53 protein-coding genes (2 of these 53 running past the window's edge) are annotated in these 57,671 nt (G+C 56.5%); 24 read left to right on the forward strand and 29 right to left on the reverse strand.

Going from position 1 to position 57,671, the window contains the following annotated elements:
- The 9 genes from cysM to A4308_RS20790 form a co-directional block, all read right to left on the reverse strand.
- A protein-coding gene (cysM, locus tag A4308_RS20750; protein WP_045268314.1) for a cysteine synthase CysM crosses the window boundary here: on the reverse strand, positions 1–523 show its 5' portion. Its footprint begins 389 nt before the window's first position; the window shows 523 of its 912 coding nt (coding positions 1–523); it begins with the start codon at positions 521–523; the stop codon falls past the left edge of the window.
- Between the two features lie 117 nt (positions 524–640).
- Positions 641–1,735, reverse strand: a complete 1,095-nt coding sequence (gene cysA / locus A4308_RS20755) for a sulfate/thiosulfate ABC transporter ATP-binding protein CysA (protein WP_014884743.1) — start codon at positions 1,733–1,735, stop codon at positions 641–643.
- Positions 1,725–2,600, reverse strand: a complete 876-nt coding sequence (cysW, locus tag A4308_RS20760) for a sulfate/thiosulfate ABC transporter permease CysW (RefSeq protein WP_023331041.1) — start codon at positions 2,598–2,600, stop codon at positions 1,725–1,727. The genes cysA and cysW overlap by 11 nt, the downstream gene beginning before the upstream one ends.
- A complete protein-coding gene (gene cysT, locus A4308_RS20765; protein WP_045281122.1) occupies positions 2,600–3,433 on the reverse strand; it encodes a sulfate/thiosulfate ABC transporter permease CysT in 834 nt (277 codons plus the stop codon). Before cysT ends, cysW begins: the two co-directional genes overlap by 1 nt.
- Positions 3,433–4,446 carry a sulfate ABC transporter substrate-binding protein gene (locus tag A4308_RS20770; protein WP_023331043.1) on the reverse strand — a complete coding sequence of 338 codons (1,014 nt, stop codon included), beginning with the start codon at positions 4,444–4,446 and terminating at the stop codon, positions 3,433–3,435. Before A4308_RS20770 ends, cysT begins: the two co-directional genes overlap by 1 nt.
- Before the next feature lie 163 nt (positions 4,447–4,609).
- Positions 4,610–5,509: a Dyp-type peroxidase gene (locus A4308_RS20775; protein ID WP_045281123.1), complete on the reverse strand. Its 900-nt coding sequence runs from the start codon at positions 5,507–5,509 to the stop codon at positions 4,610–4,612.
- Between the two features lie 92 nt (positions 5,510–5,601).
- Positions 5,602–6,177: an RpoE-regulated lipoprotein gene (locus A4308_RS20780; RefSeq protein ID WP_014884748.1), complete on the reverse strand. Its 576-nt coding sequence runs from the start codon at positions 6,175–6,177 to the stop codon at positions 5,602–5,604.
- Positions 6,178–6,240: 63 nt separating this feature from the next.
- Positions 6,241–6,690, reverse strand: a complete 450-nt coding sequence (locus A4308_RS20785) for a DUF2919 domain-containing protein (RefSeq protein ID WP_023338621.1) — start codon at positions 6,688–6,690, stop codon at positions 6,241–6,243.
- Entirely contained in the window at positions 6,677–7,102 is a 426-nt protein-coding gene (locus A4308_RS20790; protein WP_014884750.1) for a GNAT family acetyltransferase, read from the reverse strand. Before A4308_RS20790 ends, A4308_RS20785 begins: the two co-directional genes overlap by 14 nt.
- 212 nt (positions 7,103–7,314) lie before the next feature.
- Between A4308_RS20790 and amiA the strand changes: the two genes are divergently transcribed.
- Positions 7,315–8,190, forward strand: coding sequence for an N-acetylmuramoyl-L-alanine amidase AmiA (amiA, locus tag A4308_RS20795; RefSeq protein WP_014884751.1), 876 nt, complete (start codon positions 7,315–7,317; stop codon positions 8,188–8,190).
- Positions 8,190–9,089, forward strand: a complete 900-nt coding sequence (gene hemF, locus A4308_RS20800) for an oxygen-dependent coproporphyrinogen oxidase (RefSeq protein WP_014884752.1) — start codon at positions 8,190–8,192, stop codon at positions 9,087–9,089. Before amiA ends, hemF begins: the two co-directional genes overlap by 1 nt.
- A gap of 79 nt (positions 9,090–9,168) precedes the next feature.
- On the opposite strand, the gene maeB is transcribed toward hemF, so the two are convergent.
- Positions 9,169–11,448, reverse strand: a complete 2,280-nt coding sequence (gene maeB / locus A4308_RS20805) for an NADP-dependent oxaloacetate-decarboxylating malate dehydrogenase (protein ID WP_014884753.1) — start codon at positions 11,446–11,448, stop codon at positions 9,169–9,171.
- A gap of 289 nt (positions 11,449–11,737) precedes the next feature.
- On the opposite strand from maeB, the gene tal reads away from it, so the two are divergent.
- Together tal and tkt are read left to right on the forward strand one after the other, a co-directional pair.
- Positions 11,738–12,688, forward strand: coding sequence for a transaldolase (gene tal, locus A4308_RS20810; RefSeq protein WP_014884754.1), 951 nt, complete (start codon positions 11,738–11,740; stop codon positions 12,686–12,688).
- A 19-nt stretch (positions 12,689–12,707) separates the two neighbouring features.
- The gene (tkt, locus tag A4308_RS20815) at positions 12,708–14,696 is read left to right on the forward strand and encodes a transketolase (RefSeq protein WP_032635905.1); all 1,989 of its coding nucleotides are present in this window, start codon (positions 12,708–12,710) and stop codon (positions 14,694–14,696) included.
- Positions 14,697–14,765: 69 nt separating this feature from the next.
- On the opposite strand, the gene A4308_RS20820 is transcribed toward tkt, so the two are convergent.
- Positions 14,766–15,809, reverse strand: a complete 1,044-nt coding sequence (locus A4308_RS20820; RefSeq protein WP_045281124.1) for a DUF1176 domain-containing protein — start codon at positions 15,807–15,809, stop codon at positions 14,766–14,768.
- Positions 15,810–15,918: 109 nt separating this feature from the next.
- Positions 15,919–16,509: a GDP-mannose pyrophosphatase NudK gene (gene nudK / locus A4308_RS20825; RefSeq protein WP_014884757.1), complete on the reverse strand. Its 591-nt coding sequence runs from the start codon at positions 16,507–16,509 to the stop codon at positions 15,919–15,921.
- Between the two features lie 220 nt (positions 16,510–16,729).
- Here nudK and narQ point away from each other — a divergent pair, with 220 nt between their 5' ends.
- Together narQ and acrD are read left to right on the forward strand one after the other, a co-directional pair.
- Positions 16,730–18,424 (forward strand): nitrate/nitrite two-component system sensor histidine kinase NarQ, encoded by a 1,695-nt coding sequence (gene narQ / locus A4308_RS20830; RefSeq protein ID WP_049011332.1) that lies wholly within the window; start codon positions 16,730–16,732, stop codon positions 18,422–18,424.
- 142 nt (positions 18,425–18,566) lie between these two features.
- Positions 18,567–21,680, forward strand: a complete 3,114-nt coding sequence (acrD, locus tag A4308_RS20835) for a multidrug efflux RND transporter permease AcrD (protein WP_014884759.1) — start codon at positions 18,567–18,569, stop codon at positions 21,678–21,680.
- 108 nt (positions 21,681–21,788) lie between these two features.
- Here the strand turns inward: acrD and ypfM are convergent, their stop codons facing one another.
- Complete coding sequence (gene ypfM, locus A4308_RS22610; RefSeq protein ID WP_015572204.1) at positions 21,789–21,848, reverse strand: protein YpfM; 60 nt, start codon at positions 21,846–21,848, stop codon at positions 21,789–21,791.
- Positions 21,849–22,235: 387 nt separating this feature from the next.
- Here ypfM and A4308_RS20840 point away from each other — a divergent pair, with 387 nt between their 5' ends.
- From A4308_RS20840 to A4308_RS20850, 3 genes are read left to right on the forward strand one after another with little or no spacing between them, the layout of a single operon-like run.
- Complete coding sequence (locus A4308_RS20840) at positions 22,236–22,592, forward strand: ArsC family reductase (RefSeq protein WP_014884760.1); 357 nt, start codon at positions 22,236–22,238, stop codon at positions 22,590–22,592.
- A 3-nt stretch (positions 22,593–22,595) separates the two neighbouring features.
- A complete protein-coding gene (gene dapE, locus A4308_RS20845; protein ID WP_045281127.1) occupies positions 22,596–23,723 on the forward strand; it encodes a succinyl-diaminopimelate desuccinylase in 1,128 nt (375 codons plus the stop codon).
- 24 nt (positions 23,724–23,747) lie between these two features.
- Positions 23,748–23,945 carry a YpfN family protein gene (locus A4308_RS20850; protein ID WP_014171111.1) on the forward strand — a complete coding sequence of 66 codons (198 nt, stop codon included), beginning with the start codon at positions 23,748–23,750 and terminating at the stop codon, positions 23,943–23,945.
- 71 nt (positions 23,946–24,016) lie between these two features.
- On the opposite strand, the gene ypfH is transcribed toward A4308_RS20850, so the two are convergent.
- From ypfH to dapA, 6 genes are all read right to left on the reverse strand, one after another.
- Positions 24,017–24,712, reverse strand: a complete 696-nt coding sequence (ypfH, locus tag A4308_RS20855; RefSeq protein WP_063308761.1) for an esterase — start codon at positions 24,710–24,712, stop codon at positions 24,017–24,019.
- A gap of 73 nt (positions 24,713–24,785) precedes the next feature.
- Positions 24,786–26,732, reverse strand: a complete 1,947-nt coding sequence (locus A4308_RS20860) for a tRNA(Met) cytidine acetyltransferase TmcA (protein WP_045281128.1) — start codon at positions 26,730–26,732, stop codon at positions 24,786–24,788.
- The gene (gene ypfJ / locus A4308_RS20865) at positions 26,732–27,601 is read right to left on the reverse strand and encodes a KPN_02809 family neutral zinc metallopeptidase (RefSeq protein WP_014884764.1); all 870 of its coding nucleotides are present in this window, start codon (positions 27,599–27,601) and stop codon (positions 26,732–26,734) included. The genes A4308_RS20860 and ypfJ overlap by 1 nt, the downstream gene beginning before the upstream one ends.
- 120 nt (positions 27,602–27,721) lie before the next feature.
- Complete coding sequence (purC, locus tag A4308_RS20870) at positions 27,722–28,435, reverse strand: phosphoribosylaminoimidazolesuccinocarboxamide synthase (protein ID WP_045281129.1); 714 nt, start codon at positions 28,433–28,435, stop codon at positions 27,722–27,724.
- A 109-nt stretch (positions 28,436–28,544) separates the two neighbouring features.
- Positions 28,545–29,579 (reverse strand): outer membrane protein assembly factor BamC, encoded by a 1,035-nt coding sequence (gene bamC, locus A4308_RS20875; protein ID WP_014884765.1) that lies wholly within the window; start codon positions 29,577–29,579, stop codon positions 28,545–28,547.
- Positions 29,580–29,595: 16 nt separating this feature from the next.
- On the reverse strand, positions 29,596–30,474 hold the full coding sequence (dapA, locus tag A4308_RS20880; protein ID WP_014884766.1) for a 4-hydroxy-tetrahydrodipicolinate synthase: 879 nt from the start codon (positions 30,472–30,474) through the stop codon (positions 29,596–29,598).
- 145 nt (positions 30,475–30,619) lie between these two features.
- Here dapA and A4308_RS20885 point away from each other — a divergent pair, with 145 nt between their 5' ends.
- Complete coding sequence (locus A4308_RS20885) at positions 30,620–31,189, forward strand: glycine cleavage system transcriptional repressor (protein ID WP_014884767.1); 570 nt, start codon at positions 30,620–30,622, stop codon at positions 31,187–31,189.
- Entirely contained in the window at positions 31,189–31,659 is a 471-nt protein-coding gene (gene bcp, locus A4308_RS20890) for a thioredoxin-dependent thiol peroxidase (RefSeq protein WP_014884768.1), read from the forward strand. The genes A4308_RS20885 and bcp overlap by 1 nt, the downstream gene beginning before the upstream one ends.
- Positions 31,660–31,754: 95 nt before the next feature.
- Here bcp and A4308_RS20895 read toward each other — a convergent pair whose 3' ends face one another.
- A complete protein-coding gene (locus tag A4308_RS20895) occupies positions 31,755–32,819 on the reverse strand; it encodes an AI-2E family transporter (RefSeq protein WP_014884769.1) in 1,065 nt (354 codons plus the stop codon).
- A gap of 221 nt (positions 32,820–33,040) precedes the next feature.
- Between A4308_RS20895 and bepA the strand changes: the two genes are divergently transcribed.
- The gene (bepA, locus tag A4308_RS20900) at positions 33,041–34,504 is read left to right on the forward strand and encodes a beta-barrel assembly-enhancing protease (protein ID WP_014884770.1); all 1,464 of its coding nucleotides are present in this window, start codon (positions 33,041–33,043) and stop codon (positions 34,502–34,504) included.
- A 13-nt stretch (positions 34,505–34,517) separates the two neighbouring features.
- Positions 34,518–34,874: an arsenate reductase (glutaredoxin) gene (gene arsC, locus A4308_RS20905; RefSeq protein WP_045281130.1), complete on the forward strand. Its 357-nt coding sequence runs from the start codon at positions 34,518–34,520 to the stop codon at positions 34,872–34,874.
- Here arsC and A4308_RS20910 read toward each other — a convergent pair.
- A complete protein-coding gene (locus A4308_RS20910) occupies positions 34,871–35,695 on the reverse strand; it encodes a transcriptional regulator (protein ID WP_063308762.1) in 825 nt (274 codons plus the stop codon). The genes arsC and A4308_RS20910 overlap by 4 nt on opposite strands.
- A 146-nt stretch (positions 35,696–35,841) precedes the next feature.
- On the opposite strand from A4308_RS20910, the gene celB reads away from it, so the two are divergent.
- Genes celB through A4308_RS20925 form a run of 3 tightly spaced genes read left to right on the forward strand, consistent with a single transcriptional unit; the run spans position 35,842 to position 39,539 of the window.
- Positions 35,842–37,161 (forward strand): PTS cellobiose transporter subunit IIC, encoded by a 1,320-nt coding sequence (gene celB, locus A4308_RS20915; protein ID WP_023337590.1) that lies wholly within the window; start codon positions 35,842–35,844, stop codon positions 37,159–37,161.
- A 3-nt stretch (positions 37,162–37,164) separates the two neighbouring features.
- Positions 37,165–38,121 carry a N(4)-(beta-N-acetylglucosaminyl)-L-asparaginase gene (locus tag A4308_RS20920; RefSeq protein ID WP_045281131.1) on the forward strand — a complete coding sequence of 319 codons (957 nt, stop codon included), beginning with the start codon at positions 37,165–37,167 and terminating at the stop codon, positions 38,119–38,121.
- The gene (locus A4308_RS20925; protein WP_045281132.1) at positions 38,121–39,539 is read left to right on the forward strand and encodes a leucyl aminopeptidase family protein; all 1,419 of its coding nucleotides are present in this window, start codon (positions 38,121–38,123) and stop codon (positions 39,537–39,539) included. The genes A4308_RS20920 and A4308_RS20925 overlap by 1 nt, the downstream gene beginning before the upstream one ends.
- 80 nt (positions 39,540–39,619) lie before the next feature.
- Here A4308_RS20925 and A4308_RS20930 read toward each other — a convergent pair whose 3' ends face one another.
- The 4 genes from A4308_RS20930 to A4308_RS20945 form a co-directional block, all read right to left on the reverse strand.
- Positions 39,620–40,321 (reverse strand): DnaA inactivator Hda, encoded by a 702-nt coding sequence (locus A4308_RS20930; protein ID WP_213014348.1) that lies wholly within the window; start codon positions 40,319–40,321, stop codon positions 39,620–39,622.
- A gap of 95 nt (positions 40,322–40,416) precedes the next feature.
- Positions 40,417–41,706 (reverse strand): uracil permease, encoded by a 1,290-nt coding sequence (uraA, locus tag A4308_RS20935; protein WP_023337593.1) that lies wholly within the window; start codon positions 41,704–41,706, stop codon positions 40,417–40,419.
- A gap of 83 nt (positions 41,707–41,789) precedes the next feature.
- Positions 41,790–42,416, reverse strand: a complete 627-nt coding sequence (upp, locus tag A4308_RS20940) for a uracil phosphoribosyltransferase (protein ID WP_008501641.1) — start codon at positions 42,414–42,416, stop codon at positions 41,790–41,792.
- 216 nt (positions 42,417–42,632) lie between these two features.
- Positions 42,633–44,063 (reverse strand): 6-phospho-beta-glucosidase, encoded by a 1,431-nt coding sequence (locus A4308_RS20945; protein WP_014884777.1) that lies wholly within the window; start codon positions 44,061–44,063, stop codon positions 42,633–42,635.
- Between the two features lie 266 nt (positions 44,064–44,329).
- Here A4308_RS20945 and purM point away from each other — a divergent pair, with 266 nt between their 5' ends.
- The 4 genes from purM to ppx all read left to right on the forward strand — a co-directional run bounded on the left by purM (position 44,330) and on the right by ppx (position 49,808).
- Positions 44,330–45,367, forward strand: coding sequence for a phosphoribosylformylglycinamidine cyclo-ligase (purM, locus tag A4308_RS20950; protein WP_063308763.1), 1,038 nt, complete (start codon positions 44,330–44,332; stop codon positions 45,365–45,367).
- The gene (purN, locus tag A4308_RS20955) at positions 45,364–46,005 is read left to right on the forward strand and encodes a phosphoribosylglycinamide formyltransferase (RefSeq protein WP_014884779.1); all 642 of its coding nucleotides are present in this window, start codon (positions 45,364–45,366) and stop codon (positions 46,003–46,005) included. Before purM ends, purN begins: the two co-directional genes overlap by 4 nt.
- Before the next feature lie 200 nt (positions 46,006–46,205).
- Entirely contained in the window at positions 46,206–48,266 is a 2,061-nt protein-coding gene (gene ppk1, locus A4308_RS20960) for a polyphosphate kinase 1 (RefSeq protein WP_014884780.1), read from the forward strand.
- Positions 48,267–48,269: 3 nt separating this feature from the next.
- Positions 48,270–49,808 (forward strand): exopolyphosphatase, encoded by a 1,539-nt coding sequence (ppx, locus tag A4308_RS20965; protein WP_014884781.1) that lies wholly within the window; start codon positions 48,270–48,272, stop codon positions 49,806–49,808.
- A 4-nt stretch (positions 49,809–49,812) separates the two neighbouring features.
- Here ppx and A4308_RS20970 read toward each other — a convergent pair whose 3' ends face one another.
- Positions 49,813–52,053: an EAL domain-containing protein gene (locus tag A4308_RS20970; protein WP_045281134.1), complete on the reverse strand. Its 2,241-nt coding sequence runs from the start codon at positions 52,051–52,053 to the stop codon at positions 49,813–49,815.
- Between the two features lie 353 nt (positions 52,054–52,406).
- Between A4308_RS20970 and A4308_RS20975 the strand changes: the two genes are divergently transcribed.
- Positions 52,407–52,595, forward strand: coding sequence for a YfgG family protein (locus A4308_RS20975; protein ID WP_028014036.1), 189 nt, complete (start codon positions 52,407–52,409; stop codon positions 52,593–52,595).
- On the opposite strand, the gene A4308_RS20980 is transcribed toward A4308_RS20975, so the two are convergent.
- Positions 52,592–53,482 (reverse strand): LysR family transcriptional regulator, encoded by an 891-nt coding sequence (locus tag A4308_RS20980; protein ID WP_023337596.1) that lies wholly within the window; start codon positions 53,480–53,482, stop codon positions 52,592–52,594. The two genes, A4308_RS20975 and A4308_RS20980, sit on opposite strands and share 4 nt — an antisense overlap.
- Positions 53,483–53,577: 95 nt before the next feature.
- On the opposite strand from A4308_RS20980, the gene A4308_RS20985 reads away from it, so the two are divergent.
- The 3 genes from A4308_RS20985 to A4308_RS20995 are packed head-to-tail and all read left to right on the forward strand — an operon-like array spanning position 53,578 to position 56,079.
- Entirely contained in the window at positions 53,578–54,807 is a 1,230-nt protein-coding gene (locus tag A4308_RS20985) for an MFS transporter (protein ID WP_045281135.1), read from the forward strand.
- A gap of 49 nt (positions 54,808–54,856) precedes the next feature.
- Complete coding sequence (locus A4308_RS20990; RefSeq protein ID WP_014884786.1) at positions 54,857–55,324, forward strand: DUF6130 family protein; 468 nt, start codon at positions 54,857–54,859, stop codon at positions 55,322–55,324.
- Between the two features lie 11 nt (positions 55,325–55,335).
- A complete protein-coding gene (locus A4308_RS20995; protein WP_045281136.1) occupies positions 55,336–56,079 on the forward strand; it encodes an alpha/beta fold hydrolase in 744 nt (247 codons plus the stop codon).
- A gap of 49 nt (positions 56,080–56,128) precedes the next feature.
- Here A4308_RS20995 and iolB read toward each other — a convergent pair whose 3' ends face one another.
- Positions 56,129–56,953 carry a 5-deoxy-glucuronate isomerase gene (gene iolB, locus A4308_RS21000; RefSeq protein WP_045281137.1) on the reverse strand — a complete coding sequence of 275 codons (825 nt, stop codon included), beginning with the start codon at positions 56,951–56,953 and terminating at the stop codon, positions 56,129–56,131.
- Between the two features lie 9 nt (positions 56,954–56,962).
- On the reverse strand, positions 56,963–57,671 hold the 3' portion of the coding sequence (gene iolE, locus A4308_RS21005; protein ID WP_045281138.1) for a myo-inosose-2 dehydratase. It continues 182 nt past the right edge of the window; the window shows 709 of its 891 coding nt (coding positions 183–891); its start codon lies off the right edge, out of view; the stop codon is at positions 56,963–56,965.

Consider the following 57,671-nt stretch of genomic DNA (forward strand, 5'->3'; position numbering starts at 1 on the left):
TGCCCATGCTGGAGACAAAATGGGTAATACGTCCGTCGGTTTGCTGCCAGATTTCCGGGCCGGTGGTGGTGTAATGCGCGTAGGGATTATCCGGGTTGTTGAACTGATCGAGCAACTTACCTTCGCCACGCTCCGCCATTTCTAAGGCTAAATCGCGTGCGCCTTCCATCCCCTGCTCTTTAGTGACCAAAATTAGCTCGGCCCCGTAGGCGCGCATTGCGGCGCGGCGCTCCTGGCTCATGTTGTCCGGCATCAGCAGCTTCATGCGGTAGCCTTTCAATGCCGCAATCATTGCCAGTGCAATCCCGGTATTGCCGCTGGTGGCCTCAATCAACACGTCGCCGGGCTTTATCTCACCGCGTTTTTCAGCCTGAACAATCATCGACAGCGCCGCACGGTCTTTCACCGAGCCTGCCGGATTATTGCCCTCAAGTTTGACCCAGATTTCACTGCCGTTGTCTGGCCCCATGCGCTGAAGCTTGACCAGAGGAGTGTTGCCGATGGTGTGTTCGAGTGTAGTCACGATTTTTACTCAATAAAAAAGCCGGGGGCGCGCAGCGATCCCGGCCTACAAGACGCAGTGATAACTGTAGGCCCGGTAAGCGCAGCGCCACCGGGCGATAAACATCCTAATAACCTATCAGGCTGACTCCGCCAGAGCAATATTCTCGCGCGTCTCGATGCGCTCCTTCCCGTGATAAATACGGGCATGCTGCAGGCCGACAAACAGACGCTCGCCCCGGTGCGGCGGCACATCATCACGCATGACGACGGTCAGCGGCTCGGTATACCAGCCCAGCGGCTGTACCACCAATTGGGTGTAGTGCCCTTTAGGGCTAGCTTCCAGTACCTGCACCGGCAGCGGTGAATCCAGGCTGGTGCGGCGGCTCACGTCCACTTCCCACGGACGCAGGAACAGATCGACCGGCCCCTGATGCGCGGAGGTATAGCCCAGCGGCCAGCGGTGCGCGCCGACGTGGAACTGTCCACCGCGAATGGTGCCCTGCAGACGGTTCACTTCACCCATAAATTCCAGCACGAAACGGGTCGCCGGTTCACGCCAGAGCTGCTCCGGCTCGTCAACCTGCTCGATGTTGCCCTGGCTCATGACCACCACGCGGTCCGCCACTTCCATCGCCTCTTCCTGATCGTGGGTCACGAAGACGCTGGTAAACTTCAGCTCTTCATGCAGCTGACGCAGCCAGCGGCGAAGTTCTTTACGCACCTGCGCATCCAGCGCGCCGAACGGTTCGTCCAGCAGCAGAATTTGCGGCTCAACGGCCAGCGCACGTGCCAGCGCGACACGCTGTTTCTGTCCGCCAGACAGCTGCGCCGGGAAACGATCCGCCAGATGTGCCAGCTGCACCATCTCCAGCAGCTTAGTCACTTTCGCTTTGATGGTGGCGGCATCCGGGCGTTCGCGACGCGGCAGCACGGTCAGGCCAAACGCGATGTTGTCAAACACGGTCATGTGGCGGAACAGCGCATAGTGCTGGAACACAAAACCCACTTTACGATCGCGGGCATGCAGGCGGCTCACGTCGGTGCCGTGAAAGCGAATGTGCCCGCTGGTCTGATGCTCAAGCCCGGCGATAATTCGCAGCAGCGTGGTTTTACCCGAGCCAGACGGCCCCAGCAGCGCCACCATTTGTCCGGAAGGGATATCCAGCGAGATATCATTCAGCACCTGGGTGCGACCAAAAGACTTCTTAATATTGGCAATCTCAATGCTCATGATTTCCCTCCTGATGCTGACGTTTTTCCTGATTCTCTAAACGCCACTGCACCACACTCTTCAAAAACAGGGTCAAAATAGCCATCAGCGTCAGTAACGCTGCGGCAGTAAAGGAACCGACGGTGTTGTAGTCCTGTTCCAGTAATTCAATCTGTAACGGCAGCGACAGGGTTTCACCGCGGATGGAGCCGGAGACGACGGAAACGGCACCAAACTCACCAATCGCTCGGGCGTTGGTCAGCACCACGCCGTAAAGCAGCGCCCAGCGGATATTTGGCAGCGTCACGCGACGGAACATCTGCCAGCCTGACGCGCCCAGCAGCACCGCCGCTTCGTCTTCGTTGCTCCCCTGGCTTAACATCACCGGCACCAGTTCGCGCACCACAAACGGACACGTCACGAAGATGGTCACCAGCACCATACCCGGCCAGGCGAACATGACCTGCAGGTTATGCTCATCAAGCCAGCCGCCCAGCGGGCCGTTAGAGCCGTAAAAGAGCAGGTACACCAGACCCGCCACCACCGGCGACACGGCAAACGGAATATCCAGCAGGGTCAGCAGCAGCTGACGTCCCGGGAAGTTAAAACGCGTCACCAGCCACGCCAGCAGCGTCCCGAACACCAGGTTCACCGGCACGGTGATCAGGGCAATCAGTACGGTCAGCCAGATGGCATGGAGCATGTCCGGATTCGCCAGGTTCTCCAGCGCGGGCATCAGCCCCTTGCTGAACGCCTGAACGAAGATATACACCGTCGGCACGACGAGAATGAGGGCGGACACCAGCACGCCCACGCCAATCAGAAACCATTTACCCCAGTTGATACGGGGAGCATCGTATCGCTTCAATTGCGTAACTTCCGCCATCAGTGACCTACCACACGTCGACCAAAGCGACTTTGCAGAGTGTTAATTGAGTACAGCAGCAGCAGTGAGGCTGCGAGGATCACCGAAGCAATGGCGCTCGCCGCCGGATAATCAAACTCCTGAAGACGGATGAAGATCATCAGCGAGGTGACCTCCGTCTTCCAGGCAATGTTCCCGGCGATAAAAATCACCGCGCCGAACTCACCGAGGCTGCGGGTAAACGACAGCGCAACGCCCGCCATCAGCGCCGGGGAGAGTTCCGGCAACACGACCTTGCGGAAACTCTGCCAGCGCGTGGCCCCCAGCGTTTCCGCCGCTTCTTCATATTCCGGACCCAGCTCTTCCAGCACCGGCTGCACGGTACGCACCACAAACGGGATGCTGGTAAAGGCCACCGCCACCGCGATACCAAGCCAGGTATAGGTGACTTTGATATCAAGCTTTGCCAGCCACTCACCGTACAGTCCGTTCACGGAGAAGAGCGACGCAAGGGTTAAGCCCGCAACAGCCGTCGGCAGCGCAAACGGCAGATCCATCAGTGCGTCAAGCAGCGTGCGGCCAGGGAAACGATAGCGGGTTAAGATCCACGCCATCAGCAGGCCGAACACACCGTTAAAAATGGAGGCAACAAACGCCGACAGCAGCGTCACTTTATAGGCGGCCACCACCTGCGGGTTGGTGACCACGTCCCAGTACTGCGCCCAGCTCATCTGCGCAAGCTGCATCACCAGTGCGCTGAGCGGCAACAACAGGATCAGGCAGACGAACAGCAGGCTGGTCCCCAGACTTAAGGTAAAGCCCGGCAGCACGCGTTTGGTCGAGACTGCAAACATTACTTACGCCCCGCCGCCAGCAACTTGTCTAACTCACCGCCGCTGGCAAAGTGCGTTTTCATCACCTCAGGCCAGGAGCCGAAATGATCTTCCACGCGGAACAGTGCGGTCTGCGGGAATTTATCCTTCAGTTTGTTCATCACGTCCGGGTTATTCACGCGGTAGTAGTAATCGGTAATGATGGTCTGCGCCTGCGGGCTGTACAGATAGTTGAGATAGGCTTTTGCCGCTTTCTCAGTACCGTTTGCCTTCACGTTTTTATCCACCCACGCCACCGGGAATTCGGCCAGAATGTTGGTTTTCGGGATAACCACCTCAAAGCCCTGCGCTTCATACTGTTTGCGGATGTTGTTCACTTCCGACTCAAAGCTGATCAGCACATCGCCCAGCCCACGTTCTGCGAAGGTGGTGGTTGCCCCGCGGCCGCCGGTATCAAACACTTCAACGTTTTTCAGGAACTGGGTCATGAACTGCTCGGTTTTGGCTTTATCGTTACCGTCGGCCTTGTCCGCCGCACCCCACGCCGCCAAATAGGTGTAACGCGCGTTACCGGAGGTTTTTGGGTTCGGGAAAATCAGCTTCACGTCAGAACGCACCAGGTCGCTCCAGTCGTGGATATTTTTCGGGTTACCTTTACGCACCAGGAAGCCCATGGTGGAATAGAACGGCGAGCTGTTATTCGGCAGACGGCTCTGCCAGTCAGCAGGGATAAGTTTGCCCTTGTCGTGCAGGATCTGCACGTCAGTGACCTGGTTGTAGGTCACGACATCCGCCTTCAGTCCCTGCAATATCGCCAGCGCCTGTTTGGAAGAACCGGCATGGGACTGTTTGATGGTCAGCTTATCGCCGTTATTGTCTTTCGCCCACTGCTGTTCAAACGGTGGGTTAAGGGCGGCAAACAGCTCGCGGGAGACGTCGTACGAACTGTTCAGCAGCTCAGTCGCCTGCGCCTGGGCCACCAGCAATAAACCTGCCAGCGCCAGAGTTCCTTTTTTCAGTACAGTAACGGCCATTGCGCACCCTTATAAATGTGATGACTATCTTATAGTCATAATATTTATAACGAGGTCGAAAGGAGTAACGGTTTTATATACCGTTTGGTGATTTAGAAGCAGAAAAGGGAATAAGGCTGCAATCCCCCTCTCCCCTGCGGGGAGAGGGTTCGGGTGAGGGGCGTTAAAGCGCCAGCAGACGCTCAACGGACGGCGCGAAGTAATAGCCGCCGGTTACCGGCTTGGTGAAGCGCAGCATCGCGTCGCGCTTGCCGTCAGTGTCGCCGAACATGCTCATCAACTGCTGCTCGATGTTATACAGGCGTGAGCAGTACGCGCAGAAGTAAAGACCATGGGTGCCGCTTGCGGTGCCATACGGCAGGCTCTGGCGGACAATCTTCAGCCCTTTGCCCTCTTCTTTGAGGTCAACGCGGGTCAGGTGAGAGGTCACAGGACGGTCATCGCCGTCGATCTCTTCGTTCGCCTCTTTGGTGCGACCAATCATCATCTCCTGGTCATGCACGCTCATGCGGTTAAGCTGCTTGAGGTTATGCTCCCAGCGCTGCACGAACACGTAACTGCCGCCCGCATCCACGCCATCTTTGATGACCGCCACGTCACGACGCGTCTCTTCACCCGCCGGGTTTTCCGTGCCGTCGACGAAGCCGCTCAGATCGCGCTCTTCTACCCAACGGAAACCGTGAACTTCTTCCTGCACCTCAATGCTGTCGCCGAACGCTGCTACCGCGGCCTGGGCAACGGAGAAGTTAACATCGTGACGCAGAGAGAGAATATGAATGAGCAGATCGTACTGGGTGGCCGGGGCCAGACCTTTACCGTAAGGGATAAAGTCTTTCAGCTCTTCCGCCCCTTCGGCGCCGCTCAGCTGACGCCAGACGTTATTGCCAAAAGCAACAACGGCGCCGAGATGGGCATCCGGGAATTTGGCCTGGAAAGTCACCAGTTTATCAACAAACGCTTTACTGGCCGCACGCAGGGCATCCACGTCCCCTTTGACATTGGCTTCGATCCAAATCGCCGCGCGGCAATGTTCTGGCAAAATGCCACTCTGAACCTGAGACATCGCTCCTCCTGAAATAAAGATGCCACGTCAGCGTGGCATTGATGGCGGGTATTATACCCGGATTTCAGCGAGGCGGTTTGTTCAGGCGCAAATTACTGCTTCCAGACTATTTTGCTCACTTTCCAGCTTTTCAGCGTGTCGTCAGAGGGCATTAATCCCTCCGGACCGCTCCAGGTACCGGTGAAGACATAGCTGATGTGCTGGCTGCCTTCCGCCTTACATTCCACCGCGACGCCCTCGTCGGAAGGCGCGCTGGTGCAGTTGCCAAAGGCTTGTTTATACAGATCGCTAAACGGCGTACCCACTTTCACACCGCTGGCGGTCGGGATTTCGTCGTCGAGCACCGCAATGCGGTTCACCGTGCCTTTATCGCCATTAATCACCAGCGCCAGTTTGTCCCCTTTTAGCGCTTCAAAGTACCGCACAATGTTGCCATTCTCGGTTTTCATGCCGCTACGCAGGCGGTAGTCACTGCTCAGGGCGTCCTGAATGGCATCCTGATCGAGCGCGGTTGATGCGGTAATTTTTCCTACGCCCTGCTCGGTCACTTCCGTGGACGCGCCAAACCAGTTCCACGGATAGGCTGCGGACCAGTTGATGGAGGAGAGCGTTGAACAGCCGGTTAATGCCAGCGGGAGAGCGCATAAAAGTAAACGCAGCGATTTCATTGAAACGTCCTTACGTGTTAAATCAACGCTTGTTGGAGTACGACTTCGGTAAAAAGTGCCGTTCTAATCTGACTCTTGCGTAAAACAGGCGCGTAGCCGGGGATTTGTCAGCAGCCACAGCAACGCCACAATATCCGCGATCACCAGCGCAATGCCGATACCCGAAAGGGGTTCACCGAACCACCAGAGCACGGGTTGCCAGAACAGTAGCGCTATCTGGGCAAGGATCAGCAGCCAGCGAAGCGCGCGCCACACACGCGGGATCGCATGCCGTCGGCCGCTGCATAAAAATGCCACCACCGCCGGTACGCCAGGCAGTAAGCCAAGCCAGAAGGCATCGTGATCGGGATAGAAGAGATTCAGCAGCGTGTCGCCCTGCCCGCGCGACGCGCCAGCCATCACAAACAGCACCCAGGTTCGCGCCTGCAGCAGCAGAATGCACCAGAATAAAAAAGGCAGCCTGAGGCGGCCCTGCGCGTCATAGTCTCCCGGGTGGATCTCAGTACTCTTCATCTTCGATCAGGCGCTTACCTAAATTCAGCACGTCAGAGTGCTCATAGCCCAGACGTTCATACATGCCCAGCACCACATCGTTATCTTCCCGCACCATGATCTGAATTTTCGGGCAGCCGCGAGCAATCAGCTTCTTCTCAAGCCGGTTCAGTAACGCATTCGCGATGCCACGCCCACGGTATTCCGGATGGACCCCCAGATAATAAGCCGAGCCGCGATGGCCGTCATAGCCGCCCATGACGGTGCCGACAACCTCGCCATTCACTTCCGCGACCAGAAACAGACTGACGTCGTGATTCACCTTCCGTTCGATGTCCATCTCCGGATCGTTCCACGGACGCAGCAAATCGCAGCGCTCCCAAAGGGTGATCACCTCTTCGAAATCTTCCTGGCGAAAAACGCGTATCTCCATGGTATTAACCGCCTTTTCGGGTTCAAAAACAGTGATTATGGCGCGTACGGGACGTTTAGCCAATAACCGGGGAAAATCTCGCCAAAATTTGGCATAATGTCACTTTGTCACGTATTGAAATGAAAAGTAAAACAATTCTCAATAAGGACTGTCGTAACGGGAAACACGATACGATATAACACCAGGACCCCTTTTTTTAGTATTCAGGCCGCATGAGCACATTCAAACCATTAAAAGCACTCACATCGCGTCGTCAGGTTCTCAAAGCGGGGCTGGCGGCCTTAACGTTAACCGGTATTGCAAAGCAGGCTCAGGCGAAAGACGAGAGCACGCTCAAAACCAGTAACGGACACAGTAAACCCAAAACCAAAAAGCCAGGCGCAAAGCGTCTGGTGATGCTGGACCCGGGCCACGGCGGGATTGATACCGGCGCCATCGGCAAAAACGGGTCAAAAGAAAAACACGTCGTGCTGGCGATTGCAAAAAACGTGCGCGCAATTTTACGCAGCAACGGCATTGACGCCCGGCTGACGCGCTCTGGCGACACCTTTATCCCGCTGTATGACCGCGTGGAGATCGCCCATCAACACGGCGCGGATCTGTTTATGTCGATTCACGCTGACGGCTTTACCAACCCGTCAGCCGCGGGCGCGTCGGTGTTTGCCCTGTCCAACCGTGGGGCCAGTAGCGCCATGGCAAAATACCTCTCCGACCGTGAGAACCGGGCAGATGAAGTGGCCGGGAAGAAGGCCACGGACAAAGATCATCTGTTACAGCAGGTGCTGTTCGACCTCGTGCAGACGGACACCATCAAAAATAGCCTGACGCTCGGCTCGCATATCCTCAAACGGATTAAGCCGGTGCACCGCTTGCACAGTAAAAGCACCGAGCAGGCGGCGTTTGTGGTGCTGAAGTCACCTTCAATTCCGTCCGTACTTGTGGAAACATCTTTTATTACCAACCCGGAAGAAGAGCGGTTGCTCGGCACCACGGCGTTTCGCCAGAAGATTGCTAACGCCATCGCCTCCGGCATTATCAGTTACTTCAACTGGTTCGATAACCAAAAAGCGCACGCCAGGAAACGTTAATGAAACCCAATGCTCAACTGGTCAAAACGTTCCTGCTGCAACTGCAGGATGAGATTTGCCAGAAACTGGCCGCCGCAGACGGCGGTGAATTTCAGGAGGATAACTGGCAGCGTGAGGCAGGCGGCGGTGGCCGCAGCCGCGTATTGCGAAATGGCGGCATCTTTGAACAGGCGGGGGTGAATTTTTCCCACGTTCATGGTGACGCTATGCCCGCCTCTGCGACAGCGCATCGTCCTGAGCTGGCGGGCCGAAGTTTTGAAGCGATGGGCGTTTCGCTGGTAGTGCATCCGCATAATCCGTTTGTGCCGACCAGTCACGCTAACGTACGCTTTTTCATTGCTGAAAAACCGGGGGCCGATCCGGTCTGGTGGTTCGGCGGCGGTTTCGACTTAACGCCCTACTACGGTTTCGAAGAGGACGCCGTGCATTGGCACACCACCGCGCGCGACCTTTGTCTGCCGTTTGGCGAAGACGTCTACCCGAAATTTAAAAAGTGGTGCGATGACTACTTTTACCTGAAGCACCGCGACGAGCAGCGCGGCATCGGTGGACTGTTCTTTGACGATCTCAACACGCCCGATTTTGATACCGCGTTCAGCTTTATGCGCGCGGTGGGCGAAGGCTTTACTGAGGCCTATTTGCCCATTGTCGAACGTCGTAAAGATATCGACTATGGCGTGCGCGAGCGCGAATTCCAGCTTTATCGCCGCGGGCGCTACGTGGAGTTTAACCTGGTGTGGGATCGCGGGACGCTCTTCGGCCTGCAGACAGGCGGGCGCACGGAGTCGATTTTAATGTCAATGCCGCCGCTGGTACGCTGGGAATACTGTTACGAGCCAAAAGAAGGCAGCCCGGAGGCTGCCTTGAGTGAGTTTCTGAAAGTACGCGACTGGGTGTAATTGCCGGATGGCGCTGCGCTTATCCGGCCTGGTTAACCCGTAGGTCGGGTAAGCGAACGCGCCACCCGACGCACCGCCGCTACAGAGGCTGCGTCTGCGCCTCAACCACCGCCAGCGCCACCATGTTCACGATGCGGCGCACAGAGGCAATCGGCGTTAATACATGCACCGGTTTCGCCACGCCCATCAGTACCGGCCCTACGGTCACCCCTTCAGAGCTGGATACGCGCAGCAGGTTGTAGCTGATACGCGCCGCTTCCACGTTCGGCATAATCAGGATGTTTGCCGAGCCTTTCAGCGGGCTGTCCGGCATACGCTCGTTGCGGATGCTTTCCACCAGCGCGGCATCGCCGTGCATTTCTCCGTCAATCATCAGCTCCGGCGCACGCTCGCGCACCAGCTCCAGCGTCTGACGCATTTTGCACGCCGCCGCTGATTTAGACGAACCAAAGTTAGAGTGCGATAGCAGCGCCACTTTCGGCTCAATACCAAAGCGACGCACGGTTTCTGCCGCCATCACGGTGATCTCCGCCAGCTCGTCCGGGGTTGGATCGTCGTTAACGTAGGTATCGGCGATAAACGTGTTCCCGCTTGGCAGCAGCAGCGCGTTCATCGCTCCGGCGGCGTGAACCCCTTCGCGGTAGCCGAAGATCTCCTGCACCACGCTGAAATGCTCGTGGTAATCGCCGATGGTACCGCAGATCAGCGCATCCGCTTCGCCGCGATGGACCATAATCGCGCCGATCACCGTGGTATTGCTGATCACCGCCCGCTGCGCCTGCTCCTGGGTGATCCCACGACGCTTCATGATCGCGTAGTATTCGTTCCAGTACTCTTTAAAGCGCGGATCGGATTCGTTATTGACGATCTCAAAGTCCACACCCGGCTTAATCTGCAGCCCCAGTTTCTGAATGCGCATTTCGATCACGCTCGGACGACCGATCAGGATCGGCTTCGCCAGCCCGAGACTCACCAGCTCCTGGGTGGCATGCAGCACGCGCGCCTCTTCCCCTTCCGCCAGCACCACGCGTTTTGCGTCCGCGCGGGCCTGAGAGAAAATTGGCTTCATAAACAGGTTGGTTTTGTAGACGAACTCGGTGAGTTTATCGACGTAAGCGTCGAAGTCCTGGATCGGGCGCGTTGCCACGCCGGAGTCCATTGCCGCTTTGGCCACCGCTGGCGCGATCTTCACGATCAGTCGCGGGTCAAACGGTTTAGGGATGATGTAGTCAGGCCCGAAGCTCAGATCCTGATCGCCATAGGCAGAAGCCACCACTTCGCTCTGCTCGGCATGCGCCAGTTCCGCGATGGCATGAACCGCTGCCAGCTTCATCTCTTCGTTGATCGCCGTTGCGCCAACGTCCAGCGCGCCACGGAAGATGAACGGGAAGCAGAGCACGTTGTTCACCTGGTTCGGGTAGTCCGAACGGCCGGTACAGATAATGGCGTCTTCACGCACCGCTTTCGCCAGCGGCGGCAGAATTTCCGGTTCAGGGTTCGCCAGGGCCAGGATCATTGGCGCACGCGCCATCTTCTTCACCATCTCCTGGGTCAGCACTTTCGGGCCCGAGCAGCCAAGGAAGATGTCCGCACCGTCAATCACGTCCTCAAGCGTGCGTTTTCCGTCATCGTCCACCGCATACGCCGCTTTGGTTTCCGCCATGTTTGGCTCACGGCCTTTGTAGATCACGCCTTTGGAATCGCAAACCACGATGTTGTGTTTCTGCATCCCCAGCGCCACCAGCAGGTTCATACAGGCGATGGCCGCCGCGCCCGCGCCGGAGACCACCATACGCACGTCGGAAAGATTTTTCTCGACCACGCGCAGGCCGTTCAGAATGGCGGCGGTGCTGATAATGGCCGTACCGTGCTGGTCGTCATGGAACACGGGGATGTTCATACGCTCGCGCAGCTTCTGCTCGATATAGAAACATTCCGGCGCTTTGATGTCTTCCAGGTTGATACCGCCGAAGGTTGGCTCCAGCGCGGCGACGACGTTAATGAATTTATCCGGGTCCAGCTCGTCCACTTCGATATCGAACACGTCGATACCGGCGAATTTCTTGAACAGAACGCCCTTCCCTTCCATCACCGGCTTACCCGCCAGCGCACCAATGTTGCCAAGGCCGAGTACCGCCGTACCGTTAGAGATCACCGCGACCAGGTTACCGCGCGCGGTGTACTTATAGGCCGCCAGCGGATCTTTTTCGATTTCCAGACACGGTGCCGCCACGCCCGGTGAGTAGGCAAGCGCCAGATCGCGCTGAGTCGCCAGCGGCTTGGTTGGGGAAACCTGGATTTTGCCCGGAACGGGGAACTCGTGAAAATCGAGGGCACTCTGTTTCAACTGCTCATCCATCTTATTTTTCCTTTCACGTATCGGTCAAAAGGGTGACGTTTGCGATCCTGATGCACACCCTGGTGTGCCGACTAGTATCGCCTCAGGACAGCGCATAAACTTTGAAGGCTGCCAAACTCTCACCATCACACATTAAAAATTGTTATCAATTTATAACAGCCATGTTACCCGTCTCAAAAGCAATGCCTCCCCCGTCTGCTATGCTTTTTTGTTAAGTCCATCATGATTTTCTCAGAAGTGTGAACTAACGCACTCATCTAACTCTTTTATTTCCAAGGAGTAATGATTTATGAACCAGCTAGACGGCATCAAACAATTCACCACCGTGGTCGCGGACAGCGGCGATATCGAGTCGATTCGCCACTATCAGCCGGAGGACGCGACCACCAACCCTTCCCTGCTTCTGAAAGCGGCAGGGCTTGCCCATTTTAGCCATCTGATTGATGACGCGATTGCTTACGGCAAGAAGCGCGGCAAAACGCAGGAGCAACAGGTTGCCGAAGCCAGCGACAAACTGGCGGTTAATTTTGGTGCAGAAATTCTGAAAAGCATTCCAGGACGCGTCTCGACCGAAGTGGACGCCCGCCTCTCGTTCGATAAAGAAAAGAGTATTACGAAAGCGCGTCGTCTGGTTGAACTCTACCAGGAGCAGGGAATTGATACGTCACGCATTCTGATCAAGCTCGCGTCGACGTGGGAAGGTATCCGCGCGGCAGAGGTGCTCGAAAAAGAGGGGATCCACTGCAACCTGACGCTGCTGTTCTCGTTTGCACAGGCACGCGCCTGTGCTGAAGCGGGCGTGTTCCTCGTCTCGCCGTTTGTCGGGCGCATCTACGACTGGTATCAGGCGAAACAGCCCATGGACCCGTACGTAGTCGAGGAAGATCCGGGCGTGAAGTCAGTGCGAAATATCTACGACTACTACAAACAGCACCGCTATGAAACCATCGTGATGGGGGCCAGCTTCCGCCGTACCGAGCAGATCCTCGCCCTGGCAGGCTGCGATCGCCTGACCATCTCCCCTAACCTGCTTAAAGAATTGCAGGACAAAGAAGAGACGGTGATCCGCAAACTGGTGCCAACCTCCACCGTCCTGCCGAAACCGAAGGCCATGACCGAAGCCGAGTTCCGCTGGGAGCACAATCAGGACGCGATGGCCGTGGATAAACTGGCGGAAGGCATCCGCCTGTTCGCCGTCGACCAGCGCAAACTTGAAGACCTACTCGCCGCCAAACTTTAACCTTGCCATGGAGTGAACTATGTCCCGTAAAGAGCTCGCCAATGCCATCCGCGCCCTCAGCATGGATGCCGTGCAGAAAGCCAATTCAGGCCACCCTGGCGCCCCCATGGGCATGGCTGATATTGCCGAAGTGTTGTGGAACGACTTCCTGAAGCACAACCCCAACGATCCTGCCTGGTACGATCGTGACCGCTTTATTCTGTCTAACGGCCACGCCTCGATGCTGCTCTACAGCCTGCTGCACCTGTCCGGCTATGATCTGCCGCTTGAGGAGCTGAAGAATTTCCGCCAGCTGCATTCGAAAACCCCGGGTCACCCGGAAATCGGCTATACGCCGGGTGTCGAAACCACCACCGGACCGCTGGGTCAGGGGCTGGCCAACGCCGTCGGACTCGCGATTGCCGAACGCACGCTGGCGGCACAGTTTAACCAGCCGGACCACGAGATTGTCGATCACTACACGTACGTGTTTATGGGTGACGGTTGCCTGATGGAGGGGATTTCGCATGAAGTCTGCTCGCTGGCGGGCACGCTGGAGCTCGGCAAGCTGATCGGCTTTTACGACCACAACGGCATCTCCATTGACGGGGAAACCGAGGGCTGGTTCACCGACGACACGGCGAAACGCTTCGAAGCCTATCACTGGCACGTCGTGCATGAGATCGACGGCCACGATCCTGAAGCGGTGAAAAAAGCGATTCAGGAAGCGCAGAGCGTGAAGGACAAACCGTCCCTGATTATCTGCCGTACGGTCATCGGCTTTGGCTCACCAAACAAAGCAGGCAAAGAAGAAGCGCACGGCGCGGCGCTCGGCGAAGAAGAGGTGGCACTGACCCGACAGAAACTGGGCTGGAAATACCCGCCGTTTGAGATCCCGAAAGAGATCTACAAGGCATGGGATGCGCGCGAAACGGGTGAAAAAGCCCAGCATGCCTGGAACGAAAAATTTGCCGCCTACAAAAAAGCATACCCGGAACTGGCGGCTGAGTTTTCCCGCCGCATGAGCGGTGGACTGCCGGAAGACTGGGACGATAAAACCCAGGCACTGATTGAAAACCTGCAGTCTAACCCGGCGAAAATCGCCACCCGTAAGGCGTCGCAAAACACCCTGAATGCCATCGGCCCTATCCTGCCCGAACTGCTCGGCGGCTCGGCGGATCTGGCGCCGAGTAACCTGACCATCTGGTCGGGCTCGAAATCGCTGAAAGAGGACATCGCCGGAAACTATATCCACTACGGCGTGCGCGAGTTCGGGATGACCGCCATTGCCAACGGTATCGCCCATCACGGCGGCTTCGTGCCCTACACCGCCACCTTCCTGATGTTCGTTGAGTACGCCCGTAACGCAGCGCGCATGGCGGCGCTGATGAAGGCCCGGCAGATCATGGTCTACACCCACGACTCTATCGGGCTGGGTGAAGATGGCCCGACGCACCAGGCGGTGGAACAGCTGGCGAGCCTGCGCTTAACGCCAAACTTCAGCACATGGCGTCCGTGCGATCAGGTCGAAGCGGCAGTGGGCTGGAAGCTGGCGGTTGAGCGCCATAACGGCCCGACGGCGCTGATCCTGTCGCGTCAAAACCTGGCGCAGATTGAGCGCACCCCGGAGCAGGTGAAAAATATCGCCCGCGGCGGGTACATCCTGAAGGACAGCGGCGGCAAACCGGACGTGATCCTGATTGCCACGGGTTCTGAGGTGGAAATTACGGTGAAAGCGGCGGAGAAACTGACTGCCGAAGGTCACGCGGTGCGCGTCGTTTCCCTGCCTTCAACGGATATCTTTGATGCCCAGGACGAGGCATACCGTGAATCGGTGCTCCCCTCCAGCGTCGCGGCGCGCGTGGCGGTGGAAGCGGGAATTGCCGACTACTGGTATAAGTATGTGGGGTTGAAAGGGGCGATTGTCGGTATGCGGGGCTACGGTGAGTCCGCCCCTGCCGACAAGCTGTTCCCGTACTTCGGCTTTACCGTTGAGAACGTGGTGGAGAAGGCGTTGAGTGTGCTTTAGTGCGGTCTTCGTTGCCGGGTGGCGGCTACGCCTTACCCGGCCTACAACACCATCAAATCGTAAGCCGGACTACCGCGTGATCCACAGCGTGGGCCAGGCGTCCGGCCCGTTCCAGTTATCGCAGCTTGGCTCTTCCGCATACCGCACCAGGCGGAAGCGCTGGCCGTCGAAACGCCAGCGCGTCTGGATCCCACAATCACCGATCCCACGCCCCAGTGCGAGCGTCGTCAGCTCGCGTGCTTTTTCATCGAAGCTGGCGTTCATCAGTTCCATATCGCTACTCTGACTGGACGGGGTAAACGGCAGACGCAGCCTGACGCTGCGCGCGGTGAACGGTTTTTTACGCGATACCAGCCACGCCAGATCGACCGTATTGTAAGCCCCCGCCTCGCAGCTGACGATCAGCAGCGCTTTATCATCCGTTAAAGCAGTGACGCGCACTTCGCGGCGGTTAGGATCCAGCGAGCACTGGCTGTTGTTCATCCGCCAGGTGCCGTAATCCAGCAGATCGTTCAGTTCAGCGTGGGAGAGTGGCGTTGGCGTGGGGTTCACCACGGCCACCTTTTTTAATGCCGGAGCTGGAGGCACGCTCAGCGGCGGGCTATCTCCTTTTTTAATCCATGCTGTTTCGCTACCCACGCGCTTTTGCTGAGCGTCGATAAACAGCAGCGCCGCTTTCAGTCCGACCAGAGAGATCGTCTGCTTCCCTCCGCGCAGGGTCAGCCTCTGTCCTTCCTGAATCGTTTTCAGAAACGTGGTGAGGGTACCCGTATCGTCAGTCTTGAGATGCCAGGGCGTTAACTGCCAGTGCTGGGCATTGAGTTTTAAGGGAACGTCGTCGAGCAGCAGTCGGGGGGCGATGTCAGGCTCTTTTACCGGAGGAGCCGAAAGCCCGCCGAGATCGATACGCAGGCTGGCGTCCGTTTTTGCCCCAGCGCTACGGCTCAGCGTCATCACCAGCCCGCGGTGTTCACCGGTATTTCGGGCAACGCAAAAATTCTGGTTATTGCAGGTGACCTGCCAGTCAGAGAAAGACTGCTGCGCAGGTGCAGCCCACACCAGAGGTGCGGGTAGCACGCAAAAAAAGAAGAGAAGCAAAACGCAGTAGCGCATGAATGGCACAGCCCCGGAAACGAAAAGGTCAATCTGGGGCGTATCTTCGTGCCCTGGACGGGCGGGCTCAATCGGATTTATCGGATAGATTTATCTGAAATATAACTTATCACCGGACCTGCGCGGCGTTCATCACGCCGCTGGTTTGCAGATACTGCAGCAGGATCACCGCTTTACCGTCGCGTATCTCGCCGCTTTTCACCATTTCCAGCGCCTGAGCGAAGGGCATTTCAAGCACTTCAATATCTTCATCCTCGACCCCGCCGCCGCGGTGAGTACGCTGAGCATCGGTGTATTCCGCAACGAAGAAGTGGACCAGCTCGGTCACCCCGCCTGGAGACATGAAAAGCTCAAAGACTTTTTGTACCGCACCCACCTCAAAACCCGTTTCTTCTATGGCTTCTTTGCGAATACAGACTTCCGGCTCATCGTCATCAAGCAGACCGGCGCAGGTTTCAATCAGGCGCCCGTCCGCGTTGCCATTGACCCATGTCGCCACCCGAAACTGACGAATCAATACCACGCTTTGCTTTTCGCGGTTATACAGCAGAATGGTAGCGCCATTGCCCCGGTCGTAGACTTCGCGTTTATGGCGAATAACGTCCCCGTTCTTACGGGTTAAATCGTAAGTGATGTTACGCAGGACAAAGTAATTTTCAGAAAGGATTTTGTCTTTGATAACGGTAATGTTCAGGGACATACGGGCTCCACGGCAAAATGAGTCTGTTTATACTACGCCGTGACGCTCGCTTTGTCGCCCGCGGGTTCAGACGGCGCGTTTCTCGCTGGATGATGTTTCCGGTTGCGCCAGGCGCAATAACCTTACTGTACGTATGAATAAAGTGTTTACTCATCACTGCGTTATCAGGCAATGTACACCTGCCCGAAACGTCTGATTATTTCTCCCAGAGAGCCGTTCTGTGACCGTTAAGCGACCCGTTTCCGGAAGCCTTGCCTGGGCTTTCTTTTCGATAATTGTTCTCTCCGTGCTGACCAGCAGCGTCGCGCTACTGACGCTTGCCAGCAGCCAGCGCGACGCTGAAGCCATCAACGTTGCGGGTTCACTGCGCATGCAGAGCTATCGTCTCGGCTACGAGATGCAGCGTAACAGCCCTTCCCTTATGGCGCATCGTGAGAACTGGCGGCAGACATTGAGCGCACCTTCCCTGCAAAAGCTGAACCGCTGGTACGTTCCGGGCAATGTCAAAACGCGCTACCAGCAACTGCAGTTTGCCTGGCTGGAAATGGATAAGCACATCGCCCGCGGTGACAGCGCATGGTATGCCGCGCATATTGAGGATTTTGTCGGCCGCATTGATGCCTTTGTGCTCGCCCTCCAGCATTACAGTGAACATAAAATCCAGACAGTGACCCTCCTCTCTCTGGCTGGCGCCCTCGGGATCTTGCTGCTAACGCTGTTTACCCTGCGGCGTATCCGCCGCCAGGTCGTATTACCGCTGAATAATCTGGTGGCGGCCAGCGAGCGGATTGAGCGAGGAGAATTTACGACGCCTGCGCCGGATACCGCCCTACCCAACGAGCTGGGCCAACTTTCCCGCGCTTTCAACCATATGTCGGGTGAGCTACACACCCTCTATCGGTCGCTTGAAGCTTCCGTGGCGGAAAAGACGCGACATTTGCACGAAGCCCACCAGCAGCTCGACATGCTGTTTAAATGCTCCCAGGCGTTGAATACGGGGCAGATAGACAGCCATTGTTTTCGGCACATATTGCAGATTGTCCATGAATACACTCAGATGAATTACCTGGAACTCCGCACCAGTGACGACTGGCGACTGTGTGAAGGGACCGCGTCGGGCAGCATCCCGATGCAAAATCTGCCGGTATTGATGCAGGACACCCTTTACGGTGAGCTGCGCTGGCAAAGCGAGACGGAAAGCGTTCCCCTCCCGCAGATGAGAAGCGTGGCGACCATGCTCGGGCGCGGGCTGTACTTTAACCAGGCGCAAAAGCATTACCAGCAGCTGCTGCTGATGGAAGAACGTGCCACCATCGCCCGGGAACTGCACGATTCGCTGGCGCAGGTGCTGTCTTATCTGCGGATCCAGCTTGCCCTGCTTAAACGCGCGGTGCCAGCGGATAATGCTCCCGCGCAAACTATCATCACCGACTTCTCCCGCGAGCTGAACAACGCCTGGCAGCAGCTGCGCGAGCTGCTGACGACCTTCCGCCTGACGTTAAATCATGCGAATTTACCCGCGGCGCTGCAGGAGTCTCTCGATGCCCTGCAGAGCCAGACGCAGGCCAGGCTGCACCTCGACTGTCGTCTCTCCTCCCTGGCGCTTGACGCCCAGAAACAGGTGCATTTATTGCAGATCGTCCGGGAAGCCGTTCTGAATGCGATTAAGCACGCCCAGGCCAGCGAAATTACCGTTAGCTGCGTAACGGCGGTGGATGGCACGCACAGCGTCAGCATTCGCGACAACGGCATCGGGATTGGCGAGGCAAGCGAACCGCCCGGACACTACGGACTGAACATTATGCGTGAGCGCGCACAACGACTCGGAGGCATGCTGCACTTTTCGCAACCGCAAAACGGCGGCACGCTGGTCTGCGTGACGTTCCCGGTACCTGCACCGTTAACGGGTAAATAACGGTAAAGAGGCAAGCGCAGGGAAAAGCGCATGATAATTTACACTATCTCCTTTATTTCTCCACGTTTGACCTGGGCCTTACCGCTAAAGTTAGGCGGGCAATAAACAATAATGACGTGCAGCAAAACGAGGTCACTTTTACATGGCGAATTTTTTCATCGATCGCCCCATTTTTGCCTGGGTGCTTGCCATCCTGTTGTGTCTGACAGGTGTCCTGGCGATTACTTCTCTTCCTGTTGAGCAATATCCCGATCTGGCACCGCCTAATGTGCGTGTCACCGCAAACTACCCCGGCGCTTCCGCACAAACGCTGGAAAACACCGTGACGCAGGTTATCGAGCAGAACATGACGGGTCTGGATAACCTGATGTACATGTCTTCGCAAAGCAGCGCCACGGGACAAGCGACGGTTACCCTGAGCTTTAAGGCGGGCACCGACCCGGACGAAGCGGTGCAGCAGGTACAAAACCAGCTTCAGTCGGCCATGCGTAAGCTGCCCCAGGCGGTGCAGAACCAGGGCGTTACCGTACGTAAAACCGGTGATACCAACATTTTGACCATCGCGTTTGTCTCCACCGATGGCTCAATGGATAAACAGGACATTGCGGACTACGTCGCCAGTAATATTCAGGACCCGCTCAGCCGTATTAACGGCGTGGGGGATATCGACGCCTACGGCTCACAATACTCCATGCGTATCTGGCTCGATCCCAACAAGCTGAACAGCTATCAGATGACGGCCACCGACGTGACGGATGCCATCAAAGCCCAGAATGCACAAATTGCCGTGGGGCAACTGGGAGGAACGCCTTCCGTTGATAAACAAGCCCTGAACGCCACCATTAATTCGCAATCCCTGCTTCAGACACCGGACCAGTTCCGCAACATTACCCTGCGCGTGAATCAGGATGGCTCAGAAGTGCGTCTGAGCGATGTGGCGACGGTGGAAATGGGTGCTGAGAAATACGACTACCTGAGCCGATTTAACGGCAACCCGGCCTCTGGCCTTGGAATTAAGCTGGCCTCCGGCGCAAATGAAATGGCGACGGCGAAACTGGTGCTGGACCGTCTGGATGAGCTGTCGCAGTATTTCCCGCACGGGCTGGAGTATAAAGTCGCCTATGAAACCACTTCCTTCGTAAAAGCCTCGATTGAGGATGTGGTAAAGACCCTGCTGGAAGCGATTGCCTTGGTGTTCCTGGTCATGTATCTGTTCCTGCAAAACTTCCGCGCCACGCTGATCCCCACTATTGCCGTCCCCGTGGTGCTGCTGGGTACCTTTTCGGTGCTTTACGCGTTCGGGTACAGCATTAACACCCTGACGATGTTTGCCATGGTGCTGGCAATTGGCCTGCTGGTGGATGATGCCATCGTGGTGGTCGAAAACGTCGAGCGCATCATGAGCGAAGAAGGTCTTTCCCCGCGCCAGGCCACGCGAAAATCCATGGGTCAAATTCAGGGGGCGTTAGTCGGCATTGCGATGGTGTTGTCGGCGGTCTTTATCCCGATGGCCTTCTTCGGCGGCACGACCGGCGCGATTTACCGCCAGTTCTCGATAACCATCGTCTCAGCAATGGTGCTCTCCGTACTGGTGGCCCTGATCCTCACCCCTGCGCTTTGCGCCACCCTCCTCAAGCCGCTGCACAAAGGGGAACATCACGGTCAGAAAGGGTTCTTCGGCTGGTTTAACCGGATGTTCAACCGCAATGCCGCCCGGTATGAATCTGCGGTCGGTAAAGTGCTGCACCGCAGCCTGCGCTGGATGATGATTTACGTTGTACTGCTGGGCGGCATGGTGTGGCTGTTTCTGCATTTGCCCACCTCGTTCCTGCCGATGGAAGACCGGGGGATGTTCATCACCTCGGTGCAGCTCCCGAGCGGCTCAACGCAGCAGCAGACGCTGAAAGTGGTCCAAAACGTAGAGCAGTACTTCTTCACCCACGAGAAAGATAACGTTGTGTCGGTCTTTTCGACCGTTGGCTCCGGCCCGGGCGGGAACGGACAGAACGTCGCCCGTATGTTTGTCCGTCTGAAAGACTGGAATGAACGGGACACCCAAACGGGAACCTCATTTGCCATCATTGAACGTGCCACTAAAGCCTTTTCCCGTATTAAAGAGGCGCGCGTCTTTGCGAGCAGTCCGCCAGCTATCAGCGGCCTGGGGAGTTCTGCCGGGTTTGATATGGAGCTGCAGGATCACGCCGGCGCGGGTCACGATGCGCTGATGGCGGCACGCGACAAATTGTTAGCGCTGGCAGGTAATGATTCTGGCCTGACCCGCGTGCGCCACAACGGCCTGGACGACAGCCCGCAGCTTCAGGTGGATATCGACCAGCGTAAGGCGCAGGCGCTGGGCGTCTCCATCGACGATATCAACGACACCCTGCAAACGGCGTGGGGCTCGAGCTATGTGAACGACTTTATGGATCGCGGTCGCGTCAAAAAAGTATATGTTCAGTCCGCCGCGCCGTACCGCATGCTGCCGGATGATATTAACCGCTGGTTTGTACGCAATAACAGCGGCGGGATGGTTCCCTTCTCGGCGTTTGCCACCTCGCGCTGGGAGAGCGGTTCGCCGCGTCTGGAGCGCTATAACGGTTATTCTGCGGTGGAAATCGTCGGGGAAGCCGCGCCGGGCGTAAGTACCGGCACGGCCATGGACACCATGGAAAAACTGGTGCAACAGCTGCCCGCCGGTTTTGGTCTGGAATGGACGGCCATGTCTTACCAGGAACGTCTCTCCGGCGCGCAGGCCCCCGCGCTTTATGCCCTTTCTCTGCTGGTGGTGTTCCTCTGCCTTGCCGCGCTATATGAGAGCTGGTCGGTTCCGTTCTCGGTCATGCTGGTGGTACCGCTTGGGGTTATCGGTGCGCTGCTGGCAACCTGGATGCGCGGCCTGGAAAACGATGTTTACTTCCAGGTCGGGCTGCTGACGGTGATCGGCTTGTCGGCGAAAAACGCCATTCTGATCGTTGAGTTTGCCAACGAGATGAATGCCAAAGGCCACGAGCTGATGGCCGCCACGCTACATGCCTGCCGTCAGCGACTGCGCCCGATCCTGATGACCTCGCTGGCCTTTATTTTTGGCGTATTGCCAATGGCAACCAGCACGGGTGCAGGTTCCAGCAGCCAGCACGCGGTCGGTACCGGGGTAATGGGGGGCATGATTTCGGCCACCATCCTGGCCATTTATTTCGTGCCGCTGTTCTTTGTGCTGGTGCGTCGTCGCTTCCCGCTCAGAGAGCGGCAGGAATAACATTCAGCCATAAAAAAGGCGGCTTTATCAGCCGCCTTTTTATTGTGTGATTAATTCACACTATGATTATTTTACTTATTTAAGTGCTCTTGCAATTCTTACTGAATGTCATTTACGAAGCATACCTTCGATAAAATCTTTCCAGTTCCCCAGTTCACGTTCAATCATAACAACCTCTCTTATTATTATGCGCATTCTACGAAAACGTATCATCATTGTGAAGACTATTTAACCAATTGCTGTGATTGTACCCCGCCACCGTTGGGGATTTATGATAAATATGAATGGAGAATCTTAAATTTTGTGTGACGGCCAGCAATATTTTGAAATAACCCTACGAACGGGTGAGCTTTATTTTACCCGCTGAGTTTGTTAGCAATTTATACCCGGTGGGCATCTATGCTTAAATGATGAAAGAATATTCAGCGTACAGATGTGCGTTGAATTAAGCAGACGTGTAAATCCAGAGTATTCCTGAATGTGTTATATTCTGCTTAAGGATATATCTTCGAATTTATTGAACATTTAATGGTCATAAGGACAAAAGGATTCACCATGGTTGTGATGTACGGCATTAAAAATTGCGACACCATCAAAAAAGCCCGCCGCTGGCTGGAAGCGAACCACATCGAGTACCGCTTCCACGATTACCGTGCCGATGGGCTTGATGCAGATTTTCTGCATAACGCCATCAATGAACTGGGCTGGGAGGCACTGCTTAACACCCGCGGTACCACCTGGCGTAAACTGGACGAATCCCTGCGCGCCAGCATCGTTGATGCCGACAGCGCGGCAAAACTGATGCGTGAAATGCCGGCAATTATCAAACGCCCATTGCTCTGCAAGCCAGGTCAGCCTATGCTGCTGGGTTTCAGTGAAACCCTTTATTCTGACTTTTTCGTTGAGGTGTAGTGTATGTCATGCCCGGTCATTGAGCTGACTCAACAGCTTATTCGCCGTCCTTCCCTTAGCCCGGACGACGCAGGTTGTCAGGCATTAATGATTGAGCGCCTGCGTGCCATCGGTTTTACCGTTGAACGCATGGATTTTGGCGATACTCAGAACTTCTGGGCGTGGCGCGGCCAGGGTGAAACGCTGGCGTTTGCCGGGCATACTGACGTCGTTCCCGCAGGTGACGCAGATCGCTGGATTAACCCGCCGTTTGAACCGACCATCCGCGATGGCATGCTCTTTGGCCGCGGCGCGGCAGACATGAAAGGCTCGCTGGCGGCGATGGTGGTCGCGGCTGAACGCTTTGTGGCTCAGCATCCGAACCACAAAAACCGGATCGCGTTTTTGGTCACCTCCGACGAAGAAGCCAGCGCCCATAACGGTACCGTGAAGGTGGTTGAAGCGCTGATGGCGCGCAACGAGCGTCTCGACTACTGTCTGGTCGGCGAGCCGTCCAGTACCGAAGTGGTGGGCGATGTCGTGAAAAACGGTCGCCGTGGCTCACTGACCTGTAACCTGACCATTCACGGCGTTCAGGGACACGTTGCTTATCCACATCTGGCCGATAACCCCGTTCATCGCGCTGCGCCAATGCTGAGCGAACTGGTGGCGATTGAGTGGGATAAAGGTAACGAGTTCTTCCCCCCGACCAGCATGCAGATTGCTAACGTCAAGGCCGGGACCGGCAGCAACAATGTGATCCCGGGGGACTTCTTCGTCCAGTTCAACTTCCGCTTCAGCACCGAACTGACCGATGAGATGATCAAAGCGCGCGTTGTCGCGCTGCTGGAAAAATATGACCTGCGCTACACCGTGGACTGGTGGCTTTCCGGCCAGCCGTTCCTGACGCAGCGCGGCAAACTGGTTGATGCGGTAGTGAACGCCATCGAGCACTATAATGAAATTAAGCCACAACTGCTGACAACGGGTGGCACTTCAGACGGACGCTTTATCGCCCGTATGGGAGCTCAGGTTGTCGAACTGGGGCCAGTAAACGCAACCATTCATAAAATAAATGAGTGTGTTAATGCGGCAGATTTGCAACTGCTGGCTCGTATGTATCAACGTATTATGGAGCAACTCGTCGCCTGACGAATGCTCTGAGAGGAATAGCGAATGGATTGGCTTTCAAAGTACTGGTGGATTCTGGTGCTGGTGTTTCTGGTCGGCGTACTGCTCAACGTGATTAAAGACCTTAAGCGCGTTGACCACAAAAAGTTTCTTGCGAACAAGCCGGATCTCCCGCCACACCGCGATTTTAACGACAAGTGGGACGATGACGACGACTGGCCGAAGAAAGACCAGAAGAAGTAATTGTTAATCTCACCCCTCCCCCTAACCCTCGCCCCTGTGGGGAGAGGAACTGGGGGTGAGGGGGAAAGTGCCTACATAAACTCAACAATATTATCGTCATTCGGATTGCCGCCGCTGAGCGCTTCATCAAAGTAGTGCTTCGGCACGGTATAACGCAGATGATCGAGCGCGAATTGCATGCTGCGGTCGTCAATCGCATGGCCCAGATCGTCAACGATATCCAGCGTCACATCCCCACCTTCACGAATCAATGCTTCATGAGCGGCAACCGCATGTGAAAGCTCAATGACCCGGTCTTCACCACCGTGGATCAGATGGATCGTGGTCTGCGTGGTCGCACTCGTCGGCAGCGTCGCAAAGCGGCCGTTAAACGCGATCACCCGTGAAACCAGACCCGGCTGCGCTTTCACACTTTCCAGGGACATGATAGATCCCTGCGAGAAGCCAATCAGCGCGGTCGCGTCAGCACCCACGCCGCTCTGCTGCTGCCAGTAGCGTACGATGTCGATAAACGTGGGCATGATGGCATCAATGCGCGCCTGACGGTTCTCCTCCGTCACGCCCTGAACCGGGAACCACTGTCGTCCGTTCGGACCACACGGTTCTACGCCGCCGATGCTGACAATCAATGCTTCAGGGAAAACAGGCGCAAACCAGCTACCAATCTGCCCCATATTGACGGCATTATCGCCAACACCATGAAACAGAAGCAGTAACTGTTTAGCCGGTTTGTCAGGGCTTTGAACAACAAAATGGTCGTGTTTCATGGCGGTCTCCTTAATTGATGAGCAGGATTTTACGCCTCTGCGGGGTAATGACCATGCCACTTTACTGAAGAAGTCATTGAAAAAATTGCCATTGCAAAATGTCTGCTTTCAACTGCTGACAGCGCGAATAATCAAGGCTCTCAAGCGCTTGCGCGGTTTCTTCGCGAAGCTTTGCCAGTAACGCTTTTCGCCCGACCGCTTCGCTTCTCCCCTCGATTTTCCCGCGCAGCGCCGGAAGCGACATATCTGTGGCTAACAGCAACCGCGTCAGCGCGGCTACCGAGGTTGAAAACGCCCGGTGCGCAAAAGCAAACCCCGCCAGCTCCAGCCAGTCGTCACTATTAAGGGTAGCTTCCCAGGCATCAGTCACCGGGATCTTTTCGCCATTCCAGGCCGACAGGACGCGCATATCGCGGCATAAACGCCGATGTGCCTGCATACACAGTTGATGCCCGGCTTCGCTCTGCGGCAGCAGCGCCATCGCCGTGTAACACCCGCTGCTGGCTTCCCGATGGCTGCCCATTCGCACCAGCACAAACCCGCACCGCTGCCAGAAACGCCACAACTCGTCGGTATAACCAAAACTCACGGAGAGATAATCTTCACCGCTGGCGTTCAGGATCAGCCGCTGACCGATGCCTTCCCGCTGACGACGGGGATGAACCGCAATGCGGCTAATCCGTCGGCCTTTCAGCGTCGCCGCAAGAGGCGTTCCGCCGTGCGCCGCCAGCGACTGCGCCACAAGGTTCCCGCGTGGACGACGAGAGCCCGCCCACACCGCCCGGCTGAGTTCGGGGGATAATCCGCCCTCGTCCACCAGCCAGATCGCGCCCGCAATATTAGCCCCCGCGTCCGCAACAGCAAAGTGCTGGCCGGGGGCGTCCATCATCCGGCGTAAATCGAGCGGTGAGGTCCGGTAGTGGGCAGCACAGAGCAGTTCATAAACGCTTGCCACTCGTGCCGGGTCGCTCTCCCACTCTTGTGGCTCCAGAGACCTTACAGACACCTCACCTTCCGGTTTGTGGTCGATAAGCGCATCGTCAAACAGCAGCGTATTCGCCACGATCCGTTCAAGCGGACATCCGGCCGCCCAGCGAATGGGGGTGGATAAGGTATAACGCTGCAACCCACTGAATCGGGCGCAGAACTTCAGCAGAAATCCCCTGCCCGTCCCTTCGTAACCCTGAACCGTAGTGGTCAGTAATACGCGGGGAAAGCGTGTCACCAGCTTCTCCAGCAGCGGGCCTGGGATGGCTGCCGCTTCATCGACAATCAGCCAGTCGGCCTGCAGCGTGGAGTCCAGCAGCGCATCGGGTGCCATAAAGTGAAAACGCTCGCCCGCGAAACGCGCGATGACATCCGCTGCGCCTTTCGCCGGGGCCGTCACCACCGCACTCCCCTGGATGCTGCCCAGCAGCATCCCCGCCAGCGCTGACTTTCCGCGTCCGCGAGGTGCCGTCACGGCAGCGATGCCCGCAGGCATGACCAAAAGCGCGTCGAGGATCGCCGCCTGCTCACGCTGCGGCTCACCGCTGGCGGGCTGCCAGACGGGTAAATCTGGCGCAGCGGGAAGCGTCAGGGGATGATGCTGTTGCCAGACGATCGCATCCGTATCGGCGGCAAGCGTCCGGCAAAAATGGTGAACAAAGTGCGGGGTAGCGATCGGCTCTGCGCTGTCACTCCAGCGCACAGAATCGCTGTCTGGCCTGTCGGCCCAGCCAGAGAACGGTGGTACTCGCAGTACGAGGAGGCTCCCGGCGCGCAACGTTCCGCTGAGTGCGGCGAATGCGGAGACGTCAAACCCGGCATGCGCGTCAAACACAGCATGCAGGTATTCGCGTCCCAACAGTCCGCCGATGGCTTTAGACGGGTTTTCATTCAGCCACAGCCAGTCTCCCGGTAAAGCATCACGCAGGGCGGTGGCCTGGCTCAGCGTCCACGGCTCATCGCCCGTGAGCACCACCAGACGGCGGTGCCCGGTTCGCTCAAGCTCGCGTATCAGATGTGCAAACGACACCATCACATGGCTTTGCCGAAGGTATTACACTGGGCAGGATCACCGCTGTCAAAACCGCGTTTAAACCAGCTGTAACGCTGTTGCGACGTACCGTGAGTGAAGCTGTCCGGTACGACACGTCCCTGGCTTTGCTGCTGAAGACGGTCATCGCCGATGGCCTGCGCCGCGTTTAATGCCTCTTCAAGATCGCCGGATTCCAGTACGCCCTGCTGCTGCATGCTGTGCCCCCAGACGCCTGCGAAGCAGTCCGCCTGCAGTTCCATCTTGACGGAAAGACGATTCACTTCAGCCTGAGACGCATTTTGCTGTAGCTGACGCACTTTTGGCTCAATGCCCAGCAGCTTCTGCACATGGTGCCCGACTTCATGCGCGATAACGTAGCCCTGGGCAAAATCACCGTCAGCGCCAAGCTTGCGTTTCATGTCATCGTAAAAAGAGAGATCGATATAGACGGTGCCATCTGCCGGGCAGTAGAACGGCCCCATCACAGATTGACCGGTACCACATCCGGTACGGGTTGCGCCCCGGTACATCACCAGTTTCGGCTGCTGATAGGTGCGCCCCATCTTCTCGAACTGCTGACCCCATGTATCTTCAGTGGTCGCGAGAATAACGGAGGTAAATTTGGCCGCTTCATCTTCGTTCGGGCTGATGGAGCGCGGAGACTGTGGTTGCTGTTGCAGCGGCTGACCGGTCATCAAACCGGTGAGGTCGACCCCGTAATAGCCAGCGACCAGCACCACAATCAGCAGGATGATACCGCCCTTGCCGCTGGGTAGCCGAAAGCCGGGTCCCCCCATTGAAGGACCGCCGCCGCCATCACTGCGCCTGTCTTCTACATTGTCACTTTCACGACGCCCTTGCCAGCGCATAACCACCTCGAACTATTCCATTAATAATAGCTATGATCGTAGGCGGTTAACGGCAAGATTACCATAGGAAACAAAGGTAAGACGCCAAAGGATGCAAACATCCTTTGGCAAGTGAGGGAGTTAGTCGAGCTTAACGCCTAAACGGTGAGCAACCGCTTCATAGGCTTCAATCAGGCCACCCATGCTCTGACGGAAACGGTCTTTGTCCATTTTATCCAGGGTTTCTTTGTCCCACAGGCGGCTACCGTCCGGGGAGAACTCATCACCCAGCACCACTTCGCCTTTGAACAGACCGAACTCCAGCTTGAAGTCGACGAGGATCAGGCCCGCATCGTCAAACAGCTTTTTCAGCACGTCGTTGGCTTTGTAGGTCAGCTCTTTCATGCGCGCCAGGTTCTCTTTATTGACCCAGCCGAAGGTTTCGCAGTAGGAATCATTGACCATCGGATCGTGCATGGCATCGTTTTTCAGGAACAGGTCGAACAGCGGTGGATTCAGTTCGATACCTTCTTCAATACCCAGACGCTTCACCAGGGAGCCCGCTGCACGGTTACGAATAACGCACTCAACCGGAACCATATCCAGTTTTTTCACCAGACATTCCGTATCGGACAGCAACGCTTCCATCTGAGTCGGGATACCCGCTTCGGCCAGTTTGGTCATAATGAAGTGGTTGAACTTGTTGTTCACCATGCCTTTACGATCGAACTGCTCAATGCGCGCGCCATCCCCTGCTGACGTATCATTGCGGAACTCGAGCACCAACAGATCCGGGTTTTCCGTGCTGTATACGGTCTTCGCTTTGCCACGATACAACTCAGCTTGCTTCTGCATCTTCATTACTCCTGGTGTGATGATTTGTGTTCAAAACTGGGCATATTATGCCACGCACACGTTTGCGTAGCACGAAAATAAAAAGGGCGGGATTAACCCGCCCTCGTATTTATTTGCTGAATGCTGCCTGGAAGACAGCGACCAGCGCATCGTTCTGCGACTGGGTCAGCGTGTGACCTTTTGGATCGATAAACTGCAGACTACTGCGGTTATCAAGGTCGCCTACCTGAATCTTGTAATCACCGGAGGCAAGCTGAGGATCTTTGGCGCCCAGCTCCAGCCATGCACTGTCGGACAGTGGCTTATAGGTTGCCGTCATGCTACCGGTTGAACGGGTGCTGTCGGTCACTTTCATGCCCACTTTTTCCAGCGTCGCTGGCAGACGCTGCCAGGTCTGGTTAAACGGTGCACGCACCACCAACATTGGCAGGCCGGTATCGTCCGCACCGCTCTGAACGTCGAAGGTGACGCCGTTACGGCTCTGCGCCGCATTTGCGGCATCAGTCGCAGTCTTATCCAGACCCGCGGCAATCACGTTCAGCATTTCAGTGCTGTAACGCTGCAGGGAGGCGGCATCCGCAACCGGTTTGCCCGCCTGCTCCAGGTTTAACAGCTTAACGTTAACCGCCTGCTGATAACCCTGTGGTTTAACGGAGACTTGATAACGTCCACGGTACTGCTGATCTTCATCCAGCCGGTTCCACTCGATCCAGTCGGTGGTTAAGGTCTGGCTGGCGTCATCGCGTTTATCAATGGTGTAGTTCTTCGCCTGAATAACGCTCACCACCTGTGGCCACAGATTGCTTCCGCGCGCGCTTTCAACCAGCAGAGACGCCGTATCACCGGTGAACTGGGTACGCGCTCCGCTGACCAGCGCCAGAGGCTGAGCTGGTGGACGAATATCAAGCGCTTTACCCACCAGACCACTGCCATTGGTGACGGGGATATTATAATCGCCGTTCTGAATCGGCAGGATCATACCAGCCGGTGCATGAAGTTCAGCAAGCGGGGTCGCATCCAGATAGGATTCATCACCGCTCACCTGGCGCTTGTAGCGCGAGTCTGAACTACAGGCAGCGAGCAGCATAACAAGCGAAACACTCGCAACCTTCGCCAGGCGCGACTTCTGTACTGAATAAGCCATCAAATCTCCCTAAACTTTACAGCAAACCGGCATGCTTCAGCGCTGCCCTGACGATGTCGCGACCGTGGTCGGTAATCGGTGTCATTGGCAAACGCAGCGTATCGGATGCTACAAGTCCCAACTCCTTACACGCCCATTTCACGGGGATCGGATTGGGTTCGACAAATAATTTATTGTGCAGCGGCATCAGGCGCTGGTTAATGACGCGTGCCTCATCAAAGTGACCGGCTGCGGCCAGTTTGCACATTTCAGCCATATCGCGCGCCGCAACGTTTGACGTTACGGAGATCACGCCATGACCACCGAGCTGCATAAAGTCCAGCGCGGTCGCATCATCACCACTCAACAGGATAAAGTCGTCTGAAACCAGCTCTTTGATCTGATGAACGCGGCTTAAGTTCCCTGTCGCCTCTTTAATACCGATAATATTTTTTACTTCCGAGAGACGACCAACGGTTTCCGGCAGCATATCGCAGCCAGTACGGGACGGCACATTATACAGAATTTGTGGCAAGTCAGTATGTTCAGCGATGGCTTTGAAGTGCTGGAACAAACCTTCCTGGGTAGGACGGTTGTAATAAGGGGTCACCGTCAGACAGCCTACGATGCCGCTGTCATTAAAACGTTTGGTCAGGCTGATCGCTTCTGCGGTTGCATTAGCGCCTGTCCCCGCGATGACCGGAATACGTCCGTCAGCCAGCTCCAGGGTCAGCATAACCACATCGCCATGCTCTTCGTGGCTCAGCGTTGCAGATTCACCGGTAGTCCCTACCGAAACGATCGCCGAGGTTCCATTGGCGACATGGTAATCAATCAGCTTCTTCATGCTAGACCGGCAGACGTTACCTTTTTCATCCATCGGTGTTACAAGCGCGACAATACTTCCCGTGAACATGAGCCATCCTCTGTGCGAACAAGAGCCTCAATGGTACGTTTGGAACTGTAATAAAAGCAAGCGACCTGAGGCCCTCAGGCGGTTGTATGCATGTTTTTTTTATGCTTTCCTTAGGAAGACTTAACCATGCAAAGGAAGAACAGGTTTGACAACCTCATCACAACATTACCTGGTTATCACTGCGCTGGGTGCCGACAGGCCGGGTATCGTGAACACCATCACCCGTCACGTGAGCAGCTGCGGCTGTAATATCGAAGACAGCCGTCTGGCAATGCTCGGCGAAGAGTTCACGTTTATCATGCTGCTGTCCGGAACATGGAATGCCATTACCCTTATTGAATCCACCCTGCCGCTGAAAGGCGCGGAGCTGGATTTGCTGATCGTGATGAAACGCACTACCGCGCGCCCGCGCCCGGCCATGCCCGCTACCGTCTGGGTGCAGGTTGAAGTCACTGATTCCCCGCATCTGATCGAGCGTTTTACCGCGCTGTTCGACAGCCATCAGATGAACATTGCCGAGCTCGTTTCCCGCACGCAACCGGGCGACGAGAGCACCGTTCCCACGCTCTTTATTCAAATCACTGCACACAGCCCTGCCTCACAGGATGCGTCAAATATCGAGCAAGCGTTCAAAGCCCTCTGTACAGAATTAAACGCGCAGGGCAGTATAAGCGTCGTCAATTATTCGCAGCACGAACAGGATGGAGTTGAGTAATGAATCCACTGAAAGCCGGTGACATCGCACCGAAATTTAGCTTACCGGATCAAGACGGTGAGCAAGTAAATTTGACCGACTTCCAGGGACAGCGTGTTCTGGTCTATTTCTACCCGAAAGCCATGACCCCCGGCTGCACCGTACAGGCCTGCGGCTTACGCGATAACATGGACGACTTGAAAAAAGTCGGTGTGGAAGTGCTGGGTATCAGCACCGATAAACCAGAAAAGCTGTCACGATTTGCGGAAAAAGAGCTGCTGAACTTTACGCTCCTTTCCGACGAAGACCACCAGGTTTGCGAGCAGTTTGGCGTCTGGGGTGAGAAAACGTTTATGGGTAAAACCTATGACGGCATTCACCGCATCAGCTTCCTGATTGACGCTGACGGTAAAGTTGAACATGTGTTTGACGACTTCAAAACCAGTAATCACCACGACGTGGTGTTGAACTGGCTGAAAGCAAACGCCTGATCAACAGCAAAAAGGCAACGTCAGTTGCCTTTTTTAATGTTTGCTCCCTCTCCCGTGGGAGAGGGTTGGGGTGAGGGCATCAGCCCGCACAAAATCTACTTCTCTTCCACCGCCGGTACATCCGGCCATGCGTGCACCACCGCTTTAATCAGCGTGGCCAGCGGAATCGCAAAGAACACGCCCCAGAACCCCCACAGCCCGCCGAAAATTACCACGGATAAGATAATCACCAGCGGATGCAGGTTTACCGCTTCGGAGAACAGCACCGGTACCAGCAGGTTCCCGTCAAGCCCCTGAATAATCAGGTACACCGCGAAGCAGCTCCAGAACTCCGTCCCCAGACCAAACTGGAACAGCGCGACGCCCACCACCGGAATGGTGACCACAAACGCGCCGATGTACGGAATCAGGACCGAGAATCCCACCAGCACGGCCAGCAGCAGCGAGTAGTTGAGGCCGAAGATCACGAAACCAATCCAGGTTGCTACCCCCACCACCATCATCTCCAGCACCTTGCCGCGAATGTAGTTAGTGATCTGCTGGTTCATCTCTTCCCAGACCTGCCCCGCCAGCCCGCGGTTGCGCGGCAAAATACGCCGCACGGCGTTAAGCATCTGGTCTTTATCTTTGACCAGGAAGAAAACCATCAGCGGCACGAGCACGAGGTAAACGGCCAGAGTGAGCAGCCCCACCAGTGAGGCCAGCGAATATTTCACCACCGAGTCGCCCATCGTCATGATGCGGGCACGCATGTTTTCCGCCATCGCGTCGATGATACCGGCGTCCATCAACGCGGGATAACGGCGCGGCAGGGTGGCGGCGAAATCAGAGAGCTTATTCAACATGCCGGGCATATCGCGGATCAGGTAGATCCCCTGCTGCCAGGCCACGGGCATCACCACGAAGGCCATCAACAGCAGAATGCCGACAAACAGCACCAGGACGATGCTTGCCGCCCAGCGACGAGAACAACCGATATGTTCCAGGCGCGCCGTTGGCCACTCCAGCAGATACGCCAGCACAATCGCCACCAGGAGAGGCGCGAGAAGGCCGCTGAAGAAGAACAGAATACCGAACCCGGCAACCAGAATAACCAACAAAGCAATGGCTTCCGGGTCACTGAACCGACGCCGGTACCACTGCATTAACATTTCGAGCATACAACCCTTCCCTGAATCGAATGGCGGGAGTGAGACGGTGAATTGTATCTAACTGTCACAAAAAAGACTTTCGCTTTTTGTATCCCTGTCACAATCCGCAAAAGCCTGATGAATGGGATTTTCTTCATGCTGTAACACAGCTACACTCGCAGGGCAGCAGAGATGAACGATATGGCGGTTCATCGGTCAAATTAGCACATCCAACATACAGGACAGTGGTTATGTTCAGGCAGTTGAGAAAAACACTGGTTGCAACACTGATTGCCGCAGTGACGGTCGGTCAGGTGTTGCCCGCTTTCGCTGACTCGTCCGACTCATTGCCGGACATGGGCACCACAGCAGGAAGCACGCTCTCTATCGGGCAAGAGATGCAAATGGGCGATTACTATGTTCGCCAGCTGCGCGGCAGCGCCCCGCTGATTAACGATCCTTTGCTGGTACAGTATATTAACGGGCTGGGGATGCGTCTGGTGGCGCACGCCGACTCGGTCAAAACGCCCTTCCATTTCTATTTAATCAATAACGACGAAATTAACGCCTTCGCCTTCTTTGGCGGGAACGTGGTGCTGCATTCGGCATTATTTCGCTACTCTGACAACGAAAGCCAGCTGGCTTCAGTGATGGCGCACGAAATTTCACACGTCACCCAGCGCCACCTGGCGCGTGCAATGGAAGACCAGAAGCGCAATGCCCCGCTCACCTGGGTGGGCGCGCTGGGTTCTATTCTGCTCGCAATGGCCAGCCCACAGGCGGGGATGGCGGCACTGACCGGTACGCTGGCCGGAACGCGTCAGGGGATGATCAGCTTCACCCAGCAAAACGAACAGGAAGCGGACCGTATCGGCATTCAGGTTTTACAGCGTTCGGGCTTTGACCCGCAGGCCATGCCGAGCTTCCTGGAAAAACTGCTCGATCAGGCACGTTACTCTTCCCGTCCACCGGAAATTTTACTCACCCACCCGTTACCGGAAAGCCGTTTGTCGGACGCGCGTAACCGTGCCAACCAGATGCGCCCGGTCGTCGTGCAGTCGTCTCAGGACTTCTACATGGCGAAAGTGAGAACGCTCGGCATGTACAACTCCGGGCGTAACCAGCTTACCAGCGATCTGCTGGACACCCTGGCGAAAGGCAACGTGCGTGAAAAAAACGCCGCACAGTATGGCCAGGCATTACAGGCGATGGAAGCCAGCAAATACGACGACGCGCGTAAAGCGCTGCAGCCCCTGCTGGCCGCAGATCCGAATAACCCATGGTATCTCGATCTCTCGACGGATATCGATCTGGGGCAGAAGAAAACCACCGATGCGATTAACCGCCTGAAAGGGGCGAAAGACATACGCACCAACCCGGTGCTACAGCTAAACCTGGCTAACGCTTACTTACAGGGCGGTCAGCCAGCGGAGGCTGTGACCATCCTGAACCGCTATACCTTTAACAATAAAGATGACCAGAACGGCTGGGAATTGCTCGCCCAGGCCCAGGGGCAACTGGGTAACCGCGATCAGGAGCTGGCCGCGCGTGCTGAAGGCCTGGCGCTGGCGGGTCGCCTCGATCAGGCGATTTCCTTGTTGAGCAGTGCCAGCTCGCAGGTCAAACTCGGCAGCCTGCAACAGGCCCGCTACGACGCGCGTATCGACCAGCTGCGTAGTCTGCAACAACGCTTTAAGCCGTACGAGAAGATGTAACCAAGGAGAAGTCATGACAGACGCGGTAAAAATTTATCATAACCCTCGCTGCTCTAAGAGCCGCGACACGCTCAGCCTGCTGAAGTCTAACGGTATCGACCCTGACGTGGTGTTGTATCTCGACACACCGCCGGACGCGCAGACGCTTCGTCAGCTGCTGCACATGCTGGGAATGGGCAGCGCGCGCGAACTGATGCGCCAGAAAGAAGATCTGTATAAGTCACTGAATCTGGACGACACGTACCTCAGCGAAGACCAGCTGATTCAGGCGATGGTTGAGAATCCAAAGCTGATTGAGCGCCCGATTGTGGTGGCAAACGGTAAAGCACGTATCGGCCGTCCGCCGGAAGATGTCCTCGACATCCTCTAGTCCTTACGCCGCAGCGCTTCCAGAAACGCCTGCGGCGTACTTTCTCCCAGTTTTTTCTGCGTTTTACCCCGGTTATAAAACTCGCATAGCGTGATAACGACCTCTCCAGCCGGTGCATCATTCACTCGCGGAATAATATCCCGGAGCGGTAGCGCCACCTGCAGCGCATTGTGCTTGTGTGGATGAGCGTTAACAACAACGTCTTGTGCAGGCAGCGTCGGTTCAAAACCGAAAGTCTCAACAGATTGTATATCAGCGGGGCAGGCCTCCAGCAGCGCGCGCGTCCAGGTAGTGAGCAACTGCGGTGAAAGACCCGCATAGAGCCGGGCATAACACCAGCCGCTCACCGGTTCGCGCGCCCAGAGCAGGTGTTGTTCGCCCCCATCATCCATATGCAGCGACAAAGGCTGATGATACAGCAGCAGCGTATGCGGCCTGATGCCAGCTTTCAGCGCCTTTTTTCCCTGCAACGAAGCCCCTTTTTGTTTCGCGGGTGCCGGTTTGAGATAGCGACTCAGCGTTGCCCGTGAGACGGGGATGCCCAGGATGTCGTTAACTATCTGCAGCAATTCATCTAATGGCGCACCTGATATGTCGCGCAGGGCATTAACCAGTGCAACCTGCTCTTGTCTCAGCGCTTTGTGTATCACTTTTGGCGTAGTGTGGTTATCCGAAACCCGATCGCGGTTGCGCCAGCGCCTGACGGTAGTGACCGAGATCCCCAGCTCAACGGCCAGTTCCCGGTCGCTTTTATCAGACTGCTGAAGGTAGCGGCGGATGCGCGGCGTGGTGGTGGCATTGGCGTGCAGTTTGATTTCCATTCCAATCCTCCTGAAACTAATCTGATGAGATTTATATTATACAAGCGATTGCTTTGTGACCGATTTCACCTTTCGCTCACCGCGCTTCACTGATAATCCACAGACATAACATAAACAACACCCCTCAATCTTGTACGGAGTTCACAATGAACAATGTTCTGGGATTTCTTGAAGCAAAACTGATGCCGCTGGCGGCGAAAACGGCCCAGCAGCGCCATCTCGGGGCCATTCGTGGTGCCTACGTTTCATTCATGCCATTTATCATCGTCGGCTCCATTCTGCTCGTCATCTCGTCGTTCCCGAATCAAACCTATCAGCAGTTTATGTCTCAGGCCTTTGGTGAGAGCTGGAGCGCGATTATCGAAATTCCGTTCAATGCGGTCTTCTCCACCATGTCGCTGTTTATCAGCTTCCTGGTCGCCTTCCGCCTGGCCGAACACTATGGCGAGGACCGTATCTCCTGCGGCATCCTGGCATTGGTCGCATTTTTAATCCTGACGCCGTTTATCAAAGTGGCGGAAAACGGCGGCATTACCGTCATACCGGTAGAGTGGATTGGCAGCAAGGGGCTGTTTGTGGCGATGATCGGTTCGCTGCTATGGACGGAACTGTTCTGCTGGCTGAAGCGCAAAAATCTGGTCATTAAAATGCCGGACGGCGTGCCGCCTGCGGTGCAGGAGTCCTTCGCGGCGCTGATCCCGGCCCTGCTGGTCATGATACTGGTGCTGGGTATCCGCATCATCTTCGAAAATACCCACTACAACACCATCCATCAGTTCATTTACGAGGTGGTCGCCACGCCGGTACGCCACTACGGCACCTCTTACTTTGGCGCGCTGATGACCGTATTCAGCATCACTATTCTGTGGTCAGTGGGGATTAACTCCGGCTCGATGATCAACGGCATCATTCGTCCGCTGTGGATGGAAAACCAGACCGATAACATCGCCGCCATTCAGGCGGGCACGACTCCGCCGCACATTATTACTGAACAGTTTTTTGACATGATCTGGATGGGGGGGGCGGGCGCCACGCTGTCGCTGGTGATTGCGATGCTGATTTTCGCCCGCAGTAAAAACATGCGCGAAGTGGCGCGCCTCGGCGCGGGGGCGTCGGTGTTTAACATTAACGAGCCGATCCTGTTTGGCCTGCCAGTGATCATGAACCCGATCATGCTTATTCCGTTCAACCTGGTGCCGCTGGTGCTGGTTACCGTGCAGTATGCGGCGATGAAAATTGGCGCGGTCGCCGTCACCACCGGGGTGTTTATCCCCTGGACGCTGCCACCGGTCATCAGCGGTTTTATCGTTACCGGGCACCTGAGCGGCAGCGTGATGCAGCTTATCAACCTGCTGATTGGCGCCATGTTGTACCTGCCTTTCATGCGTATCGTGGACAAACAGTACCGTGCTGCGGAGCTGAGCACGGTCACGCAAACTGACACCACCCTTGCAAAACAGGAGTAAAGCATGTGGGGAATTATCGCAACCTGGCGAATGGCGCTTGAAGGCGTAACGGAATCTGCATCTGCCCTGGCGGCGGGAAAACCGGTCTCAGCAGCGGTGGTGGATGCCGTCGCTGCCGTGGAAGACTTCCCGCTGTATAAATCCGTCGGCTATGGCGGGCTGCCTACCGAAAACGGCGATGTCGAGCTGGATGCGGCGTACATGGACGGCGACACGCTGGCGTTCGGTGCCGTAGGAAATCTGGTGGATATCGCCAATCCGGTGCGCGTGGCGCACGCGCTGAGCCGCCAGCGCTACAACAGCCTGCTGGTCGGCCAGGGCGCACGTGAATGGGCACTGAGCCAGGGCTTTGCCGACAAAACCATGCTCACGGAGCGCGCCATGCAGCACTACCGCAAGCGCTGCCGCGAGACGCTGGATAAAGGCTTAAGTCCGTACGACGGACACGATACCGTCGGCATTATCGGTCTTGATAAGCAGGGTTCCATGAGCGTCGCCACCTCCACCAGCGGCCTGTTTATGAAAAAACGCGGCCGCATTGGGGATTCCCCCATTATCGGCTCCGGCTTTTACTGCGACAGCGAAACCGGTGCCGCTACCGCCACGGGCGTCGGTGAAGATCTGATGAAAGGCTGCACCAGCTACGAAATCGTTCGCCGGATGGCGCAAGGCATGTCGCCGCAGCAGGCCGCAGATTCAGTGGTGTTCGAGCTGGAAGATAAGCTGATGTCGCGCTTCGGTCGCGCGGGCGATCTCTCCGTGGTGTGCATGAATAACAAGGGCGAGTTCGGCGCCGCGACGAATATCAAAACCTTTTCGTTTGTGGTGGCAACGGCTCGACAGCCTCTCACCGTTTATCGCACAGAGCGTCTGCGGGAAAAAACGCATTATCACGCGGTAGACGATGAATGGATGCAGGCCTATGCCGCGCGGATCCGCGCCCCGATTGAGGAGTCATGATGATTACATATCAACTCATTACCGCACTTTCCGACGCAAAGCCGCAAAGCCATTTCATCGCCCGCACCGCCTGTGCGCATTTGCCGCAAACTGCGCTTATCGCGGAAATGCGCGAGTCCAGCGGCATCGCTGACGCCCGCTTTGGCTGCGCCCCTTTTGCCCGGATCACGCTGCTCGCTGATGCGCTCTGGCACGATAGCCTGACAGAAGGATTGCTCACGGCGCTGCGCCCGCTGCTGGCCTCACCCGTGAGTCCCGATGTGATGCTGGACGTGACAAATATCGACGACGTCGTGCTGGCGCAAGTGCTGCGTTTTCTCTTTAATCAGGCGCACCGGCTAAGCGATTTGCAGCTAAAGAAAACCGACGATGACGTCCGTATTGCGCATATCACCGCCCTCTGCCTGCCGGAACAACAGGCGAAGCTGGAGGGGGTTTTCCGCCAGCAGCAGGCTATCGCGCACGGCATGGTCGCGGCACGACGTCTGGCGGATATCCCCTCTGACCGGTGTACGCCGCAGTTTGTGGTAGAAGAGGCACTAAAGCTCTGCGCCCTCTTCCCCGCCCTGCGCTGCGAAGTGCTCAACGAAAAAGAGATTGTTGAGCACGGCCTGGGTCTACTGCACGCCGTGGGCAAAGGGGCGAGCTGCCCGCCACGTCTGCTGGCGATGCATTATGATGGCACTCACGACGGCCCGGTGCGCTGCTATGTGGGAAAAGGCATCACCTTTGATACCGGCGGTCTGTGGCTGAAAGAAGGTGCGGGCATGTACACCATGAAATATGACATGTGTGGGGCGGCTAACGTGCTGGGGCTGATGCTCACCGTGGCAGAGCTGGGATTACCCGTACGCATCATGGGCGTGCTGGCACTGGCAGAAAATGCCATCGGCCCCAATGCCATGCAGCCCGGCACGGTGGCAACAGCCTGCAACGGCACCACGGTTGAAATCAACAATACCGATGCTGAAGGTCGACTGGTGCTGGCGGATGCCATCGCCTGGGCCAGCCAGCGGCATCCGCAGACGCGCTATATTATTGATATGGCGACCTTAACCGGTGCAGTCGTGAAGGCGCTGGGGTATGAGCTAAGCGGGCTAATGACGCAGGATGAACCGCTGCGCAGTGCGCTGACGCAGGCAGGGAAACAGAGTGGCGACGAAGTGTGGTCCCTGCCGCTGGATGCGCGGTTGAAAAAGCAGACCGACAGCGCCATCGCCGATCTGTGCAACACGCCAACCAACAATGCGGCGATAAGCGCCTCGGCGGCGTGGTTGCTGCATCACTTCTGCCCGCCAACCATTCCGTGGGCGCATCTGGATATCAGCGGCACGGCGCTGTGGCGTGAAGGTGGACGGAGCGTGGCATCAGGACGGCCGATTCCGCTTCTGGTTGAACACCTGATGGGGGATCTTTAGCCGGGTGGCGGCTGCGCCTTACCCGGCCTACAAAGAGCACCTGTAGGCCCGGTAAGCGCAGCCGCCACCCGGCAAAAAACTCAAAGCTTAAGGATATCTTTCACAAACGGAATGGTCAGCTTGCGCTGGGCGGTAATGGAAGCGCGATCGAGCTGATCGAGCGTATCGAACAGGGTGCGCATTTCCCTGTCCAGGCGCTTGAGCAGGAAACGGCCCACGTCTTCCGGCAGCTCAAAGCCACGCTGCTTTGCGCGCAGCTGTAATGCCTGAAGCTTATCTTCATCCGACAGCGGCTGGAGCTTGTAGATTTGCCCCCAGTCCAGACGTGACGCCAGATCCGGCAACCCAAGATTGAGCTGGCGCGGTGGACGATCGCCGGTGATCAGCAGTCGGGTTTTGCCCGACTCCAGAATGCGGTTATAGAGGTTAAAGATCGCCATTTCCCACGGCTCATCCCCCGCCACGCATTCGATATTATCGATGCAGACCAGGGAGAGATGTTCCATTCCCTCCAGCACGTCAGGCACGAACCAGGTACGTTTATCCAGCGGCACATAGCCTACCGCATCACCGCGCGCCGAAAGCTCCGCGCAGGCGGCATGCAACAGGTGGCTGCGCCCCGCGCCTTCGCGTGACCAGATATAGATGTATCCGCTGTGCTCCTGGCGCAGCACGTTTTGCAGTGCAGCCAGTAAAGAGGGGTTATCACCCGGCCAGAAACTCGCAAAAGTTTCATCGTCAGGGAGATAGAGTGGCAGAGAGAGCTGTGCCGGTCCGTTCAGAAGTACCTCAACCAGATCTTACGTAAAATCGGAACGGAGTTTAACACGGAACCAGCAAGGAGAGAACCGGGCGGATCGTCCACCCGGTTAAAGGATCAATGTGGCGCTTTTTCGCTTTCGTCAGCGTCCAGGACCACCTCTTCCGGGCGGATCACCGAGATCAGCTTGAAAATCAGGCTCAGGCCCACGCCGACGATGGTCGCCAGCGCCATGCCTTTCAGCTCGGCCGCACCGATGTGCACCTTCGCACCGCTCACGCCGATAATCAGAATGACCGAGGTGAGGATCAGGTTCTGCGCTTTGCTGTAATCCACTTTCGATTCAATCAGCACGCGAATCCCGGAGGCACCGATTACCCCGTACAGCAGCAGCGAGACGCCGCCCATGACCGGCACCGGGATGATCTGAATCGCTGCCGCCAGCTTGCCCACGCAGGAGAGCAGAATGGCAATAATCGCCGCGCCGCCAATAACCCAGGTGCTGTAGACGCGGGTGATTGCCATCACGCCGATGTTCTCACCGTACGTGGTGTTTGGCGTGGATCCGAAGAAACCGGAGATGATGGTGGAGAAACCGTTCGCAAACATGGAGCGGTGCAGACCCGGGTCGCGGATTAAATCACGCTTTACGATGTTCGCCGTTACCACCAGGTGGCCGACGTGCTCCGCAATCACGACCAGTGCGGCGGGCAGAATGGTGAAGATAGCAAACCACTCGAAGCGCGGGGTGTAGAAGGTTGGCAGCGCGAACCAGTGCGCCTCGGCAATCGGTGTGGTATCCACCACGCCCATCACGAAGGAGAGCGCATAGCCCGCCAGCACGCCGATCAGGATCGGGATAATCGCCATAAAGCCGCGGAACAGCACGGAGCCAAACACCGTCACGCCCAGCGTCACCATCGAGATAATGATGGTTTTAGAATCCGGCGATTGCCCGTCCGCAGGCAGCAGACCGGCCATATTCGCCGCCACGCCCGCCAGTTCGAGACCGATGACGGCAACGATTGCGCCCATCGCCGCAGGGGGGAACATCACGTCCAGCCAGCCGGTACCGGCTTTCTTCACAATGAAGGAGACCAGGCAGAACAGTACGCCACACATGATAAAGCCGCCCAGCGCCACTTCATAACCCAGCGGCAGCAGCAATAGCACCGGAGAGATAAAGGCGAAGCTCGACCCGAGATACGCCGGGATTTTGCCTTTACAGATAAAGAGGTACATCAGCGTACCGATGCCGTTGAACAGCAGCACGGTAGCCGGGTTAATGTGAAACAGGATTGGCACCAGCACGGTTGCGCCAAACATGGCGAACAGGTGCTGCAAACTAAGCGGGATAGTCTGTAAAAGCGGCGGTCTTTCACTCACCCCGATAGCACGGCGCGTCATAGTGTTTTCCTCTGAGTTTTGTTGTTGGTGTTTTATTCAAAAAAAAGCCGACTATCAAAGTCGGCTTTTTTATCGTTATTCGCTTATTTCGTACCAAAGATCTTATCGCCGGCATCGCCGAGCCCCGGGATGATGTATCCGTGCTCGTTAAGACCCTGGTCGATAGAGGCGGTGTACAGCTCAACGTCCGGGTGCGCTTTTTCCAGCGCCGCGATCCCTTCCGGTGCCGCAACGAGTACCAGCACCTTAATGCTGCTGCAGCCCGCTTTTTTCAGCAGGTCAATGGTGGCGATCATTGAACCGCCGGTCGCCAGCATAGGGTCAACCACCAGCGCCATACGTTCGTCGATGTTGGACACCAGCTTCTGGAAGTAAGGAACCGGCTCCAGCGTCTCTTCATTACGGTAGATACCGACCACGCTGATGCGCGCGCTTGGTACGTGCTCCAGCACGCCTTCCATCATACCCAGACCGGCACGCAGGATAGGCACGACGGTAATTTTCTTCCCTTTGATCTGCTCAACCTGCACCGGGCCGTTCCAGCCTTCGATGGTGACTTTTTCCGTTTCCAGATCAGAGGTTGCTTCGTAGGTCAGCAGGCTGCCCACTTCAGAAGCCAGTTCGCGAAAACGCTTCGTGCTGATGTCATGCTCACGCATCAGGCCCAACTTGTGTTTAACGAGTGGGTGTTTCACTTCCACAATCTTCATTCTCTTTCTCCTCTGAGGTGGCATCCGCAAAAAAATCGCGGGATTATACCGCTTTTTTCGGATTGCGCCATACCCATCTTGCTTGACATACGTCAATCAAAGACAAAAAAGCCGGAGGCTGGGCTCCGGCTTCGGTGCGGGGTTCTGCCGGGTGGCGCTAACGCTTACCCGGCCTACACGTCCCGTAGGCCCGGTAAGCGCAGCGCCACCGGGCAATTATAGCTGCTCGCCGTTGCTCGCAATCACCTGCTTATACCAGTCGAAGGACTTTTTCTTGCTGCGGTTCAGCGTGCCGTTCCCTTCATTGTCTTTATCGACAAAGATAAAGCCGTAGCGTTTTTTCATTTCACCGGTGCCGGCAGACACAAGGTCGATACAGCCCCACGGGGTGTAGCCCATCAGGTCTACACCATCTTCCACCACCGCTTTTTTCATCTCGCGGATGTGCGCAGAAAGGTAATCAATGCGGTACCGATCGTTTACCGTGCCGTCACTCTCCTGCACGTCAATCGCGCCAAAGCCGTTTTCAACAATGAACAGCGGCAGCTGGTAGTGATCCCAGAACCAGTTCAGGGAGTAGCGCAGCCCAACCGGGTCAATCTGCCAGCCCCAGTCGGATTTCTGCACATACGGGTTAGAGACCAGGCTCTTGCTCTCGTCGTAATCAAGCTGCGGGTTGTCCGCCGTCGCCTTGGTGGCAAAGGACATGTAATAGCTGAAGCCGATATAATCAACGCAACCCTGGCGCAGCGCTGCTTTATCCTCGTCGGTAATATCCAGCGCGAACCCGCGACGTTCAAAGTAGTTGAGCAGATGCTGCGGGTACTTACCGCGGACGTGCACGTCGGTAAACCAGTAGCGACGGTGCATCGCATTCATCGCCATCATCATATCGTCCGGCGCGCAGGTCAGCGGATAGATAGGACACATAGCAATCATGCAGCCGATCTGCAGCGACGGATTAATTTCGCGTCCCGCCTTCACCGCCAGGGCGCTGGCCACCAGCTCGTAGTGCGCGGCCTGGAACATGACCGGCTCACGGTCTTCACCCGGCGCATACTTCAATCCGGAGTTGGTGAACGGCGCAAAATCTTCGTGGAAGTTAGCCTGGTTGTTGATTTCATTGAAGGTCATCCAGTACTTCACTTTATGCTGATAGCGCTGGAAGACCACTTTTGCAAAACGAACGAAAAAGTCGATCAGCTTACGGTTGCGCCAGCCGCCGTATTCCGTCACCAGGTGGAAAGGCATCTCGAAGTGAGAAAGCGTAATAACCGGTTCGATGCCGTACTTCAGGCATTCGTCGAACAGATCGTCATAGAATTTCAGTCCAGCCTCATTAGGCTCCCGCTCGTCGCCTTTCGGGAAGATACGCGTCCAGGCGATGGAGGTACGGAAACATTTGAACCCCATCTCGGCAAAGAGTCTGATGTCTTCTTTATAACGATGGTAGAAATCAATGGCTTCATGGTTAGGGTAATTCTTTCCTTCCAGCACGCCGTTGGTGATTTCACGCGGTACGCCATGCGCACCCGCCGTCATGACGTCGGCAACGCTTACGCCCTTGCCGCCCTCTTTCCAGCCGCCTTCCAGCTGATGCGCCGCAACGGCACCACCCCACAGAAAATCTGCTTTAAATCCTGACATTCGCTTTCCCTCATTCTGCGTTATTTTCTGCAAAAACAATTACAGAAACCGGTTTCAGTTCAATGATGTTCAAAGGGGTTATCCGTTGCAAGCAGATCGCCGAAACCGGTTTCATTTTCGTGAACAGAGTCAAGTTTGTTGCCCCGCAAAGGCCAGAGAGAAAAAAAGATCCCTGCACCGAGAATAGGCTCGCAAACGTTTGCCTGGACTGTTAGAATTGCGCCGATTTTTCTTACTAGCTATGCAATCGCGTGGGGACTTGAGCCGTGACCAACAAAACTTCTCTCAGCTACAAAGATGCCGGTGTTGATATTGACGCAGGTAATGCGCTGGTTGACCGAATCAAAGGTGTGGTGAAAAAAACCCGCCGCCCGGAAGTGATGGGTGGTCTGGGTGGATTCGGCGCACTGTGCGCGCTGCCGCAAAAATATCGTGAACCTGTTCTGGTCTCGGGAACTGACGGCGTAGGCACCAAACTGCGCCTGGCGATGGATTTAAAACGTCACGACACGATCGGTATCGATCTGGTTGCGATGTGCGTGAATGACCTGGTAGTTCAGGGTGCAGAACCCCTGTTCTTCCTCGATTACTACGCGACCGGCAAACTGGATGTGGATACCGCAGCCAGCGTCATTAACGGTATCGCCGAAGGCTGTCTGCAGTCCGGCTGCGCGCTGGTGGGCGGTGAGACCGCGGAAATGCCTGGCATGTATCACGGCGAAGATTATGACGTCGCAGGCTTCTGCGTCGGTGTAGTAGAAAAATCAGAAATTATCGACGGCAGCAAAGTGGCTGATGGTGATGTGCTGATTGCGCTGGCTTCCAGCGGCCCACACTCCAACGGCTACTCTCTGGTGCGTAAAATTCTCGAAGTCAGCGGTTGCGACCCACAAACCACTGAACTTGAAGGTAAACCGCTGGCTGACCATCTGCTGGCCCCGACCCGCATCTACGTGAAAAACGTGCTGGAGCTTATCGAGAACGTTGACGTTCACGCCATTGCCCACCTGACCGGCGGCGGCTTCTGGGAAAACATTCCGCGCGTCCTGCCGGATAACACCCAGGCGGTGATCGACGAATCCTCATGGCAGTGGCCGGCAGTCTTTAACTGGCTGCAGACCGCAGGCAACGTGAGTTCTCACGAAATGTACCGCACCTATAACTGCGGTGTGGGCATGGTTATCGCCCTGCCAGCAAGCGAAGCCGATAAAGCGGTTAAGCTGTTGACCGAGAAAGGTGAAAACGCGTGGAAAATCGGTACGATTAAAGCCTCCGATTCCGAAGAGCGTGTGGTCATTGAATGAAAAACATCGTGGTGCTCATTTCCGGCAACGGAAGTAATTTGCAGGCCATCATAGACGCCTGTAAACAGAAGAAAATTAACGGCACCATTCGGGCAGTATTCAGCAACAAGGCCGACGCGTTCGGCCTTGAGCGCGCGCGGCAAGAGAGCATTCCCGCGCACGCGCTGGAAGCCAGCCAGTTCGCCGGGCGTGAAGCCTTCGACCGCGAACTGGTTAACGAGATTGATGCCTATGCACCGGACGTGGTCGTACTGGCGGGCTATATGCGTATTCTGAGCCCGGCGTTTGTCGAACACTTCGCCGGGCGACTTCTGAATATCCACCCTTCCCTGCTGCCAAAATATCCCGGCCTGCACACACACCGTCAGGTGCTGGAAAATGGCGATGAGGAGCACGGTACCTCTGTGCATTTCGTCACTGACGAACTGGACGGTGGCCCGGTGATCCTGCAGGCGAAAGTCCCGGTCTTTGATGGCGACAACGAAGACGACGTGACCGAGCGCGTGCAAACTCAGGAACACGCCATCTACCCGCTGGTGGTCAGCTGGTTTGTTGACGGGCGTCTTGAAATGCGCGACGGTGCAGCCTGGCTGGACGGCGTTAAGCTTCCGCCTCAGGGTTATGCGGCCGAAGAGTAGTTTGTTATGTCGGGTGGCGCTACGCTTACCCGACTTATTGCATTACCCGATATTGCCTCCCCCAACTCTCTAAAATCCCCAACAAAAAAAATAACTGTCATACTTTTCTGGCACTGTTGGACATATCGTGGAAATGCTCGCCATAATAAGGACGAGACGGATTTACCACGTCCTGTGATTGAACTGGAGTGTGAGCTGTAATGGGTCAGGAAAAGTTATATATCGAGAAAGAGCTAAGCTGGTTAGCATTTAACGAACGTGTACTCCAGGAAGCGGCCGACAAAAGTAACCCGCTGATCGAACGCATGCGTTTTTTGGGCATTTATTCCAACAACCTGGATGAGTTCTACAAGGTTCGCTTTGCCGAGCTGAAAAGACGGATCATCATCAGCGAAGAACAGGGCTTAAATTCTCACTCGCGTCATCTGCTGGGTAAAATCCAGTCCCGCGTGTTGAAAGCCGATCAGGAGTTTGACGGCCTGTATAACGAACTGCTGCTGGAGATGGCACGCAATCAAATCTTCCTGATTAACGAACGTCAGCTTTCCGTTAACCAACAAAACTGGCTGCGCCACTACTTCAAACATTATCTCCGCCAGCACATTACCCCGATTCTGATTAACCGCGAAACCGACCTGGTGCAGTTCCTGAAGGATGACTACACCTATCTGGCCGTGGAAATTATTCGCGGTGAGTCCATCAGCTACGCGCTGCTGGAGATCCCGTCTGACAAGGTGCCGCGCTTTGTGAATCTGCCGCCGGAAACCCCGCGCAGACGCAAGCCAATGATCCTGCTGGATAACATCCTGCGTTACTGTCTGGACGACATCTTCAAAGGCTTCTTCGACTACGATGCGCTAAACGCCTACTCGATGAAGATGACCCGTGACGCCGAATACGACCTGGTCCACGAGATGGAAGCCAGCCTGATGGAGCTGATGTCCTCCAGCCTGAAACAGCGCCTGACGGCCGAGCCGGTCCGCTTTGTTTACCAGCGCGATATGCCGGACGCCATGGTGGAGATGCTGCGCGAGAAACTGACCATTTCGCGCTATGACTCCATCGTACCCGGTGGCCGTTACCACAACTTTAAAGACTTTATTGGCTTCCCGAACGTTGGCAAAGCCAACCTGGTGAACAAGCCGCTGCCGCGCCTGCGCCATCTCTGGTTTGATAAATTCCGCAACGGGTTTGACGCCATTCGCGAACGTGACGTCCTGCTCTACTATCCGTACCACACGTTTGAACACGTGCTTGAACTGCTGCGTCAGGCCTCTTTCGACCCGAGCGTGCTGGCGATCAAAATCAACATCTACCGCGTGGCAAAAGATTCCCGCATCATCGACGCGATGATCCATGCGGCGCACAACGGCAAAAAAGTGACCGTGGTCGTGGAGCTGCAGGCACGTTTCGATGAAGAAGCCAACATTCACTGGGCGCGCCGTCTGACGGAAGCGGGTGTGCACGTCATCTTCTCCGCACCAGGGCTGAAAATTCACGCCAAGCTGTTCCTGATCTCCCGTAAAGAGGGCGAAGACGTGGTGCGTTATGCCCACATCGGAACCGGGAACTTCAACGAAAAAACGGCGCGGATTTACACCGACTACTCGCTGCTCACCGCCGACGCCCGCATCACTAACGAAGTGCGCCGTGTATTTAACTTTATTGAGAACCCGTACCGCCCGGTGAGCTTTGACTATCTGCTGGTCTCGCCGCAGAACTCGCGCCGCCTGCTGTACGATATGATCGATAAAGAGATCGCCAATGCCCAGAAAGGTTTGTCATCTGGCATCACGCTGAAGCTTAACAACCTGGTCGATAAAGGTCTGGTGGACCGTCTGTATGCGGCGTCCAGCTCCGGCGTGCCGGTTAACCTGCTGATCCGCGGCATGTGCTCGCTGATCCCGGAACTGGAAGGCATCAGCGACAATATTCGCGTTATCAGCATTGTTGATCGCTACCTGGAACACGATCGGGTCTATATTTTCGATAATGCGGGTGATAAACAGGTCTATCTCTCTTCGGCAGACTGGATGACGCGCAATATTGACTATCGAATTGAAGTCGCGACCCCGCTGCTGGATCCGCGTCTGAAACAGCGTATCCTCGACATTATCGAGATCCTGTTCAGCGATACGGTGAAAGCGCGCTATATCGACAAAGAACTCAGTAACCGCTATGTACCGCGCGGCAATCGTCGTAAAGTGCGGTCGCAACTGGCGATTTACGACTATATCAAATCACTCGAGCAACCCGATTAACCTATGCCGATAAATGATAAGACCCCACGCCCGCAGGAATTCGCCGCGGTCGATCTTGGCTCTAACAGTTTCCACATGGTCATCGCCCGTGAGGTGGATGGCGCGCTGCAGATCATCGGTCGTCTGAAGCAGCGCGTACACCTGGCGGATGGTCTTGATGAACGCAGCATGCTGAGCGAAGAGGCGATGGAGCGCGGCTTAAACTGCCTGTCCCTGTTTGCTGAGCGCCTGCAGGGCTTCTCGCCTTCCAGCGTTTGCATTGTGGGGACCCACACGCTGCGCCAGGCGCTGAACGCCCCGGAGTTCCTCAAGCGAGCCGAAAAAGTGATCCCCTACCCGATTGAGATCATCTCCGGTAACGAGGAAGCGCGTCTGATTTTCATGGGTGTTGAGCACACCCAGCCGGAAAAAGGGCGCAAGCTGGTTATCGACATTGGCGGGGGTTCTACGGAACTGGTGATCGGCGAAGACTTTGAGCCGCGTCTGGTGGAAAGCCGCCGTATGGGCTGCGTCAGCTTCGCGCAGATGTATTTCCCGGGCGGCGCCATCACCCGTGAAAACTTCCAGCGGGCGCGTATGGCCGCGGTCCAGAAGCTGGAAAATCTGGCCTGGCAGTACCGTATTCAGGGCTGGAACGTGGCGCTGGGCGCGTCGGGTACCATCAAGGCGGCGCATGAAGTCCTGCTGGCAATGGGTGAAAAAGACGGGTTTATCACGCCTGAACGCCTGACCCTGCTGACCGAAGAAGTGCTGAAGCATAAAAGTTTTGACGCCCTAAGCCTGCCGGGTCTTTCTGACGAACGTAAGGCGGTATTTGTACCGGGTCTGGCTATCCTCTGCGGCGTGTTTGATGCGCTTGCCATTAAGGAGCTGCGTCTCTCCGACGGTGCGCTGCGTGAAGGCGTGCTGTATGAGATGGAAGGTCGCTTCCGCCATCAGGACATTCGCAGCCGCACCGCGCAAAGCCTGGCCAACCAGTACAACATCGACCGCGAGCAGGCGAAGCGCGTGCTGGAAACAACGGTCCAGATGTACGAACAGTGGGAAGAACAGAATCCTAAGCTCGCGCACCCGCAGCTTGCCGCCCTGCTGAAATGGGCCGCGATGCTGCACGAGGTGGGGCTGAACATTAATCACAGCGGAATGCACCGCCATTCGGCCTATATTCTGCAAAACAGCGATCTGCCTGGCTTTAACCAGGAGCAGCAAACCATGATGGCGACGCTGGTGCGTTATCACCGCAAGGCCATCAAGCTCGACGATCTGCCGCGCTTCACGCTGTTCAAGAAGAAGCAGTTCCTGCCGCTCATCCAGCTGCTGCGTCTGGGCGTGCTCCTCAATAACCAGCGTCAGGCCACCACGACGCCGCCGACGCTGAAGCTGACAACCGACGATCACCACTGGACGCTGAGCTTCCCGCACGACTGGTTCAGCCAGAACGCGCTGGTCCTGCTGGATCTGGAAAAAGAGCAGCAGTACTGGGAAGCGGTCACCGGCTGGATGCTCAAAATCAAGGAAGAGAGCGCCGACGTCGCCGCATGATGACTCAGGCGTCCGCGGTGGACGCCTCAGTTTCCGCCAGTGACTCAAGCGCAACCGGCTTGCCAATCAGATAACCCTGCACATAATCGATGCCTAGCGCGTGAACCGCGCTACGTATCTCTTCGGTCTCGACATACTCCGCCACCACCAGCATCTTCTTCATGCGTGCCAGATGGCAGATAGACGCCACAATCTGATAGTCCAGACTGTTGTTGACGATATTACGGATGAAGCTGCCGTCAATCTTGAGAATGTCGGCATCCACGCTTTTCAGCCGCGCATAGCTCGCATAACCGGTACCGAAATCATCAATCGCAATGCGTACCCCCATTTTCTGCAACTGCCTGAGGATGTGTAGCGCCTGTTCCGCGTTGCAGAAGGTGCTGCACTCCGTCACTTCAAAGATCAGCTGCCACGGCTCGATGGCATAGTGGGTCAGCAGACGACTCACCTCGAGCGGGAACTGCACCCGACACACCGTTGAAGGGGCCAGATTAATGGCAAAGCGCTGGCCGGGCAGTTTCTCGCGGTGCGCTGCAAGGAAGCGCAGCGTGTGGTCCAGTACCCACAAATCCACCCGCGAAGAGAGTCCAAACTCCTGGGCAACGGGCAGGAATTGTTCAGGCGAGATTAACAGCCCGTTTGCATCGGTCATGCGCAGCAGCACTTCGTGATAGCTGTCCCCCCGCAGGCCGCGCACGGGCTGAACCAGCAGCGTGAATTCGTTGTTATCCAGCGCACGCTGCAGGCGACTCATCACCGCGACTTTATCCTTCAGGCTACGCTGCAGGTGGACGGCACCACGTTGCTGAAGGTTTTCCGGGTGGTTAGAGGAGAGCGACAGGTCAGCCACTACCCCCAGCTCGCCCAGCACCAGATAGAGGTGGTTGACGGGCGAACGTACATAGCAGTAGCTCACGCCCACCTGCGGCTGCAACGGTATGCCATCCCAGATAAAGCGGAACTGTTTGATATGTTCGTCCAGAGTTTCAATCCGCTGCTGGTGCGATTCCGCGTTAAGGCGAATCGCCAGGTCACAGCCCGTGAGGTGATAAACCTTTTCGTTGGACTGGAGCCTGGCATTAATCCATTGTGCCAGCCGCTGTTTGTACTGAATGCGCAGCAACACGCCATAGTTACGCCCCAGAATCTCCAGCTCAGGAATACGCACTAAACAGAGCGCCGACCACGGGTTTTTCGCCAGATCGCGCGACAGCGCCCGCAGGTTAGGCATATGCATAACCGGGTCGAGTAACGCCAGCCTGCGGGCACGCTTGTTCACCGCGCGCTGCCGGGTCGCCAGCATCGACATGTAAATCACCACGAACGAAAAGACCAGGTAACTGGAAGAGGTGATCGCCAGCTGAATGTCGTATCCCTGGTTCATTGGGATATAGCGGTAAAAATAGTGGATAGACACCAGCAGTATCGGCGTCCAGATAAGCGAAATCAGCTTATAGCCAAAGCGCATCGCCCCCCAGAGCATCACCGGCATCAGCAACGACAGGGTATAGTTGGTGGTGAAAATGGAACTGTTTTCATTCATCGGGAGCAGCAGCAGCGAAATCAGCCCGCCGAGCGCAACAGCCCAAATCAGAAACTCAGCGGGCGTCACTTTTGCGTCTATCTGGCTACGGATCTGCGAGATGAGACTGTTGAGATAACGCGGATGGCGAATCAGGCGGATCAGCAGATAACTTAGCGGCACGCCCGTCAGCCCGCTGACCAGCAGGGCCTGATAGTTAATCAGCGTGCGAATATTAAAAGGGTTCAGCCCCGCCAGGCTCTGACGACTCTCATATATGCCGAGATACACCGCAAACTGGAACAGCACCAGAAACAGCGTCGCAGGGCAGAAGGCCTGCCAGAACATACGCTGCGCCATCAGCCGCACGTCGCCATAGGCCGTCATATTTCGTCTGGGCGCAAAAACCCGATAGCCGCCCCAGCTGAGCACTAACGGGACGATAAAATGGAACACACCGGCGACGGTTTCGAACAGCCCGACCGACGGGTAATAGCGAATAAACAGCGCCAGTACAATACCGGGCAGAGCTTCCAGACCAAAAAACATCATCAGCGAAAGCAAAAAAGAGAGCGGTAAATAATAGAGCGCCGCAATTCCGTCGCCCAGCTGCGTGAACGTATTCGCCACGCTCAGCACGGGCAGTAACCCCACCGGCAAAATAAGCGGCAATGCCCACCAGCGGTTTTTATTGTTTTTAAGAAAAGCGAAAATGTTCATAGATGCCCGGTTAAACCCCTTTTACTCCAGAGGGAAAATAAAGACAGGCATCCAACCTGACCTGACGCCGCCCCGGTGATGTGCAGGGCGAACAGTGTGGAGGAGGGATTTTAAATACCAGAGCCGGGAATCCGTTGACTTAAATCAAACTATTTTATGCAAATAAGCCTTACATGCGTTTTTTTTGAAATAATTTTCCTCATATTATCAATATGGTAAATGCAACAATCAATTTCAATAACAATAATTAATGTAAACACTGACGGTTATTTACACATTGCGGAATTGACCCTGTCTTTCCGCTGTGCCTTAATATCCCCATCGCCCAAAAGGGCATGCCCAGGAAAAAGAGAGTGAGTCAGGCCACGCGTATGCGCAAACGACACCGTTTTAACACCCGAATGACCCGCATCATACTGCTCATCAGCTTTCTGTTTTTCTTTGGCCGCTTCGTTTACTCTTCCATTGGCGCCTGGTATCACCATCAGGACAAGATCCAGTCGCAGCAGTCCAGCCTGAACGTCGACGCCGCTGATCGCTAGCCCGCCGGATGGTTTTGCACCAGCCGAATAATTCCTGCTATCCCTTTGCTAAGGATCTTATCCTGCCGCATTACGATAGCCAGCTGTCGCTGCAGCATGGGCGTCAGCGACATCACGCACAGCCCTTCACGGTCAGCCTCATGCGCTACCGCCATTCCTGGAACGATACTGTAGCCCAGCCCCACGCGAACCATACGCTTAATCGCCTCAATGCTGCCAAGCTGCATCACCGGTGCGATCGTTAATCTGCTGGCAGCAAACCAGCCATCAATGAGCGTCCGGGTACTACTGCCTGACTCAAAGGCGATCAGCGACTGAGCATGGAGCACCTCCGGGGTTAAGTGCCTGAAAGCGTCCTGCTGCGCCTGCGAAGCAATAAAGACAAACTCCTCGTCCATCACCGGCATGACGTCCAGCGCTTTGCCGCTGACCGGCAGCGTCACCAGCCCCATATCGAGACGGTTCTCTTCGATAGCCCGGACGATGTCGAGCGTGTTACCCGTGGTCACGCCCACCCGCAGGAGCGGATAGTCACGGCGCAGTTGCTCCAGTAACGGCGGCAAAAGATGGATACAGGCCGTCGCCCCCGTGCCAAGCGTAATGGTCCCGCTAACATCGTGTCTGAACGCACCCACGGACTGGAGGGTTTCATCCACCACCTGCTGAATGCGTTCCCCGTGGGCCAGCAGGGCCTCTCCGGCGGCCGTCGCCTTAATGCCTCGCCCGGTACGTTCCACCAGGCGCGTTTGCAAAAACTGCTCCAGCTGACGTACCTGCATGCTGACAGCGGGCTGGGAAATGCCCATCAGATCCGCCGCAGCGGAAAAACTGCCGCGCTGGATCACCAGCCGGAACGTCGCGAGATAGCCCAGATTAAGCGTCGTCATTCAAAGTTTCTCTTATACCGCGCATAAGGTTGCAGACCTGTTTGCACAATACCTCGCTCGCTATGCTGGGGACAACTGCATAACGGAATGAAACAATGGAAACTCCTGCCCTGCCTCGTCGACTCGCCCTCACTGCCGGATGTCATCAACTCATCAACTGGGGGATCTCGTTTTATATGCCCGGTACCTTCGCGCTGGCGATATCAGCTGATCGGGGGTGGTCATCACCACAGATTTACCTCGGCCTGACGCTGGCAATGCTGGTGATGGCGGCGGCTTCCCCTTTCGTCGCCCACCTGCTGGCACGCTTTGGTGGCCAGAGGGTGGTGATGAGTGGCACGTTGCTGATCGCCGCAGGCTGCGCGGGTATGGCATATACCCAGACGTTATTTGGTTGGTATTGCGTCTGGCTGATCACCGGCATCGGGATGCGCCTGTCGCTGTACGATGCGCTGTTCGCCGCGCTGGTGAACCTCTACGGTCAGCAGGCGCGAAGAACAATCTCACGCGTCACGCTGGCGGGCGGGCTGGCATCCGCCGTCTTCTGGCCGCTGGGTGATGGCCTGCTCCACCTTATGAGCTGGCAAGAGGCGCTAAGGGTTTATGCCCTCTTTGGCCTGCTGAGCGCGGCGCTGATCCGCTCGCTTCCCCGGCAGCGGCTAACGGTGACGACAAAGGTCACCGCGCCACCTCTGCGCAACGAACGACGAAACGGCTGGCTTTATGCAGCCTTCATCGCCCTTTTCACCTTTGTCTCCAGCGGTACGTCTACCCATCTGCCAGAGTTTATCGCCAGCTTCGGCCTGCCGGTCACGATCGGCATCCTGTGGGGGATAGGCCAGACGGGGGCTCGCTCGCTAGAGGTGCTGGCGGGTGCCCGCTTAACGCCGTTCAAACTGACCCTTTTCACCGCCCTTGCCATGCCGCTCTGCTTTCTGATTGGGCTAAGCAGCACCCGGTTTGCCTGGTGTGCCGCCGGGTTTGTGCTGGGTTTTGGTGCCATCAACGGGCTAATGACGATAGTCAAAGCGAACCTGCCGCTGGAACTGTTTAGCGTGGAGAGCTATGCCCGCCGCACCGGTATGCTGCTTATTCCTGGCCAGCTCACAGCAGCGGCTTCACCGTTTGCCTGTGCATGGTTAAATAAAACGCTGGGGATCGCCGGAACAATGTGGGTATCAACGGGGCTGACGCTGGTGATTGCCGGGCTGGCGATAGCGATTGTGCGCCGTCCCGGCAGGCAAACTGTAACGCACTGTATCCAGCGCACCACGCAGACAAACGGGTACAAAACACCGCCTCAGGCAAATATCACCGATACATAAAAATGGTTTTCTTTCCCTGTCGTCATTCATAACCGGAGGAGAGAGACCGATGATTCGTCGATATGTACTTTTACCCGTACTCGCCCTGGCATCTGTAGCGCATGTCCAGGCCACACCGCTGGGCAACCTCAGCGCCGCCGATGTTAATGGCCCAGCCGCCGTTGCGCCGTTGGCACAGCCGCAGCCGCCCGCAAAGCTGATAGTCGATCCACCGCTTGCCGGGCCGCTAAGCAAAGGCGCGGTGTTTATTCAGTACCGGGCCGAAAACCTGCGCATTGAACCTGTATTTGGGCCCGACGCGCTGAAAGTCACACCTCGCATCGGCCACATCCACGTCGTGGTTGATGACGCCCCGTGGCACTGGGCTGACGCCAGTGGAGAGCCGGTGATTCTGGTGGGGCTACCCGCCGGTAAGCACAAGGTGACAATTATTCTGGCCGATCCGACGCATAAGCCCCTCGATCACAAAACCATTGAATTTACCGTACCGCCCCACGCGGCGATCCACCATTTTTAAGGAGTCTGAAGATGAAAGCACTGTCTGTACTGACAGCAGGCCTGCTGGCGCTTTCGGCCAGCGCTTTTGCGGAGAATAAAACCAGCGTCGTGCTGGTACATGGCGCGTTTGCCGACGGCAGCAGCTGGAATAAGGTGATTACCCGGCTGCAAAAACACCATACCGAGGTTATCGCCGTTCAGCTCCCGCTTACGTCGCTAAAAGATGACGTTGCGGCCACCCAGCGCGCCATCGCCCGTGCTAAGGGGGACGTCGTGCTGGTCGGTCACTCCTGGGGTGGCACCGTGATTAGCGAAGCGGGCAACGATGCACGGGTTAAATCGCTGGTTTACGTGGCGGCGTTCGCGCCGGATTCCGGCCAGTCGACGGCAGAGCTGGCGAATACCTTCCCGGCCCCGCCCGGAAGTGCAGGCATCGCTAAAACGGCTGACGGCTACTTATACCTGCCGACCGAAGCCGTCAGGAAGGATTTCGCACCGGATGTGAAACCGGCTGAACAACTGACCATCGCCGCCACGCAGGGGCCAATTAAAGCCGATGCATTTGGCGAAAAGGTCACTCACGCCGCGTGGCACAATAAGCCGAGCTGGTATGTGGTGAGTGAGAATGACCGGATGATTAACCCCGCGCTTGAGCGCGCGATGGCGAAGACGATCCACGCGAAAACCACCGGGGTCGCGGCGAGTCACGTGTCGATGGTGAGCCAGCCAGAGGCCATCGCCCGAACGATTGAGCAGGCGTTAGAAGCAAGGTAAGCGTTTCACAGGCCGGGTAAGCGCAGCGCCACCCGGCAAAAAACCCGCTTCAGTGCTTGCCTGTAGCGGGATAATCATGATTAATCCACGCGTGGTCTTCTTCCCAGGTAAACATCCATTTGCGTACCGGGCCGGCCATCACGTTGAGGTAATAGCTATCGTACCCGGCCATCGTCGCCACCGGGTGATATCCCTTCGGCACCATGACCACATCACGGTCGTAGACCGCCATGCACTCGTCCAGCGTTCTGTCGTCGGTGTAGACGCGCTGCATGCAAAACCCCTGCTCCGGGTTGAGGCGATGGTAGTAGGTCTCCTCCAGGTACGTCTCCTGCGGCGGGTTATCCGTGTCGTGCTTGTGGCTCGGGTAGGAACTGGTACACCCTTCGTTGGTCCAGACCTCCACTACCAGCAGGCTGTCGGCAGATTTACCTTCCGGCAGAATGTTATGCACATAGCGCTGGTTGTGCCCCTTGCCGCGCGCCTCGCCGTCGATGTCCTGCGGCGCAATCAGCCGCGTCGGGTATGTGCCTTTGCCCGGCGCAGCGCAGACGGCCAGCTCCAGCGTCGTCAGCGCCTTTATCTGCACCGTCTCCTGCGGGGTGACGTACACCGCCCACGGCTTAATGCGCTCAAACGGGCTCATCCGCTCACCAATATCGTTAAACTGCGCGGAGGGCGTGCTGATGGAGGCGCGTCCGGCGACCAGCACCAGACAGAGCTCTTCGTTGATGGCGGGCAGCGTCAGCACCTGCCCCTCCTGCAATTCATATGCCTCAAAACCGACATATCCCCAACCCGCACTTTCCGGCGTAACGGACTGGGTGCGCCCCTCAGCATTCGGCTGTTGCCAGCGTGATAACAGACGTGACATGTCACCTCCTCAGATAAGCCCGGCGTCGTGCGCCAGGCGGCTCAGGTTGTTATACCCCAGACGGGCATAGGTCAGCGGATGGGCAATCGCCGGATCCTGCTCCGCCTCGACCACCAGCCAGCCGTGATATTCCTGCGCTTTCAGCAGCCGCATGATCGGCGGGTAATCGACGCATCCGTCACCCGGTACGGTAAATACGCCGCTTAACACCGCATCGAGGAAGCTGGTTTTGCGGTTTTTAACGTCCGCCAGCACGTCGGCACGCACGTCTTTGCAGTGAACGTGGTTGATGCGCGACGCCCAGCGCTGCGCCACCGCCAGCGGGTCGGCTCCGGCAAAGGTCAGATGGCCGGTATCCAGCAGTAACCCCACTTCCTCACCGGTGTGGGTCATCAGGTTGTCCACGTCGTCGGCGGACTCAATCACCGTGCCCATATGGTGATGGTAGGCAATCTGCACCCCCTGCTGCTGCGTATAGCGGGCAAATTCGCTGAGCTTCTCCCCGTACTCCTTCCAGCGTTCCTGCGGGAAGCGCGGGCGCAGATGCACCGGGGTCTGCTGCTCGCCGTGAATACAGCCGCTCACTTCCGCAAAGACCAGCACCTTCGCCCCCAGCTCGCGCAACAGCGTCAGGTGGGGCTGCACGGCGGCGATCTCCTCCTCCACGCTGCGCTCCAGCAGGCGGCCAGAGTACCAGCCGGAGACCAGCTTCAGGTCG

Source organism: Enterobacter sp. ODB01 (assembly GCF_001623605.1).
Classification (GTDB): domain Bacteria; phylum Pseudomonadota; class Gammaproteobacteria; order Enterobacterales; family Enterobacteriaceae; genus Enterobacter; species Enterobacter kobei.

Excerpts from the sequence above, each read along its gene's own strand:
- cysA (WP_014884743.1), bottom strand. The coding sequence starts at position 1,735 with ATGAGCATTGAGATTGCCAATATTAAGAAGTCTTTTGGTCGCACCCAG.
- cysW (WP_023331041.1), bottom strand. The coding sequence starts at position 2,600 with ATGGCGGAAGTTACGCAATTGAAGCGATACGATGCTCCCCGTATCAAC.
- cysT (WP_045281122.1), bottom strand. The coding sequence starts at position 3,433 with ATGTTTGCAGTCTCGACCAAACGCGTGCTGCCGGGCTTTACCTTAAGT.
- A4308_RS20770 (WP_023331043.1), bottom strand. The coding sequence starts at position 4,446 with ATGGCCGTTACTGTACTGAAAAAAGGAACTCTGGCGCTGGCAGGTTTA.
- A4308_RS20775 (WP_045281123.1), bottom strand. The coding sequence starts at position 5,509 with ATGTCTCAGGTTCAGAGTGGCATTTTGCCAGAACATTGCCGCGCGGCG.
- A4308_RS20780 (WP_014884748.1), bottom strand. The coding sequence starts at position 6,177 with ATGAAATCGCTGCGTTTACTTTTATGCGCTCTCCCGCTGGCATTAACC.
- A4308_RS20785 (WP_023338621.1), bottom strand. The coding sequence starts at position 6,690 with ATGAAGAGTACTGAGATCCACCCGGGAGACTATGACGCGCAGGGCCGC.
- A4308_RS20790 (WP_014884750.1), bottom strand. The coding sequence starts at position 7,102 with ATGGAGATACGCGTTTTTCGCCAGGAAGATTTCGAAGAGGTGATCACC.
- amiA (WP_014884751.1), top strand. The coding sequence starts at position 7,315 with ATGAGCACATTCAAACCATTAAAAGCACTCACATCGCGTCGTCAGGTT.
- hemF (WP_014884752.1), top strand. The coding sequence starts at position 8,190 with ATGAAACCCAATGCTCAACTGGTCAAAACGTTCCTGCTGCAACTGCAG.
- maeB (WP_014884753.1), bottom strand. The coding sequence starts at position 11,448 with ATGGATGAGCAGTTGAAACAGAGTGCCCTCGATTTTCACGAGTTCCCC.
- tal (WP_014884754.1), top strand. The coding sequence starts at position 11,738 with ATGAACCAGCTAGACGGCATCAAACAATTCACCACCGTGGTCGCGGAC.
- tkt (WP_032635905.1), top strand. The coding sequence starts at position 12,708 with ATGTCCCGTAAAGAGCTCGCCAATGCCATCCGCGCCCTCAGCATGGAT.
- A4308_RS20820 (WP_045281124.1), bottom strand. The coding sequence starts at position 15,809 with ATGCGCTACTGCGTTTTGCTTCTCTTCTTTTTTTGCGTGCTACCCGCA.
- nudK (WP_014884757.1), bottom strand. The coding sequence starts at position 16,509 with ATGTCCCTGAACATTACCGTTATCAAAGACAAAATCCTTTCTGAAAAT.
- acrD (WP_014884759.1), top strand. The coding sequence starts at position 18,567 with ATGGCGAATTTTTTCATCGATCGCCCCATTTTTGCCTGGGTGCTTGCC.
- A4308_RS20840 (WP_014884760.1), top strand. The coding sequence starts at position 22,236 with ATGGTTGTGATGTACGGCATTAAAAATTGCGACACCATCAAAAAAGCC.
- dapE (WP_045281127.1), top strand. The coding sequence starts at position 22,596 with ATGTCATGCCCGGTCATTGAGCTGACTCAACAGCTTATTCGCCGTCCT.
- A4308_RS20850 (WP_014171111.1), top strand. The coding sequence starts at position 23,748 with ATGGATTGGCTTTCAAAGTACTGGTGGATTCTGGTGCTGGTGTTTCTG.
- ypfH (WP_063308761.1), bottom strand. The coding sequence starts at position 24,712 with ATGAAACACGACCATTTTGTTGTTCAAAGCCCTGACAAACCGGCTAAA.
- A4308_RS20860 (WP_045281128.1), bottom strand. The coding sequence starts at position 26,732 with ATGGTGTCGTTTGCACATCTGATACGCGAGCTTGAGCGAACCGGGCAC.
- ypfJ (WP_014884764.1), bottom strand. The coding sequence starts at position 27,601 with ATGCGCTGGCAAGGGCGTCGTGAAAGTGACAATGTAGAAGACAGGCGC.
- purC (WP_045281129.1), bottom strand. The coding sequence starts at position 28,435 with ATGCAGAAGCAAGCTGAGTTGTATCGTGGCAAAGCGAAGACCGTATAC.
- bamC (WP_014884765.1), bottom strand. The coding sequence starts at position 29,579 with ATGGCTTATTCAGTACAGAAGTCGCGCCTGGCGAAGGTTGCGAGTGTT.
- dapA (WP_014884766.1), bottom strand. The coding sequence starts at position 30,474 with ATGTTCACGGGAAGTATTGTCGCGCTTGTAACACCGATGGATGAAAAA.
- bcp (WP_014884768.1), top strand. The coding sequence starts at position 31,189 with ATGAATCCACTGAAAGCCGGTGACATCGCACCGAAATTTAGCTTACCG.
- A4308_RS20895 (WP_014884769.1), bottom strand. The coding sequence starts at position 32,819 with ATGCTCGAAATGTTAATGCAGTGGTACCGGCGTCGGTTCAGTGACCCG.
- bepA (WP_014884770.1), top strand. The coding sequence starts at position 33,041 with ATGTTCAGGCAGTTGAGAAAAACACTGGTTGCAACACTGATTGCCGCA.
- arsC (WP_045281130.1), top strand. The coding sequence starts at position 34,518 with ATGACAGACGCGGTAAAAATTTATCATAACCCTCGCTGCTCTAAGAGC.
- A4308_RS20910 (WP_063308762.1), bottom strand. The coding sequence starts at position 35,695 with ATGGAAATCAAACTGCACGCCAATGCCACCACCACGCCGCGCATCCGC.
- celB (WP_023337590.1), top strand. The coding sequence starts at position 35,842 with ATGAACAATGTTCTGGGATTTCTTGAAGCAAAACTGATGCCGCTGGCG.
- A4308_RS20920 (WP_045281131.1), top strand. The coding sequence starts at position 37,165 with ATGTGGGGAATTATCGCAACCTGGCGAATGGCGCTTGAAGGCGTAACG.
- A4308_RS20925 (WP_045281132.1), top strand. The coding sequence starts at position 38,121 with ATGATTACATATCAACTCATTACCGCACTTTCCGACGCAAAGCCGCAA.
- uraA (WP_023337593.1), bottom strand. The coding sequence starts at position 41,706 with ATGACGCGCCGTGCTATCGGGGTGAGTGAAAGACCGCCGCTTTTACAG.
- upp (WP_008501641.1), bottom strand. The coding sequence starts at position 42,416 with ATGAAGATTGTGGAAGTGAAACACCCACTCGTTAAACACAAGTTGGGC.
- A4308_RS20945 (WP_014884777.1), bottom strand. The coding sequence starts at position 44,063 with ATGTCAGGATTTAAAGCAGATTTTCTGTGGGGTGGTGCCGTTGCGGCG.
- purN (WP_014884779.1), top strand. The coding sequence starts at position 45,364 with ATGAAAAACATCGTGGTGCTCATTTCCGGCAACGGAAGTAATTTGCAG.
- ppk1 (WP_014884780.1), top strand. The coding sequence starts at position 46,206 with ATGGGTCAGGAAAAGTTATATATCGAGAAAGAGCTAAGCTGGTTAGCA.
- ppx (WP_014884781.1), top strand. The coding sequence starts at position 48,270 with ATGCCGATAAATGATAAGACCCCACGCCCGCAGGAATTCGCCGCGGTC.
- A4308_RS20970 (WP_045281134.1), bottom strand. The coding sequence starts at position 52,053 with ATGAACATTTTCGCTTTTCTTAAAAACAATAAAAACCGCTGGTGGGCA.
- A4308_RS20980 (WP_023337596.1), bottom strand. The coding sequence starts at position 53,482 with ATGACGACGCTTAATCTGGGCTATCTCGCGACGTTCCGGCTGGTGATC.
- A4308_RS20985 (WP_045281135.1), top strand. The coding sequence starts at position 53,578 with ATGGAAACTCCTGCCCTGCCTCGTCGACTCGCCCTCACTGCCGGATGT.
- A4308_RS20990 (WP_014884786.1), top strand. The coding sequence starts at position 54,857 with ATGATTCGTCGATATGTACTTTTACCCGTACTCGCCCTGGCATCTGTA.
- A4308_RS20995 (WP_045281136.1), top strand. The coding sequence starts at position 55,336 with ATGAAAGCACTGTCTGTACTGACAGCAGGCCTGCTGGCGCTTTCGGCC.
- iolB (WP_045281137.1), bottom strand. The coding sequence starts at position 56,953 with ATGTCACGTCTGTTATCACGCTGGCAACAGCCGAATGCTGAGGGGCGC.